Here is a 45385-nt window from a genome sequence, read left to right on the forward strand (position 1 = left end):
GCGGGCACCTGGTAGGGCCGCCGACCGGCCCGCGCGCCGCCGAGCCGCACCCGCAGCCTGCGGGGTTCGGTGCCCGGGCCGAGGTCGTCCACCAGCCACAGTTCGCCCGCGCACTGGTAGACGACGCGGCTGCCGTCGGTCGAGGCGTGGCGGGCGTAGAAGTCGTCGTGGTCGGTGTGGCGGCGCAGACCGGTGCCGTCGGGCAGACAGGAGTAGAGATTGCCGACGCCCTCGTGGTCGGAGAGGAAGGCGACGCGGCCGCCGACCACCATGACCGAGTCCAGATGGCCGTCGAGTTCGGGCAGCAGCCGGACGCCGCCGAGCCACAGCCGGCCGGTCGCGCCGCCCCGGTAGCGCTTCCAGGAGGCGGGTTCGTGCGGCGGCTTGCCCGTGAGCAGCAGGGTTCGCCGGTCGCCGCCCTGCCCGGCGGCGCTGGCGGTGACGGCGGTGCTGGCGGCGGTGGTGTCGGTGTCCGTGGTGGCGGCGGCGGTGGTGTCGGTGTGCGTGGTGGCGGCGAGGTCGGCCACGGCGATGTCGGCCACCGGCCCCCAGGGCAGTCGGCTGCCGGGGCTGCCGTCGGTGGGCAGGCTGTAGGCCCAGGAGAAGTGCGAGAACGGCTGGCCGTGCGAGGACACGGCGAGGATGTGCGAGGCGCCGTCCCGGTCGGGCGGCGTCCAGCCGCAGACCCGGGCGTCCTCGCTGCCCCAGTAGGTCAGCCGCCGGGTGGGGCCGCCGTCCACGGGAGCGAGGTGGATCTCGGGATCGAGGCTGCGCCAGTTCGTATACGCGATCTGGGAGCCGTCGGGGGAGAAGCGGGGGTGGCCCACCCGGGTGCGGTCGACGGTCAGCCGCCAGGCCCGCCCCGGTGGTTCGCCACGGGCGGCCAGCGGGGCGACCCAGAGATCGTCCTCGGCGGCGAAGCACAGCAAGTCGCCGTGCAGATGCGGAAATCGCAGATAGGCGCGGTCGGTATCGCTGGTTTCCCTCACCTCATCCATGGTTTCGGCCCCGGTCCGGCAAAGCAACTCCAATCTGTGACGCATCCCACGAGCGAAACGGCTCGGTTTCGCTAAAGGGGCGGTTCATGCGGTCGTATGCTGAACGAGTACGAAACCGTTTCGTTCGGAAGGGGGATGCCATGACGGCGACGCAGCCCGCTGACCAGTCCGTCGGTCAGTCGGCCGGCCAGTCGGTCGAGGACCGGCCCACGGCCCGGGTGCGCCGCAGCAGGCTGTCCCCCGAGCGGGAAGGTGAGCTGTACGAGGCCGTGGTCGAGCTTCTCGGGGAGGTCGGTTACGACGCGCTGACCATGGATGCCGTCGCCGCGCGCACGCACTCCAGCAAGGCCACGCTCTACCGCCAGTGGAAGGGCAAGCCGCAGCTGGTGGCCTCCGCGCTGAGGCACACCAAGCCCGTTTCGCTCCAGGACATCGACACCGGATCGCTGCGCGGCGACCTGCGCGAGATCGTGCGGTGCACCGACGCCGCCCGGGAGCGTGACGCGGCCCTGATGAGGGGGCTGGCCCAGGCCGTCCATACCCATCCGGACCTCCACCAGGCCCTCCGGGAGCTGCTGTTCTATCCCGAGATGGCCGCACTCGACGTGCTGCTGCGGCGTGCCGTCGACCGGGGTGAGGTGGCTCCGGACAGACCCGCCTTGGGCTACGTCGTGCACATGATGTGCGGTGCCCTCATCGCCCGGTCGCTGATCGACGGCGAAGAGCCGGACGTCGCCTACCTCAGCGAATACATCGACGCCGTGGTCCTCCCCGCCCTCGGTCTCTGACTCTCCCCACCCCACATCAACCTCATACGGACCCAGTCCGGCGCGCCGCTCTCGTCGCCGGTCCGGTCGCGCACACCTGCCAGCAGTGACCAGCAGTGACACCGATTCGACGGGAGCACCTCTCCTCGTGGCCACGTTCCTCTACAAACTCGGTCGATTCGCCTTCCGGCGACGCCGGTTCGTCGCCCTGATATGGGTGGCGCTCCTGGCCGTCGCCGGAGTCGGCGCCGCGACCGCCTCGCCGCCCGCCAACGACAGCTTCTCCATCCCGGGGACCGAGGCCCAGAAGGCCTTCGACCTCCTGGAGAAGCGTTTCCCCGGTGGTAACGCCGACGGCGCCACCGCCCGGGTGGTCTTCCGCGCGCCCCAGGGCGAGAAGATGACCGACCCGGACAACAAGGCCGTGGTCACGAAGACCGTCGCCGACCTCAAGGCCAGCTCTCCGCAGGTCGCCTCGGTCGCCGACCCGTACCAGGCCCGCGCCGTGTCCAAGGACGGCTCCACCGCGTACATCCTGACCAGCTACAAGGTCAACGCCATGGAGCTGGAGGAGACCGCCAAGGACGGCCTGACGGAGGCCGGGGAGAAGGCGCAGAAGTCGGATCTCACGGTGGAGATCGGCGGTGACGCGCTCCAGGAGATGCCCGAGACCGGATCCACCGAGGTCATCGGCATCGTGATCTCGGCGATCGTGCTCGCCATCACCTTCGGCTCGCTGGTGGCCGCCGGAATGCCGCTGCTGACCGCGCTCATCGGCGTCGGCATCGGCATCTCCGGGATCACCGCGCTCGCCACCCCCCTCGGGCTGTCGACGACCACGTCGACGCTGGCGATGATGATCGGCCTCGCGGTCGGCATCGACTACGCGCTCTTCATCGTCTCCCGCTACCGCGCCGAACTGGCCGAGGGCCGGGAGCGCGAGGAGGCCGCCGGGCGGGCGGTGGGCACCGCGGGTTCCGCGGTCGTGTTCGCCGGTCTCACCGTCGTCATCGCGCTGGTCGGCCTCGCGGTCGTCAACATCCCGATGCTGTCCAAGATGGGCTTCGCCGCGGCGGGCACGGTGGTCATCGCCGTGCTCATCGCGACCAGCCTCATCCCCGCGCTGCTGGGCTTCGCGGGCAAGCGGGTGTACGGGCGCAAGGCGCGCGAGCGGATGGCCGCGGCGGCCACCGCTGCCGCGGAGGGCTCGCAGGCGGAGGAGAAGCCCAACATGGGCACCCGCTGGGCCCGGTTCGTGCTGCGCCGCCCGGTGGCGGTGCTGCTGCTCGGCGTGCTCGGTCTCGGCGCCGCCGCGGTGCCCGCGCTCAGCCTGGAGCTGGGGCTGCCGGATGACGGTTCGCAGCCGGTCAGCAGCCAGAAGCGCCAGGCGTACGACATGATCTCCGACGGCTTCGGCCCGGGCTTCAACGGTCCGCTGATGGTGGTCGCCGACACCAAGGGCAGCGACGACCCCAAGGCCGCTGTGAACAAGGTGACCAAGGCCATCGCCGGTATCGACGGCGTCGCGGCCGTCACCCCGGCGACGTTCAACAAGGCCGGCGACACCGCGATGCTCACCGTCGTGCCGAAGTACAAGCCGAGCAGTGTCGACACCGAGAAGGTCGTCGCCGACATCCGGGACGAGGCGGGCTCCTTCAAGTCCGACACCGGTGCCGAGGTGCTGGTGACCGGTCAGACGGCGATGAACATCGACATCTCGCAGAAGCTGAACGACGCGCTGGTGCCGTATCTGGCACTCGTCGTCGGGCTGGCCTTCCTGCTGCTGATGATCGTCTTCCGGTCCCTTCTGGTCCCGCTCAAGGCGGCGCTCGGCTTCCTGCTGTCCGTCGTCGCGGCGCTCGGCGCGGTGGTCGCGGTCTTCCAGTGGGGCTGGGCGGCGGACCTGTTCGGCGTGGAGGAGACCGGCCCGATCATGAGCATGATGCCGATCTTCATGATCGGTGTGGTGTTCGGGCTGGCCATGGACTACGAGGTCTTCCTGGTGACCCGGATGCGGGAGGCGTACATCCACGGCGAGCGCCCCGGCCAGGCCGTCGTCACCGGCTTCCGGCACGGCGCCCGGGTGGTCTCCGCGGCCGCCGTCATCATGATCAGCGTCTTCGCCGGGTTCATCGGCTCGTCCGAGGCGATGGTGAAGATGATCGGCTTCGGTCTGGCCACCGCGGTCCTCTTCGACGCCTTCGTGGTTCGCATGGCCATCGTCCCGGCGGTGCTGGGGCTGCTCGGCAAGTCCGCCTGGTGGCTGCCGCGCTGGCTCGACAAGGCGCTGCCGAACGTGGACGTCGAGGGTGAGGGGCTGCGTGAGCAGCTCGAAGGAGACACCCCGGCGGGGCACGGAAAGGACGCCAAGGGCGCGAAGGAGTCCGACAAGGACCCGGAGCTGAGCCGGGTGTAAGCCGGGCGCACTTCGGCCAACGCACGCCCCGGCGGCGGTTCTTCCCTCGGGGAAGGGCCGCCGTCGGGGCTTTCGCGGAGTAGGCGCTCTTGCGAACGATGTGCAGGTAGGTCACCATCGAGCGGATACCCGCAGCTCAGGAGCGGAGCCCCGCATGCATGTCCCCGATGGATTCATCGACGCCCCGGTGTCGGTGGCGACCGGTGCCGTCGCCGCCGCCGCGGTCGCGGTCAGCCTGCGCGGTGCGCGGCGTGAACTCGACGAGCAGGCCGCGCCGCTGGCCGGGCTGGTCGCGGCGTTCATCTTCGCCGTCCAGATGCTGAACTTCCCCGTCGCCGCGGGCACCAGCGGCCATCTGCTCGGCGGGGCGCTGGCCGCGATTCTCGTCGGCCCCTATACGGGCGTGCTGTGTGTGTCCGTGGTGCTGCTCATGCAGGCCGTCCTGTTCGCGGACGGCGGCCTCACCGCGCTCGGCGTCAACATCACGGACATGGCGGTGGTCACCACGGTCGTGGCCTACGGGATCTTCCGCGCCATCGTGAAGATCGCCCCGAACCGGCGCCGCACGGTCACCGTCGCGTCCTTCGCGGCCGCCCTGATATCCGTCCCGGCCGCCGCCATCGCCTTCACCGGGCTCTACGCGCTGGGCGGCACGGCGGACGTCGCGATCGGCAAGGTCTTCACCGCGATGGTCGGCGTGCATGTGCTGATCGGCATCGGCGAGGCGGTCATCACGGCGCTGACGGTCGGCGCCGTGATGGCCGTACGGCCGGATCTCGTCCACGGCGCGCGGGACGTGGCCGCGCGCCGCCTGGAACTGCGTACCGGGACGCCGGCGATTCCGGGGCGCACCCCGGCGCCCGCTGGGTCCGCGACGCCTGCCGGGTCCGCGGTGCCCGCCGGGTCCGCGCCCGCCACCGCCCGTACGGTCACGGCGGCGCCCGCCGCCAAGGACACGGACGCCGCCGCCCCCGCGGCCGCCGCACCGCGGCGCTCCGCGCGCCGGGTGTGGGCGGTGGGGCTCGGGGCCGCGCTGCTGTGCGCGGGCGTCGTCAGCTTCTACGCCTCCGCCAGCCCCGACGGACTGGAGAAGGTCGCCGCCGACAAGGGCATCGACAAGAAGACCGAGGACCACGCCGCCAAGGACTCCCCGCTCGCCGACTACGGCGTCAAGGACATCTCCAACGCGCGGCTCTCCGGCGGTCTCGCCGGGGTGATCGGGGTCGGCGCGACGCTCGCCGTGGGCACCGGGGTCTTCGTCGTCGTACGGCGCCGCCGGGCCGAGGCCGGGGCCGACGCCGAGGCGGGCTGAGATGGGCTCGGGACACGCGCATACGCTCTACCGGGCGGGCCGCTCCCCGGTCCACGCCCTCCCCCCGCACTGCAAGATCGCCGCCGTCTTCTGCTTCGTCCTCGTGGTCGTCGCGACGCCCCGCGAGGCGCTCTGGGCGTTCGGCCTGTACGCCGTGCTGCTGGCCGGGGTGGCGGCGACGGCCCGCATCCCGGCCGGGTTCCTGCTGAAGCGGCTGCTGATCGAGATCCCGTTCGTGGCGTTCGCCGTGCTGATGCCGTTCGTCGCGGAGGGCGCGCGGGTGGACGTACTCGGGCTGTCGCTCAGCCAGTCCGGGCTGTGGGGCGCCTGGAACATCCTGGCCAAGGGCACGCTCGGGGTCGCGGCGTCCGTCATCCTGGCGTCCACGACCGAGCTGCGCGCCCTGCTGCTGGGGCTCCAGCGGCTGCGGATGCCGCCGCTGCTGGTGCAGATCGCGTCGTTCATGATCCGCTACGGTGACGTCATCACCGACGAGATGCGCCGGATGCGGATCGCCCGCCGCTCGCGCGGCTTCGAGGCGCGCGGCGTGCGGCAGTGGGGCGTGCTCGCGAAGTCCGCCGGGGCGCTGTTCATCCGGTCCTACGAGCGCGGCGAACGGGTCCATCTGGCGATGCTCAGCCGCGGCTACACGGGCACGATGCCCGTGATCGACGAGGTGACCGCGTCCCGTGCACAGTGGGGGTACGCCGCCGCACTTCCGCTGACCGCGCTGGCGGTCTGCCTGACCGGATGGATGCTCGTATGACCGGCCCCGACGCCACCCCTCCCTCCCTCCAGGTGTCCGGCCTCGCCTACGCCTATCCCGACGGCCACCAGGCGCTCTTCGGCGTCGAGCTGACCGTGGCCCGCGGTGAGCGGGTGGCGCTGCTCGGCCCCAACGGGGCGGGCAAGACCACCCTCGTGCTGCATCTGAACGGCATCCTGGAGGCGGGCGCCGGATCGGTCACGGTCGCCGGGCTGCCCGTGGCGAAGCGGAACCTGGCCGAGATCCGCCGCCGGGTGGGCATCGTCTTCCAGGACCCGGATGACCAGCTGTTCATGCCGACCGTGCGCGAGGACGTGGCGTTCGGCCCGGCCGCCGCCGGGATGCGCGGCGCGGAGCTGGCCGAGCGGGTCCATCGGGCCCTGGACCGGGTGGGGATGGCGGAGTTCGCGGACCGGCCGCCGCACCATCTGTCGTTCGGGCAGCGCCGCCGGGTGGCGGTCGCGACCGTGCTGGCGATGGAGCCGGAGATCCTCGTCCTGGACGAGCCGTCCTCCAACCTCGACCCGGCCTCGCGCCGTGAACTCGCCGACATCCTGCGCTCCCTGGACGTCACCGTGCTGATGGTCACCCATGACCTGCCGTACGCGCTGGAGCTGTGCCCGCGATCCGTGGTGCTCAGCGGGGGAGTGATCGCGGCCGATGGGGGTACGCAGGAATTGCTGTGCGACCAGGAGTTGATGCGGGAGCACCGGCTGGAACTGCCCTTCGGCTTCGATCCGCGCTCGGTGAAGGCCCCTGTCTGAGGCCCCGGTCTGAGGTCCGGGCCGGGCACGTTGCACCATAAGGACGGCAGCACGGTCGGATCGGCAGGGTGGGAGTCGGATCAGTGGTGGACGTCCAGGGCACGGTGGCCGACGGATTCGAACCGGTCCGGGACGCGTTCGTGGAGAACTTCGCGAAGCGGGGTGAGCGCGGCGCGGCCATGGTCCTCTACCGGGACGGCGAGAAGGCCGTCGACCTGTGGGGCGGTACGCGGGACCCCGGCCAGGAGGGCGACGGTGAGCCGTGGGCCCAGGACACCGCGCAGGTCGTCCGCTCCGTCACCAAGGGCGTGGCCTCCGCCGTACCGCTGCTGCTCCACCAGCGCGGCCAGCTCGACCTGGACGGCCGGGTCGGCACGTACTGGCCCGAGTTCAAGGAGAACGGCAAGGAACGGGTGCTGGTGCGGCATCTGCTCGCCCACCGCGCCGGGCTGCCCGCCCTCGATACCCCGCTGACCCCGGCCGAGGCCATCGACGGCATATCCGGGCCGCGGGCCGTCGCCGCCCAGCACCCCGACTGGGAGCCCGGCACGGCCCACGGCTATCACGCCCAGACCTACAGCTGGCTGCTGAGCGAGCTGGTGAAGCGCGTCACAGGGCGCACCATCGGCCGCTGGGTCGCGGAGGAGATCGCCTGGCCGCTCGCCCTGGACCTGTGGCTCGGGCTGCCCGAGGACCAGCTGCACCGGACCGGCCGGATCGAGCCGGTGGAGGCCCCGGCGGCGCCCGCCGCGCAGGGGCTGCGGCTGCGGCCCAAGCGGTCGGTGGCCGAGGCGTACGCCGATCCGGAGTCGCTGACCCGGCGCGCGTTCGGCGCGATCAGCCCGGTGCCCGACGAGAACGATCCCGCGTATCTCGCCGCCGGGCTGCCCGCCTCCGGCGGGGTCGCCACCGCCGACGCGCTGGCCCGCTTCTACGCGGCGCTGATCGGCCCGCTGCCGTCGGCGCGCACGGCCCGCGCGGGCGGCCGCCTCTTCGCCCCGGCGACGCTGACCCTGGCGCGTACGGAGGAGTCCACCGGGCCGGACCGGGTGCTGGTGGTCGGGACCCGCTTCGGGCTCGGCTACATGCTGCACGGCCCGGCCTGCCCGCTGCTGGGCCCGGGGTCCTTCGGCCACCCGGGGCGGGGCGGTTCGCTCGCCTTCGCCGATCCCGGGGCGCGGATCGGCTTCGCGTACGTCACCAACGGCATGCAGCGCGGCGTGACCGCGGACCCGCGGGCGCAGGCCCTGGTGCGCTCCGTGCGGACGGCGCTGGCGGCCCAGGAGGCGTAGCGGGGGCCGCCACGCAGGACGTAGCGAGGATCGCCCGCAGGAGGCCTGTAGCAGGTCCGTAGGAGCGCGTGGTGCGCGCTGTTCGCGCGCCCCTTCGTGCCTTTGTGCGCCTTCTCGCACACGCACACGCCGGGTTCGGGGGGCCAAGGGGCCCTGCCGCGTGGTTCCGGCCCTGCCCCCACTGGGGATCCTTCCGGGGGTGAGAGCCGTAGGGGGCGGCTCTCCCGGGGGAAGCACGGGGGAAAGGCGTGGAGCGGACACGGGGGTTACGGGGCGCACGCGCGCGTACGGGGGAGCCACCGGCTCAGCGGCACCGGCTCGCGCGGCGGGACATGGTATGGCAGATGCTGCGCATCCTGCTGATCTTCCGGCTGATGCACGCCATCCAGTTCGCGGTGACCGTGCCCGGGATCGCGGGCCATCTCGCCCACCGCACGGGCGGGCTGGTGCTGCTGGTGGCGGTGGTGGCCGAATCGCTGTGGTTCACGCTGCACATCTTCCGCAACCACCGGCGGGTGGCGGAGCGCGACGAGGAGGACCGCGCCGCCGACGACCGGGAGGACGCCCGGCCGGTCGTGTACGACAACCTGGCGGCCGGTGTCGAGCTGTGCTCCGCCGTCGCCTCCCTGTGGGCCTGCGTCGTGGTCACCCCGACCGGGCGCAGGACATGGCCCCGCTGCTGGTGCTCACCACCGAGCAGATCTCCGGCGCGAGCATCGGCTCGGCGCTCGGCCAGCCGCTGCGCGTCCTCGTCGCGGGCACCGGCGCGGTCGTCGCCTCGTACGCCGCGGTGATCGCCCTGGGCGTCCCGGAGGCGCTGACCCACTCCGATGTGCTGATCGGGCTCACCGGCTACGCGGCGCTGGCCTATCTGATCCGGCGCGGCGCCCTGTATCTGCTGCAACTCGCCGCCGACCTGGGCGATATGAGCCTTCAGCTGCACGAGGTGCAGCAGCGGCGGCTGCTCGCCATCGAACTGCACAACCACATCGGCCACACCCTGGGCACCCAGCCGCACCCCAGCTCGGCGGTCAACCTGGAGGGCGCCCCCGGCACCGGCAAGACCCTGGCCGCCCACGCGATCGCGGACCGGCTGGGCCGCCCGGTGATCGCGGCACGGGCCTCGCAGCTGGAGAGCAAGTTCCACGGGGAGGGGCCGAAGAACCTCGGCGCGCTCTTCCACGCCGCCCGCGAGCAGGGCGCGGTGCTCTTCCTGGACGAGGCGGACGCGCTGATGTCCGCCCGTTTCGAGACCACCAGCCACGGTTCGGAGCACGCGGTGAACGCGATGCGCAGCGAGATGCTGACCGCGCTCGACGGCCACGAGGGGCTGGTCGTGCTCGCCACCAATCTGGTGACCAGCTACGACACCGCGTTCGACAGCCGCGTCTGGCATGTGCGCTTCCCGAGCCCGGACCGGGCGGCCCGCGTCGAGATCTGGCGCCGCCATCTGCCCGACGCCCTGCCGCTGGACGGCGACGTCTCCCCGGAGCAGCTGGCGGCCGTCGACGACGTCACCGGGCGCGACATCTGCCGCGCGGTGATCGACGCGGCCGCGGAGGTGCTGCGCACCGGTCGGCCCCGGGTGACCCAGGCCGGCCTGCTGGCGTCCGTGCACCGCATCAAATCCACCCGCCCGCACCGCCCGGCCCCGGCCCCGACCCCGGCCTCGTCCCCGCTCCCGGCCCAGCTCCCCTCTCAAGCCCCCGCCCCGGCTGTCCGGCCGGACTGAGCCCCCGGGCTCAACCCGGGTGCCACATCAGGCCGATGCCCGCCACCATCAGGCTCGCCGCCGCGATGCGCGGGGCGCCGAAGCGCTCCTTGAAGAAGAGGGTGCCGATGGCCGCGCCCACGATGATGGAGGACTCGCGCAGGGCGGCGACGGGGGCGAGCGCGGCGCGGGTCTGGGCCCACAGGACGAGGCCGTAGGCGCAGACCGAGAGGACGCCGCCGAGCAGGCCGCGCAGGGCGACCGGGCGGAGCTGGGCGGTGAGCGCGCGGCGGCGGGTGGCGAGGGCGTAGGCGGGGATGGCGAACCCCTGAATGATCATCAGCCAGGCGATGTAGCCGAGCGGGGTGCCGGAGGCGCGCACGCCGAGGCCGTCGACCACGGTGTAGGCGGCGATGGACAGCCCGGTGGCCACGGCGGCGGCCAGCGCGAGCCCGGGCCTGCCGCCGCTCCCCGCCGTACGGGCGCCGTCCCCTGCCGTACGGGCCCCCGCCGTACGGGCGCCGTCCTCCTTCGTACGGGCGCCCCGCGCGCCCCACAGCGCCACGCCCAGCAGCCCCGCCGAGGACACCGCGATGCCCGCCGCCTGCCAGGCGTCCGGGGTCTCGGCGGCGAAGACCGCGGCGAGCACGGTCACCACCAGCGGCGCGGTGCCCCGGGCGATCGGGTACATCTGGCCGAAGTCGCCCAGGTGGAAGGAGCGCATGAGCAGCGCGTAGTACACGAGGTGAATCGCGGCGGAGCCGATCAGATACGGCCAGGCGGCCGCCGCGGGCAGCGGGCTGAAGACGGCCAGCACCACCCCGCACAGCGCCCCGCCGCCGCTCACCAGGGTGAAGGAGAGCAGCTGATCGCGGATGTGGTGCGCGATGGCGTTCCAGCTCGCGTGGGTGATGGCCGCGAGGAGGACCGCGGCCACGACGAGCGGGGTCATACGGCGGTGTCGCGTACGTCGGCCAGGGTCCCCTCGGCGTGCGCGATCAGCGACGTGGGGTCGAGGGCGAACACGGTGTGCGGGGTGCCCGCCGCCGCCCAGACGACTCCGTGGTCCAGCAACCGGCGGTCGGCCAGGACCCGGGTGCGGGTGCGGTGCCCGAAGGGCGGTACGCCGCCGATGGCGTAGCCCGTCGTCTCCCGGACGAGCGCGGCGCTCGCCCGCCGCACCGTGCCCGTGTCCAGCGCGCGGCGCACCAGCTCGACATCGACCCGTGACGCGCCGTCCACCAGGACCACCACCGGCGCCCCATCCGCCTCGAAGACGAGGGACTTGACGATCTGGCTCAGCTCGCAGCCGACCGCCTCGGCCGCCTCGACGGCGGTGCGGGTGGCATCGGGGAAGCGGCGGGTCTCCACGTCCAGGCCGAGGTCGCGCAGGGTCTCGGCGAAGCGGGGGTGGGCTGCGGTGTCAGAGGTGTGGGAGGCCATGGCGCCGACGCTATCGGCGGGCGCCGGGGCCACGCGAGGACATTTCGCGGGCGCCGGAGGGCCGTATCCCGCACCGCGCCACCGGCCACGCCCGGGGGCCCAGCGGAACGGCCACGCCGGTATGCCGCACTGCGGAAACCGCTGAACCCGAAAAGGAGCCGGGCGGGCGCGGAATCACCGCGTCCGCCCGGCTCCTGATCACTGTTCGCCGTGGCGGGGCGTCAGCCCCCCGCGCGCAGCAGCGCCGATACGATCGGGCCCGCCGTGTCGCCGCCGTGGCCACCCTCGGGGACCACACCAGCGGCCGCGAGGTCGCCGTTGTAGGCGGTGAACCAGCCGTTCGGCTTCTCCTGATTGTCGACCTCGGCCGAGCCGGTCTTGGCGCCGAAGTCACCGCTCATCCCGGACATCGCCTGGGCGGCGGTGCCGGAGGTGGCGGTCAGGTGCATCAGCTTGCGCAGCTGGTCCTTGGTGCTCGACTTCATCGTCTTGCTCGCCTTGGCCAGCGTCCGGTTGTCCACGGACGGCGCGACCAGGTACGGCTGCCGGAAGGTGCCGGTGGACGCCGTGGCCGAGACGGACGCCATGTTGAGCGGGTTCATCCGCACCCCGCCCTGGCCGATCAGCGACGCGGCCTTGGAGGCCGCGGACTGGACCGGTACGGCGCCGTCGAAGGTGGGCACGCCGGTCTGCCAGTTGAGGCCGATGCCGAAGACATCACGGGCCTCCTTGGTCAGATCGTCGTCCTTCAGCTTCCCCGCCTGGCTGATGAAGGCGGTGTTGCAGGAACGGGCGAAGCTCTGCTCGAACGTGCCGTTCTTGATCTCGAACTTCTTGTCGTTCTGGAACTTCCAGCCGCCGTAAGAGAAGTACTTCGGGCACGGATGCGCCTTGCCGTACGCGGCCAGTCCCTTGTCGATCAGCGTCGCCGAGGTGATGACCTTCATGGTCGAGCCCGGTGCGTACGAGCCCTGGAGCGCCGGGTTGAAGCCGCTCGCGGGGGAGTTGGCCACCGCGAGGATCTCACCGGTGCTCGGCTTGACCGCCACGACCGACGCCTTGCTCTTCTTGCTCACCTGCTGCTCGGCGGTGCTCTGGAGCTTGCCGTCGATCGTCGTCTTCAGCGTGCCCGGGGTGCCCTTGGAGAGCACCTTCAGCGTCTCGTCGGGGGACTTGGAGCCCTTGCCGCGGGCGATGAAGGTCTCCACGCCCGCCTTGCCGCCGGCCTTCTTGCCGTACCGCTCGCGCAGCCCGGCCAGCACCCCCTTGAGGGACGGGTGGTCGGTGGCGGACAGCTCCGTGCCGTCCCGGTCGACCGCCTTGATCGGCGGGGCCTCGGACTCGCCGGTCTTCAGGGTGTCGCCCTTGCCCAGCTTGGGGTGGACGACCGAGGGCTGCCAGTCGACGACCGGCTTGCCCGTCTTGGTGTCGCGGGTCACGGCCAGCGAGGATTCATACGTCCAGGGGACGCTCTCCCCGCTGTACGCGATCTGGGCGTTGACCGCGAACGGCACCTTGGCGCCGCTGGCCTGGCCCGGATTCAGCTCCACCTTGTCGATATGGGCCTTCTTGCGGTAATCGCTCAGCGCCGCGGTGGCCGCGTCGCTGTCGTCCGTCAGGGCGGCGGCCTTCGCCGTCTCGCCCGCCGACCATGCCGCCAGGAACGTGCGGGCGGTCGTCTTGACTTCGGCCGCGCTCGGCGGCCCGGTCTTCACCTTCTTCACGGCGTTCTTGTCGTCGCCCGACGCCCCGGCGTTCGCGCCGTCATTGGAACCCGACGAGTCATCCTGGCCGCTGCCGCAGCCGGCAACACTGACGACCATGGCGGCGAACACCGCACTGACGATCGCGGCTCTCGCGCCACTCCGCATGCAGAACCCCCACTGTGTTCTTCGAGTCCCCCCACCGGTGCGATGGGGGCCGCGGTCCGACGCACTCTACCGGCATCGTGTGAACCTCCCGCGACCCCTCCGGAACGCCTTCTTCCGGGGCCCTGGACCGGATTCAGATCCAGGTGTCCAGCCACATGCGGGCCCGCCAGGCATCCATCGGCATCGTCTGGCCCGTGTAGAGCGGGAAGAAGTAGATGAAGTTCCAGACAATGAGCAGGACGAGGGCGCCCGCGCCGACCGCGCCCACCACCCGCCGGGTGTCGGTGGCCCCCGGCGGACCCAGCAGGGCGCCGATCATCATGGCCACCGCCAGACACAGGAACGGCACGAACACGACGGCGTAGAAGGAGAAGATCGTGCGGTCCTGGTAGAGGAACCACGGCAGGTACCCGGCCGCGATCCCGGCCAGCACCGCGCCCGCCCGCCAGTCGCGCCGCAGCGCCCACCGGAAGAGCAGGTAGAGCACCGCGAAGCAGGCCGCCCACCACAGCAGCGGGGTGCCCAGCGCCAGCACCTCGCGCGCGCACTTCTCGGCCGCGTCCTTGGGGCAGCCCTCCTGACCGGCGCGCGGCGACTCGTAGAAGTACGAGACCGGCCGGGACTGGACCAGCCAGCTCCACGGGTTGGACTGGTAGACGTGCGGCGAGTCCAGGCCCACGTGGAACTTGTAGACCTCGGTCTCGTAATGCCACAGGCTGCGCAGCGGGTTGAGCAGCCAGTCGAAGACGCCGCCGGTGCCGTAGCCGCCGCCGTCCGGCTTCGGGGACTCGGCCCAGTGGCGGAAATAACCGCTGTCCCGCCAGCCGCGCGCCCGGCTGAAGGTGCCGCTCGCGGCGAACCAGCCGGACCAGGAGGCGACGTACGTGAGGACCGCCACAGGCACCGTCGACAGGAACGCCCACGGCAGATCGCGGCGCAGCACCGTCCGGTAGGGGCGCGGGGCGCCCGCGGTGCGGCGCGCGCCGATGTCCCACAGGACGGTCATGAGGCCGAAGACCGCCAGGACGTACAGCCCGTTCCACTTGGTGCCGATGGCCAGGCCCAGCAGCAGCCCGGCCGCGATCCGCCACGGCCGCGCGCCCAGCTTCAGGCTCCAGCCGACCGTCGCGTCGGGCCGGGCCGTGCCGTCCTCGCCGGACGGCAGCGCCGCCGCGAGCCGGGCCCGGGCCTTGTCGCGGTCGATGAGCAGACAGCCGAAGGCGGCCAGCACGAAGAACATCAGCACCAGGTCGAGCAGCGCTGTGCGGCTCATCACATAATGCAGACCGTCCACGGCCATCAGCGCGCCCGCCAGGCACCCGAGGAACGTGGAGCGGAACAGCCGCCGTCCGATCCGGCACAGCATCAGCACCGACAGAGTGCCGAGCAGGGCGAGCATGAACCGCCAGCCGAAGGGGGTCAGTCCGAAGACCTGCTCGCCCAGCCCGATGACCCACTTGCCGACCGGCGGATGGACCACATAGGACGCGGCGTCGCTCAGCGGGATGTGCTGCGGCGAGTCGAGGATCTTGTCGTTGGCGGTCTTGGGCCAGGTGCCCTCGTAGCCGAACTTCCAGACCGACCAGGCGTCCTTGGCGTAGTACGTCTCGTCGAATATGACGTTGTCCGGGCTGCCGAGGCGCCAGAAGCGGGTCAGCCCGGCGACGAGCGCGACCAGCAGCGGCCCGCCCCAGCCGCTCCAGCGGGCGATTCTGGCCGCCACCGCGGGGGTCGCCCCGAGCGTCTCCCAGAGCCGGGTGCCCGGCTCCTGGTACGGCGGGACCAGCCGTTCCCGTACGCCGGGCCGGGGGTGGCCCGCGTATCCGAAACGGCGCAGCCGGCGCTGCCAGGCCGGCGGGTGCTGGCCGGCGGCTCGGCCCGGCTGGGCGTGGGTCGCGGTGTCACTGCTCACCGGGCCATCGTAGGGAAGCGGCCTGTGAGTGTGGCGTGGATCAGGTGGTGTCTCGCGGAAGCGGCGGCCGACGCGGCGGAAACAGGGGCTGCGAGGATGGCCGGGTGACTGGAACGCTCGTACTCGCAGGGACCCCCATCGGCGACACCGCGGACGCGCCCCCGCGGCTGGCCGCCGAGCTGGCGGCGGCCGATCTGATCGCCGCCGAGGACACCCGGCGGCTGCGCCGCCTCACGCAGGCGCTGGACGTCCAGCCGGGCGGCCGGGTGGTGTCCTACTTCGAGGGCAACGAGTCGGCGCGCACCCCCGAGCTGGTCGAGGCACTGGCGGGCGGCGCCCGCGTGCTGCTGGTCACCGACGCGGGCATGCCCTCGGTCTCCGACCCCGGCTACCGGCTGGTCGCGGCCGCCGTCGAGCGCGGCATCGCGGTCACCGCGGTGCCCGGCCCGTCCGCCGTGCTCACCGCGCTGGCCGTCTCCGGGCTGCCGGTGGACCGCTTCTGCTTCGAGGGCTTCCCGCCGCGCAAGGCGGGGGAGCGGCTGGGACGGCTGCGCGAGGCCGCCGAGGAGCGCCGCACCCTGGTCTACTTCGAGGCCCCGCACCGGCTGGCCGACACCCTGGCGGCCATGGCGGAGGTGTTCGGCGCGGACCGGCGGGCCGCGGTGTGCCGGGAGCTGACCAAGACGTACGAAGAGGTCCGGCGCGGGCCGCTGGAGGAGCTGGCGGCGTGGGCCGCCGAGGGCGTACGGGGTGAGATCACCGTCGTCGTCGAGGGCGCCGCCGAACCGGGACCCGACGAGGCCGGTCCCGACGAGCTGGCCCGCCGGGTCGCGGTGCGCGAGGAGGCCGGGGAGCGCCGCAAGGAGGCCATCGCGGCGGTCGCGCAGGCCGCCGGGGTACCCAAAAGGGTGGTCTTCGATGCGGTCGTGGCGGCAAAGAACGCGGCCGGAGGCGCGCCACGCGGAGGTAAAGCTCACCACTGAAAGGCAAAGGGCAGGCCTGGCGTTCGGGCGGTTTCGATAGGGCGCAGCTAAATCTCCCCCAAAGAGAGGGAAGAGCTGCTGCGTTCCCGCCGGGAAAGGCGTCCACTGGAGGAGAAGCGAGGGGACGTAACCCATCCCGGAAGACTTGTCCTGCGGGCAAGAGGAGCTGCCATGAGCGATATAGCGGGAGCCTCGAACGGCGTGCACCCGATAACCCGTCCCACCGACGGTCCGGAGGGCGGTGAGGTGGCCCACGAGGCCTACGCCTTCGCCTGCATGAAGTGCGGGCACGGTTGGGAACGGTCGTATGACATCGAGCACCACGTGGACGGCGAGGGCCACCCCTTCGTCGTGTACTTCACCGGCGGCACGCGCGTTCCGTCTCCGCTGACGAGCCCCGACTGCGTCAACTGCGGTGCGCATCTGGTGCGCATCATGCGCGCGGGGCAGGTCTCGTCGGTCCTGGAGAGCGCCCGCCGTACCGCCCCGCGCGGGGCGCCGGAGCCGGGGCCGGACGGCGCGGGGCCGGGCGGCGCGGCGGACACGGGGAGCCCCACGCGGCGCCGTGGGCACCACTGGCACCTGTCGAATCTGCTGCACCCCTTTTCGCACCATCGCAAATGAGCCCGGGTGGGGTCAGCTGAGCGACATTTGCCTGCATTCATAGAATCACGCTCATGGCGCAATCAGCATCGACCCACGGCGGCAGCGGCGGAACCGGAACCGGAAGCGGGGCCGGAAGCGGGAAGAACAACGGCGGACAAAACGGCAGGCAAAAGGAAAAGGACGCTCCGCCCCCGCTCCCGGACCCCCTGCGGGTACCGGTCGCCGACTCGCACACCCACCTGGACATGCAGACGGGGACCGTCGAGGACGCCCTCGCCAAGGCGGCCTCGGTCGGCGTGACGACCGTCGTCCAGGTGGGGTGCGACCTCGCCGGGTCGCGGTGGGCGGCCGAGACCGCCGCCGCCCACGACGCCGTCTGGGCCACCGTCGCGCTCCACCCCAACGAGGCGCCCCGCATCGTCCTCGGCGACCCGGACGGCTGGTCCCGGCAGGGCGCCAGGGAACCCGGCGGCGACCAGGCCCTCGACGCGGCCCTCGCCGAGATCGACACCCTCGCCGCCCTGCCCCAGGTGCGCGGCGTCGGCGAGACCGGCCTCGACTACTTCCGCACCGGACCCGACGGCATGGCCGCCCAGGAGCGCTCCTTCCGCCGCCATGTCGACATCGCCAAGCGGCACGGCAAGGCCCTGGTCATCCACGACCGGGAAGCCCACGACGACGTCCTGCGGGTGCTCGCCGAGGAGGGCGCCCCCGACACCGTCGTCTTCCACTGCTACTCCGGCGACGCCGCCATGGCCAAGGTGTGCGCGGAGCGCGGCTACTACATGTCGTTCGCCGGGAACGTCACCTTCAAGAACGCCCAGCCGCTGCGCGACGCCCTCGCCGTCGCCCCTCTCGACCTCCTCCTCGTGGAGACCGACGCCCCGTTCCTCACCCCCGCGCCCTACCGCGGACGGCCTAACGCCCCGTACCTGATTCCGTTCACCCTGCGGGCCATGGCCGACGTCAAGGGCGTCCCCGAAGACGCCCTGGCGACCGCCGTGGCGGCCAACACCGCGCGGGTCTTCGGCTATCCGGACCCGGGTGGCTCCCAAGACCGCTGACAGCGCAGGGTAATTAATCGGCTTTGGAGAGTGACGGAACACTCCGCTACAGTCCGCGGCACCCCGACCCGTGGACCCCGTGGACCCGTGGAGTGTTACCGGAGTGTTGTCGTGAGCCGTACGCAGGGCAGCCACCGCGTCCCGGGCGGCCGTGCCGCCGCCCGCCGAGCCGCCCGGCGCGGACGCTTCCCGGCCCGTACCGGCCCGGTGCGGCGGCTGCTGCCGCAGGCGCTCGTCGTCGCCGCCCTGGCCGGGGGCACCTCCGCCTTCGTCGCCCAGGACAAGGCGGTACGGCTCAGTGTCGACGGCCACGCCCGCATCCTCCACACCTACGCCGACGACGTGGCCGAACTGCTCGCCGACGAGGACGTCGACGTCAGCCCGCACGACATCGTCGCCCCCGCCCCCGGCCAGTCCCTCACCAGCGGCGCCGAGATCGCCGTCCGCTACGGCCGCCCCGTCACCCTCACCATCGACGGCGAACGCCGCCGGGTGTGGACCACCGCCCACACCGTGGACGGCGCGCTGCGCCAGCTGGGGGTGCGCGCCGAGGGCGCCTATCTGTCGGCGTCCCGCTCCGCCGCCATCACCCGTCAGGGGCTGGACCTCGACGTCCGCACCGAGCGCACCGTCACCTTCCTCGCCGACGGGCGCGAGCGCCCCGTCCGCACCAACGCCGCCACCATCGGCGAGGCGCTCGCCGAGGCCGGGCTCACCCTGCGCGGCCACGACACCACCGACGTGCCGCAGGACAGCTTCCCGCGCGACGGACAGACCGTCACCGTCATGCGCATCACCGGCAGCAGGGAGATCCGCGAGACGCCGGTCCCCTTCCCGACGATCCAGCGCGCCGACCCCACCCTCTTCAAGGGCACCCAGCTGGTCGCCCGGGAGGGCCACCCCGGCACCCTGCGCACCGTCTACCGGGTGCGCACCGTCAACGGTGTACGGCAGCGGCCCCGCAAGCTGCGCACCGAGACCGTACGGGCGCCCGTCGCGCGGATCGTCCGGGTCGGCACCATGACCCCGCCCACCGCAGTCGCCGGGGCCGACCGGCTCAACTGGCAGGCCATGGCCCGCTGCGAATCCGGCGGCCGCCCGGGCGCCGTCGACAGCTCCGGCCGCTACGGAGGGCTCTACCAGCTCGACCGCCAGACCTGGCAGGCCCTCGGCGGCCACGGCAGCCCCCAGGAGGCGCCCCCGGCCGAGCAGACGTACCGGGCCAAGAAGCTGTACGTGCAGCGCGGGTCGGCGCCGTGGCCGCACTGCGGCCAGAAGCTGCGCCAGTGAAGGCTGCGCCAGTGAAGAGCCCGCCGCCCGCCCCGTAAACTTCCCCGGTGAGCTCCACCGACCCCGGCACCACCGACGCCCTGCTGGGCCCCGCCGACATCCGCGACCTCGCGGCCCGGCTCGGCGTACGCCCCACCAAGCAGCGCGGCCAGAACTTCGTCATCGACGCCAACACGGTGCGCCGCATCGTGCGCACCGCCGAGGTGCGGCCCGACGACGTCGTCGTCGAGGTCGGCCCCGGGCTGGGATCCCTGACCCTGGCCCTGCTGGAGGCGGCCGACCGGGTCATCGCGGTCGAGATCGACGAGGTGCTGGCCGCCGCCCTCCCGGCCACCGTGGCCGCCCGGCTGCCCGGGCGCGCCGACCGCTTCACGCTCGTCCACTCCGACGCGATGCAGGTCACCGACCTGCCGGGGCCCGCGCCGACCGCGCTGGTCGCGAACCTCCCGTACAACGTGGCCGTCCCCGTCCTGCTCCACATGCTCGCCCGCTTCCCCACCATCGAGCGCACGCTGGTGATGGTGCAGTCGGAGGTCGCCGACCGGCTGGCCGCCCCGCCCGGCTCCAAGGTGTACGGCGTGCCCTCGGTGAAGGCCGCCTGGTACGCCCACGTCAAGCGCGCGGGCGCCATCGGCCGCAGCGTCTTCTGGCCCGCCCCGAACGTCGACTCCGGCCTCGTCTCCCTGGTCCGCCGCGACGAACCCCTCGCGACGACCGCCTCCCGCGACGAGGTCTTCGCCGTCGTCGACGCGGCCTTCGCCCAGCGCCGCAAGACGCTGCGGGCCGCCCTGTCCGGCTGGGCGGGCTCCGCGCCCGCCGCCGAAGCCGCCCTGACGGCGGCGGGCATCTCCCCCCAGGCCCGCGGCGAGTCCCTGACGGTGGAGGACTTCGCCGCAATCGCCGAACACGCCCCCACCCCCTGACGCACGGGGCGCCTGGGGCAGCCTCGTTCCCCACCCCGCCCCCGGGGCTCAGCCCCGGATCCCGTTCCATGGGCTCCGCCCCCGGCGCCCCCGGCAGGAGACAGCCCGCCGCCGGGGCGGTGGGGCGGCCCCGGTGAGGGGCGGGACAATGGGCGGGTCGGACAACCGAATCTCACCGAGGAGCCCCGTGACCCGATCCGTGACCGTCCGCGTCCCCGCGAAGGTCAACGTTCAGCTCGCGGTCGGCGGCCTGCGCCCCGACGGCTTTCACGACCTGGCCAACGTCTTCCTCGCCGTAGGGCTCCACGACGAGGTCACGGCCACCCCGGCCGACACCCTCCGCATCACCGTCGAGGGCGCGGACGCCCACCACGTCCCCGCCGACCACACCAACCTCGCCGCCCGTGCCGCGATCGCGCTGGCCGCACGGCACGGCATCGCCCCGGATGTCCATCTGCACATCGCCAAGGACATCCCCGTCGCGGGCGGCATGGCGGGCGGCAGTGCGGACGCCGCCGGGGCGCTGCTGGCGTGCGACGCGCTCTGGGGGACGGAGACGAGCCGCGCCGAACTGCTCGCGCTCTGCGCCGACCTGGGCAGCGACGTCCCGTTCAGCCTGGTCGGCGGGGCTGCCCTCGGGCGGGGGCGGGGGGAGCTGCTGACGCCGCTGGAGACGGGCGGTACGTTCCACTGGGTGTTCGCGGTCGCGGACGGCGGGCTGTCCACCCCGGCCGTCTACCGGGAGTGCGACCGGCTCCGGGAGGAGACCGGGGCGGGCGCGACCGTCGCGGACATCCCCGACCCCGAGCCGTCGGAGGCGCTGCTCACGGCGCTGCGCACCGGGGACCCCACCGCGCTGGCCGCCGCCGTGACCAACGATCTGCAGCCTGCCGCGCTCTCCCTGCGCCCGGCGCTCGCCGAGACGCTGCGCGCGGGCGCGGACGCCGGCGCGCTCGCGTCGCTGGTCTCCGGATCCGGCCCGACCTGCGCGTTCCTGGCGAAGGACACGGAGGCCGCCCAGTCCGTGGCCACCGCGCTCGTGGCCTCCGGCACCTGCCGCACCGTACGGACGGCGTCCGGTCCGGCCGCCGGGGCGGCGGTCAGCACGCCGTAGACATCCAGCAGGAGAGCCCGCCCGCCGTACCGGTCCGCGGACGCGACTACCCTGGGACGTCGATCGATCCGCGTATCTGGAGTGTGATGGCCACCAACTTGGTCAACGTCGAAGCCGTCGGCAAGGTATACGGCACCCGTGCGCTGCTGGACGGCGTGTCCCTCGGGGTCAACGAGGGTGACCGGATCGGCGTCGTCGGCCGTAACGGGGACGGGAAGACCACGCTCATCCGGATCCTCGCCAAGCTCGAACCCGCCGACAACGGCCGCGTCACCCACTCCGGGGACCTGCGGGCGGGCGTGCTCACCCAGCACGACTCGCTCGACCCCGCCGCCACCGTCCGGCACGAGGTGATCGGCGACCTCGCCGACCACGAGTGGGCGGGCGACGCCAAGATCCGGGACATCCTCACCGGGCTGTTCGGCGGGCTCGACCTGCCCGCCTTCCCGCAGGGCCTGGACACCGTCATCGGCCCGCTGTCCGGCGGCGAGCGCCGCCGTATCGCGCTCGCCAAGCTGCTGATCGCCGAACAGGACCTGATCGTCCTCGACGAGCCGACCAACCACCTCGACGTCGAGGGCATCTCCTGGCTGGCCGGTCATCTGCGGGCCCGCCGCTCCGCGCTGGTGGTCGTCACCCACGACCGCTGGTTCCTCGACCAGGTCTGCACCCGCATGTGGGACGTGCAGCGCGGCGCGGTGCACGAGTACGAGGGCGGCTACAGCGACTACGTCTTCGCCCGGGCCGAGCGCGAGCGCATCGCCGCGACCGAGGAGGCCAAGCGGCAGAACCTGATGCGCAAGGAGCTGGCCTGGCTGCGCCGCGGCGCCCCGGCCCGCACCAGCAAGCCGCGCTTCCGCATCGAGGCAGCGAACGCGCTGATCGCGGACGTCCCGCCGCCCCGCGACACCGCCGAGCTGATGAAGTTCGCCAACTCCCGCCTCGGCAAGACCGTCTTCGAGCTGGAGGACGTGACCGTCACCGCCGGGCCGAAGATGCTGCTCAAGCATCTGACCTGGCAGCTGGGGCCCGGCGACCGGATCGGCCTGGTGGGCGTGAACGGCGCGGGCAAGACGTCGCTGCTGCGCGCCCTCGCCGAGGCCGCGCGCAGCGAGGGCGAACAGCAGCCCGCGGGCGGCCGGATCACGGTCGGCAAGACGGTGAAGCTCGCGTACCTCTCGCAGGAGGTCGCCGAACTCGACAAGGGCCTGCGCGTCCTGGAGGCCGTCGAGCAGGTGAAGCAGCGCGTCGAGCTGGGCAAGGGCCGCGAGATGACCGCCTCCCAGCTGTGCGAGAAGTTCGGCTTCACCAAGGAGAAGCAGTGGACGCCGGTCGGCGACCTGTCCGGCGGTGAGCGGCGCAGGCTGCAGATCCTGCGGCTGCTGATGGACGAGCCCAATGTGCTGTTCCTGGACGAGCCGACCAACGACCTGGACATCGAGACCCTGACCCAGCTGGAGGACGTACTCGACAGCTGGCCGGGCTCGCTCGTGGTCATCAGCCACGACCGGTACTTCCTGGAGCGCACCACCGACCGGGTGCTCGCCCTGCTGGGCGACGCCACGCTGCGCATGCTGCCGCGCGGGGTGGACGAGTACCTGGAGCGGCGGAAGCGGGCGCTGGCCGCGTCGTCGGCCCCGTCCGCGTCCGGCTCCGGCTCCGGCAAGCAGAAGGCCGCGGAGGCGCCGTCCGACGGGCAGCGACCGCAGCGTTCGGCGGCCGAGCAGCGTGCCGCGAAGAAGGAACTCCAGAAGATCGAGCGGCGGCTGGACCGCATCAGCGAGCAGGAGTCCACGCTGCACGCCCAGATCGCCGAGGACGCCACGGACTTCACCCGGGTCGCCGAGCTGGACGCCAAGCTGCGGGAGCTGACGGGGGAGCGCGACGATCTGGAGACGCGCTGGCTGGAACTCGCCGACGACGCGTGAGCAACAGGCGCGTCACGGGCCGGTCTCAGCTGCTCGATGAGTTGGCGACCGGCCCGTGGCTTGTCATGGCCGGGTGATAAAAAGAACTCCCGCCTTGCCCTGCTGCTCACCGGCGGGTCGCATGTCCGATTCACTCCATCCTGGCGGGCTTTGGCAACAACGCCTCCGGGATCGCGGGGGAGGCCGAGTCGGTCCATGGGCTCGCGCACAGAGGAATACCCATGTCACAGCCGCCTCCGCCGCCGAATCAGCCGCCGCAGGGTGGCTTCGGCGCACCGCAGGAGCCGAGTTACGGCTATCCGCAGCAGCCGCCCGTACCGCCCCCGCCGCCCCCCGGCCAGCCGCCGCAGCCGCCCCAGACGCCCCCGCAGGGCGCGGGGGGTTACGGCTACCCGGGGCAGCCGGTGCACGCGGAGCCCACCCAGGCGGCGGGCATTCCGTCCCCGTACTCGCAGCAGTACGGCCAGCAGCAATTCGGCCAGCAGCCCTACGGTCAGCCGCAGTACGGTCAGCAGAATTACGGCTACCCGCCCCAGCCCCAGTACCCCGGCGGCCCGGGCCAGGGCGGCGGCCCCGGCGGCAGCGGCGGCCGGTCCAAGCAGCGGATGGCGGTCATCGTCAGCGCGGTGGTCGCGGTCGCCCTGGTCATCGGCGGCGGCATATGGTTCGCCACCAGCGGCGACGACAAGACCGAGGACCAGGCCAAGGACAAGGGCAAGCAGACCACCCAGGGCAGCACCGGCGGCAGCGGCGGCACCGAGAACAAGCCCGCCCCGAAGACGGTCAACGCCCAGCTGATCAACAAGCTCCCGATGCCGAAGGTCAAGGACCAGGTCGTGGTCCAGGGCATGTGGACCACCGACGACACCTTCGTGAAGGCCGGTGCCTACAAGATCGACGGCTATCCGCTGAACGGCGGCAGCCCGAAGTGGTCGATCCCGCTGGCCGGCGCGGTCTGCTGGTCCTCGGAGCATGTCTCCGAGGACGGTCTGACCGCGGTCCTCTACCAGGAGGCCAAGCCCTCCAAGGAGGATGAGTACCCGAGCTGCAACCAGGTCGCGCTGCTGGACCTGAAGAACGGCAAGATGCGGTGGCACCGGGACGTCGGCGAGGGCGACCAGAAGGTCTCCTTCGACCAGGTGACCATCGGCGGTGGCACGATCGCCGCGGGCGGTTCCAGTGGCGGCGCGGCCTGGTCGACCTCGGGCAAGCAGCTGTGGAAGCCGCGGTCCACCGGTGACTGCAAGGACCGCGGCTACGCCGGCAGTGACACCAAGCTGGTCGCGGCGCGCCAGTGCGGTCAGTTCGACAATCCGCAGATCCTGGTCCAGACGCTGAACCCGAAGACGGGTGCGGTGAAGTCCGAGTACAAGGTGACGCGGGGCCTCAAGTTTGTGTACCTCGTGTCCGTCGATCCGCTGGTGATCGGGCTCGACGCGGGCGACTCGTCCAGCTCCGGGGTCTCCGACTTCTTGTCCGTCGACGACAGTGCCAAGGCCGGCACGGTGCGTGGCAAGATCAGCACCGAGAACGGCAAGTATCAGGCCAGGTGCGGCTCGACCAATGTCGAGGACTGCAAGCAGGTCGCCGTCAGCAAGTCGGCCGACGCCCTCTTCCTGGGGTCGGAGGACCGCAACAACTACGACAGCGGCACCAGCGCCAACGAGATCGTGGCATTCAGCCTGGCGACCGGCAAGCCGGTCGGCAAGGCGGACGGGGTCAAGAATGCCGCGATGACCCCGCTCGGGGTCGACGAGGACGGCTTCGTACTCGCCTACCAGGAGAGCACCTTCGACGAGGGCGGCGCGGTCTGGCGCATCGACCCCAAGTCGTACGAGAAGGCGAAGCTGCTGCAGAACCCGGCCTCCAGCGGGGCGATGGAGATGAAGTTCAGCCCCAGCTATTCGGAGATCGTCTACTCCCACCAGCGGCTGTACATGGGCGCCGCCTACGCCGACAAGCCCTCGGGCTCGTACGAGGAGGACGACCCTCTGGCCCTCATCTTCGGCGGCAGCTGACAGCGCCCGGCGCACGCTCCCGGCGGCCCCGCTCCGTACGCACCGTACGGGCGGGGCCGCCGCCGTTTTTCTCCATGATCGGATCTGCCCCCGCGGCACGCCGAGACGATCTGTTTCAGACGGGAATGAGGTGTCAAGTAGGCGCAGATGGGCGGGATTTCGGCATTCCGGGGGGCTTCTTCCGGGTAAGGGGCGCGCAACGTCGAACAAGCGTGTAGCTTCCCGGGGCAAAGGGGGGAAACTCATGGGCGTGCGACTCATGGTGGTCGATGACCACCGCCTGCTCGCGGAGGCCCTCGCCTCGGCGTTGAAGCTGCGTGGGCACCGGGTGCTCGCCGCGGCCGCGCCGAGCGCGGGAGCGGCGGAGCTGGTGGTGAGCCGGGCACCGGAGGTGTGTCTGCTGGGGACGGCGACACCCGCCGATCCGGGCGTGTTCGAACCGGTCGTGCGGATCAAGAAGGAGCGGCCACAGGTCGCGGTGGTGGTGCTCGGCCCGGTGCCGAACCCGCGCGGCATCGCCGCCGCCTTCGCCGCGGGCGCCTCCGGCTATGTCCGGCACGACGAGCGCATCGAGGGCGTCGAGCGCGCCATGCTGAAGGCGCGCGCGGGCGAGGCGGCGGTGGCCCCGCAGCTGCTGCAGGGCGCGTTCGCGGAGTTACTCAACCCGGCGGCCCAGCCGGACGACGAGGGGGCCCGGCTGCTGCGCATGCTGACCCCGCGCGAGGTGGAGGTGCTGATGCGGGTCGCCGAGGGCGAGGACACGCGGCTGATCGCCGCGGGGATGGGGATCGCGCCCAGCACGGCGCGCACCCATGTGCAGCGGGTGCTGATGAAGCTCGGTGTGGGGTCCCGGCTGGAGGCGGCCGCGCTCGCGGCGCGCACCGGCCTGCTGGACCGGGCGGCGACGCACCGCGGCGCGACGCCGCTGTCTCCCTCCTAGGGGGTGCCGTCCCCGGGCCGGGCGGGGCCCTCCTCGGGGGCGGGGTGCGGCGCGGGCAGCGGTCTGAGCTTCATCCAGAGCAGGAAGAGCAGGCCGAGGACGAGCATGCTGGCGCCCGTCCACAGATTGATGTTGATGTTCTCGGCCTTCTTCAGGTCCGCGTCGGAGGCGGTGATTCCGGCGATCGTGACGACGATCCCGTAGATCACGAACAGGCCGCCGATGATGCGCCGTACGTCGAAGAGCCGGGCCGCGGTCGCCGACCTCCCCTCCAGCTCCTCGACCTCGTGCTGGTACTCGTACTCGTCACTCATGGCGCGGGTTCCTTACCGCAGGAGGGGCACAGGACGGGGCACACGGACGGTCACAGGGAGAACGGGATGTAGCACAGCGCCGCGAGGACGATGGCGCCCCAGCCGAGCAGCGCCGGGCGGCGGTACCAGGCCTCGTCGCCGGGCGCCGCGGGTTCGGCGAGGCCCGGGGCGGTGGTGCCGTAGACCAGTCCGTTCAGCGACTGTTCCGGCTTGGGCTTGGTGAAGGGCGTGACCGCGACCATCACCACCCCGCCGACCACGAACGCCACGATGGCGGAGACGAAGTTGGCGCCCTGGTCGCTGGGGATGGAGATGACGCCGTCCTTGTAGAGCCAGAAGTAATTGATCATCGCCGCGACGGTGCCGGAGAGCAGCCCCCAGAACCCGGCCGGGGCGGTGGCGCGCCGCCAGAACATCCCGATGATGAAGACGCAGAACAGCGGCACGTTGAAGAACGAGAACAGGGTCTGCAGGTAGTTCATGATGTTGCTGAACGAGGACGCGATGAACGCCGTCCCCATCCCGGCCAGCACGCCGATCGCGGTCACCACCCGCCCCGTCAGCAGGTAGTACTCGTCCGCGCGGCCCCTCCTGATGTACGCCCGCCAGATGTCGTTGGTGAAGACCGTGTTGAAGGACGAGACGTTGGCCGCCATGCCCGCCATGAAGGCGGCGAGCAGCCCGGTCACCGCCAGGCCGAGCACCCCGTTGGGGAGCAGGTCGCTCATCAGCAGCGGGATCGCGTCGTTGTACTGCAGCCCGCTCTTCGTGGAGCCGATCCCCGGCTCGACGACCAGCGCGATCAGCCCCGGGACCACCACGATCAGAGGGATGAACATCTTCGGGAAGGCGGCGATCAGTGGGGTGCGCTGGGCGGCCGAGAGGTTCTTGGCGGACAGCGCGCGCTGCACCTCGGCGAAGTTGGTCGTCCAGTAGCCGAAGCTCAGGCAGAAGCCGAGGCCGAGCACGATGGTCAGCCAGTTGGCGCCCAGCGGGTTGTCCGAGCCGATGCCGGTGCCGCCCCACGCGGAGGTGAAGTTGGCGCCGTGGGAGGCGTTGAGGGAATCCTTGAGGCCCCCGAAGCCGCCGACCCGCTTGAGGCCGACGACGGTGAGCGGGATGAGCGCGGCGAGGATGACGAAGAACTGCAGCACCTCGTTGTAGATCGCCGAGGAGAGCCCGCCGAGGGTGATGTACGCGAGCACGAAGAGCCCGGCGACGACGATCGCGACCCACTGCGGCCAGCCGAGCAGCGCCTCGACGACGATGGCCATCGCGTAGAGGTTGACGCCCGCGATCAGCACGGACGCCACGGAGAAGATGATCGAGCTGAGCAGGTGCGAGGACGGCCCGTAGCGGTGCAGCAGGAATTCGGGCACCGATCTGACCTTGGAGCCGTAGTAGAACGGCATCATCACCAGGCCCAGGAAGACCATCGCGGGAATGGCGCCCACCCAGTACCAGTGCACGGTGTAGACACCGTACTGGGCGCCGTTGGCCGCCATTCCCAGAATCTCCAGGGCGCCCAGATTGGCGGCGACGAAGGCGAGACCGGTGACCCACGCGGGCAGTGACCGGCCGGAGAGAAAGAAGTCCAGGCTTGTCTTCACGCTTCGTCTGGCGGCGAATCCGACGCCGAGTACGACGGCGAAGTACAGGATCAGGATCGAGTAGTCGAGGGCATTGGTGGGGAGCCGGAGACCCGCTGCCAGAGAACGCATGCGAATAATCCTGCTTTATCCGGGTGCTTCCACCGCGCATTGACGCCGCTGTTGGCTTGTGGTTCATTATGTTTAGTTGTGTTGGGTGGAGCGGACAGGAGCTGGCGGACGTGAAGAAGACGGCGACGCGGCTCGCGGACGGACGCGAGCTGATCTACTACGACGCACGCGACGACGCGGTGCGCGACGCCGTCGACCAGCGGCCGCTCGACCCCATATCGACCCGCTCCGAGATCCGCCACGACCGCCTCCTCGGCGACGACGTGGCCGTCGCCTCCCACCGCCAGGGGCGTACGTACCACCCCCCGGCCGACGAATGCCCGCTGTGCCCCTCGCGCGACGGACGGCACAGTGAGATCCCCGCCGCCGACTACGACGTCGCCGTCTTCGAGAACCGCTTCCCCTCGCTGGCCGGTGACGCGGGCCGGTGCGAGGTCGTGTGCTTCACCTCCGACCACGACGCCTCCTTCGCCGACCTCACCCCCGAGCAGGCCGCCCTGGTGCTCGACGCGTGGACCGACCGGACCGCCGAGCTGGCCGGGCTCCCCTCCGTCGAGCAGGTCTTCTGCTTCGAGAACCGCGGCCGGGAGATCGGCGTCACCCTCGGCCATCCGCACGGCCAGATCTACGGCTATCCCTTCCCGACCCCGAGGACCCGGCTCATGCTCCGCTCGCTCGCCGAGCACCGTGAGCGGACCGGTCGGAATCTGTTCGATGATGTGGTCGCCGATGAGCGGTCCGACGGACGCCGCGTCGTCCTCGACGGCGAGCACTGGATCGCCTTCGTCCCGTACGCCGCCCACTGGCCGTACGAGGTGCACCTCTACCCGAAGCGCCGGGTCCCGGACCTGACCGCGCTGGACGATGCCGCGCGCACAGAGTTTCCACAGATGTATCTGGAACTCTTGAAGCGCTTCGACCGGATTTTCGGGGAGGACGAGCAGCCGACGCCGTACATCGCCGCCTGGCACCAGGCGCCGTTCACGGCGGACGACCGTGACGATTTCGCGCTCCACCTCGAGCTTTTCACCATCCGCCGCACTTCCGGCAAGCTGAAGTTTCTCGCGGGTTCCGAATCCGGCATGAATGTGTTCATCAATGATGTGCCGCCGGAGGCCGCGGCCGAGCGACTGCGAGAGGTAGCGAGCAAGTGAGCAATGCGCAGCAGAAGAAGTACCTGGTCACAGGCGGTGCCGGTTATGTCGGCAGCGTGGTCGCCGCGCATCTGCTGGAGGCCGGGCACCGGGTGACCGTCCTGGACGACCTGTCCACCGGGCACCGCGAGGGCGTACCCGCGGGCGCGGAGTTCATCGAGGGACGCATCCAGGACGCGGCCAAGTGGCTCGACGCCTCGTACGACGGCGTGCTGCACTTCGCCGCGTCCTCGCAGGTCGGCGAGTCCGTCGTCGACCCGGAGAAGTACTGGGTCAACAACGTCGGCGGGACCACCGCGCTGCTCGCCGCGATGCGGGACGCCGGGGTGCGCACCCTCGTCTTCTCCTCCACCGCCGCCACCTACGGCGAACCGGACGAGGTCCCGATCACCGAGGACGCCGCGACCGCGCCGACCAACCCGTACGGCGCCACCAAGCTCGCCGTCGACCACATGATCAGCGGCGAGTGCGCCGCGCACGGCCTGGCCGCGGTCTCCCTGCGGTACTTCAACGTCGCGGGCGCCTACGGGGCGTACGGCGAGCGCCACGACCCCGAGTCGCACCTGATCCCGCTGGTGCTCCAGGTCGCGCAGGGCCGCCGCGAGGCGATCTCCGTCTTCGGCGACGACTACCCGACCCCCGACGGCACCTGTGTCCGCGACTACATCCACGTCGCCGACCTGGCCGACGCCCATCTGCTGGCGCTGGGTGGAGCCTCCGTGGGCGAGCACCTGATCTGCAACCTCGGCAACGGCAACGGCTTCTCCGTCCGCGAGGTCATCGAGACCGTCCGCCAGGTCACCGGCCACCCGATCCCCGAGGTCGTCGCCGGCCGCCGGGGCGGCGACCCGGCCGTGCTGGTGGCCTCGGCCGAGCGCGCCAAGGAGCGGCTCGGCTGGCGGCCCAGCCGCGCCGACCTGAAGGGCATCGTCGCGGACGCGTGGGAGTTCGCGCAGCGCGCTTAACTGACGGCGGCAGGCGCGGCCACCCGGCCGCGCACGACGGTTATACAAGGACAGGGGTCAGCGAGTGAGCGACGTATCGGCGGGGTTCCGGGAGGTCTACGGGGCCGACCCGGTGGGCGTGTGGGCGGCGCCGGGCAGGGTCAACCTGATCGGTGAGCACACCGACTACAACGACGGCTTCGTGATGCCGCTCGCCCTGCCGCATACGTGCCTCGCGGCCGCCTCGCCGCGCACCGACGGCGTGCTGCGCGTCCACTCCGGGGACGCCCCGGGCGGGGTCGTCGAGCTGCGCGTCGCGGAGCTGGCCCCGGTCGCCGCGGGCGGCACCGGCGGCGACCGCGGCGGCTGGGCTGCCTACCCGGCAGGCGTGGTGTGGGCGCTGCGCGAGGAGGGGCTGCTGACCGGCGCCGCTGCGGGCGGCGCGGACCTGCACTACGCGTCCACGGTGCCCACCGGCGCCGGGCTGTCCTCGTCCGCCGCGCTGGAGGTGGTGACCGCCACCGCGCTGAGCGAGCTGTACGGGCTGGGGCTCGCCCCGGAGCGCGTCGCCCGGCTGTGCCAGCGCGCGGAGAACGACTTCGTCGGCGTGCCCTGCGGGATCATGGACCAGATGGCCTCCGCCTGCTGCACCGAGGGCCACGCGCTCTTCCTCGACGCCCGCGATCTCACCCAGCGGCAGGTGCCGCTGGACCTCGCGGCGGAGGGGCTGCGGCTGCTGGTCGTGGACACCCGGGTGAAGCACGAGCTGGGTGACGGCGCTTACGCCAACCGGCGCGCCGCGTGCGAGTCGGCCGCGCGGGCGCTCGGCGTGCCCGCGCTGCGCGAGGTGGAGTTCGCGACCCTGGACGCGACGCTCACCACCCTCACCGGCCTCGGCGTGGATGACACCGTGCGCCGCCGGGTGCGCCATGTGGTGACCGAGAACCAGCGGGTGCGGGAGGTGATCGAGCTGCTGGACGCGGGCGACACCCGGGCCATCGGGCCGGTCCTGACCGCCGGACACGCCTCGTGCCGCGATGACTTCGAGATCTCCTGCGCCGAGCTGGACCTCGTGGTGGAGTCGGCCAACGCGGCGGGCGCGCTCGGTGCGCGGATGACCGGCGGGGGCTTCGGCGGCTCGGCGATCGTGCTGGTCGAGGTGGCGGACGCGGACTCGGTGGCCAAGGCCGTCACCGAGGCCTTCGTCACGGCCGGACACGGGGCCCCGCGGATCTTCCCGGCGGTGCCGAGCGCGGGCGCGCGGCGGGTGTAGCCGCTGGAGGCCCGGGGTGGTCTCGGGTTGCCTCACTCCCTTCGGCCGTTGAGCGATCAATTTTCGCCGTTCTCGGTCTCCTTACTCCCCAAGACCGAACACAAAGACCACCGTAAACAGGCGAGGCCGGGCAGTTTCGCTCATCCGCTCCGGATGGTGGACCCCGGCCTTACGCTGAGTGCAGCGTCGGTGGGGGCCGACGTGTATCAGGGGGCGAGACAGTCAGGTACGACGCCCGGGGTGGGGTAGCGATCTCGGCACGGCGGCGGCCGTGCGGTTGCGGTGACCCTTTTCCCGGGCGCCGTACCCGTACTGGTTCTCGGGGTATCCGGGTGTATCCGGCGACGTGGGGGGTTCCGTGGCACGTATTCGGGTTCTGGTGGTCGACGACCATCGCATTTTCGCCGAGTCACTGGCCGCCGCCCTCGCGGCGGAACAGGACGTGGACGTGGCGGCCGCCGGAAGCGGCCCGGCGGCGCTGCGCTGTCTGGAGCGCGGAGTGGCCGAGGGGCGCCGTTTCGACGTCCTGCTGATCGACGCCGATCTGGGCTCCCTGAACGGGGAGCCGCTGCACGCGCCGCAGCCCGCACCGGTCGAGGCGGGCCACGCCGTCCATGGGGGCGGGGCCTTGGGCTCGGGCCCGCCGGGGCGCGTCAATGGGCGGTCGCCCGACGGCATAGCGCTGGTCGGCGGCGTGCGCACCGCCCAGCCGGGGGTGCGTACCGTGGTGCTGGCCGAGCGCGACGATCCGCGCCGCGCGGCGGCGGCCCTGCAGGCCGGGGCGTCCGGCTGGGTGGCCAAGGACTGTTCGCTGGTCAGGCTGCTCGCCGTGATCCGCGGGGTGCTGCGCGACGAGACGCATCTGCCGCCCGCGCTGCTCACCGGCGTGCTGCGGGAGCTGACGGCGGCCCGTAAGCACCGCACCGAGAGCGAGCGGCTGGTCGAATCGCTGACGCCGCGTGAGCGGGAAGTGCTGCGCTGCATGGTGGCCGGGCTCGGCCGCAAGGCGGTGGCGGAGCGGCTGTTCCTGTCCCCGCACACGGTCCGCACCCATATGCAGAACGTGCTGGGCAAGCTGGGCGTGCACTCCACGCTGGCCGCCGTGGCGCTGGCCCGGCGGGCCGGCGTCGGCCCGGTCGACCTAGCCGGGGAAATTGTCGAACGGGGCGGTCAGCTGGCGTAGCAGCGCCGCCAGTTCCGCGCGCTGGGCCTGGGACAGCTCGGCGAGGATGGCGCGCTCGTGATCCAGCAGCCCGGCCAGTGCCTGGTCGGCGCGGTCGCGCCCCTCCGCGGTGAGCCGGACCAGCACCCCGCGCCGGTCACTGGGGTCGGGCAGCCGCTCGACCAGGCCCTTCTTCGCCAGCCGGTCGATGCGGTTGGTCATGGTGCCGGAGGTGACCAGCGTCTGGGTCAGCAGCTGCCCGGGGGAGAGCTGGTACGGGGTCCCGGCCCGCCGCAGCGAGGTCAGCACGTCGAACTCCCAGGACTCCAGCTGATGCTCGCTGAAGGCGATCCGCCGCGCCCGGTCGAGATGGCGCGCGAGCCGGCTGACCCGGCTGAGCACTTCGAGCGGTTCGACATCGAGGTCGGGGCGTTCCCGACGCCATGCCGCCACCAGTCGATCGACCTCGTCGTCCATGACGATCAGTGTAGTAGGTCTGTCGACATGAAGTCTCTTGACATCAAGAGACAGCTTGGAGGACGGTAAGGCCTGCTCGTACCGACCGTACCCGCTCAAGGGACTTCACCATGCGTACGTCACCCCACTGGGACCCGGCCCAGTACCTCCGCCACTCCGGCCACCGCGCCCGCCCGTTCCGCGACCTCCTCGCCCAGATCCCCGCGCTCCCCGCGGAACCCGGCCGTCCGCCCCGGATCGCCGACCTCGGCTGCGGCCCCGGCAATGTCACCGTCCTGCTCTTCGACCACTGGCCCGACGCCCATGTCACCGGCCTGGACAGCTCCGCCGACATGCTCGCCGAGGCCCAGCCCCTCGCGGGCCCCACCCCCGGCGGCGGCCGCCTCGACTTCCGTACCGCCGACGCACTGCGCTGGGAGCCGGACGAGGCGTACGACCTGATCGTCTCCAACGCCGCGCTCCAGTGGATGCCCGGTCACGCCGACGCCTTCCCCGCCTGGCTCGCCGCCCTGCGCCCCGGCGGCACCCTCGCCTTCCAGCTGCCCGGCAACTTCGGCGCCCCCAGCCACACCCTGCTGCGCGACCTGTGCGCCGCACCGCGCTGGCGGGAGCGCCTCGCCGACGCCCTGCGCAGCCCCGCCGCGGCCCTGGACCCTCTCGACTACCTGGACCGGCTCACCGCGCTGGGCTGCGACGTCGACGCCTGGGAGACCACCTACCTGCAGATCCTCACCGGAGACGACCCGGTCCTCGACTGGACCAAGGGCACCGCCCTGCGCCCGGTCCTCACCGCCCTCGCCGACGACCCGGCCGCCCGCGACCGCTTCCTCGGCGAATACGCGGCCCTCCTCCGCGAGGCCTACCCCCCGGCCCCGTACGGCACGGCCTTCCCGTTCCGCCGGATCTTCGCCGTGGCCCGCAAGCCCGGCTAGGCCAGCTAGGCCTTGCGGTGGCCTATCAGCCGCGGCTTCTGCTCCAGGCCGTCCAGGCCGTGCCAGGCCAGGTTCACCAGATGCGCCGCCACCTCGGACTTCTTCGGCTTGCGGACGTCCAGCCACCACTGGCCGGTCAGCGCCACCATCCCCACCAGGGCCTGGGCGTACAGCGGGGCGAGCTTGGCGTCGAAGCCACGGGCCTTGAACTCCAGGCCCAGGATGTCCTCCACCTGGGTGGCGATATCGCTGATCAGTGAGGCGAAGGTGCCCGTCGACTGGGCGACGGGGGAGTCACGGACGAGGATCCGGAAGCCGTCCGTGTACTCCTCGATGTAGTCCAGGAGGGCGAACGTGGCCTGCTCGCACAGCTCCCGCGGGTGGCCCGCGGTCAGCGACGTGGTCACCATGTCCAGCATCCGCCGCATCTCGCGGTCGACCACGACCGCGTACAGCCCTTCCTTGCCGCCGAAGTGCTCGTACACCACCGGCTTGGACACCCCGGCCTTCGCCGCGATCTCCTCCACCGAGGTGCCCTCGAAGCCGCGTTCGGCGAAGAGCGCCCGACCGATGTCCAGCAGCTGCTCCCGGCGCTCCTTGCCGGTCATTCGCACCCGGCGGGCCCGCCGGGTGCCGGGTCCGGAGGACCGGACGGTCCGGGCCGCCCGGTCCTTGCTGCCGCTGGTATTACTGTCGGTCTCCACGCCCTCTATCATGCCGCTTCGGCAGGGGCCTCTTTACGCCGGGAGTCGATACGGTTCGCGTTCGGCCAGCGGACGTCGTACGCCCAGCCCAGCTTCTCGAACCAGCGGATGATCCGGGCGCTGGAGTCGAGCTGGCCCTTCATCACCCCGTGCCGGGCGCACGTCGGATCGGCGTGGTGCAGGTTGTGCCAGGACTCGCCGCACGAGAGCACCGCCAGCCACCACACGTTCCCGGAGCGGTCACGCGACTTGAACGGGCGCTTGCCCACCGCGTGGCAGATCGAGTTGATCGACCAGGTCACATGGTGGAGCAGCGCTACCCGGACGAGCGATCCCCAGAAGAACGCGGTCGCCGCGCCCTGCCAGGACCAGGTCACCAGGCCGCCGACGGCGGCGGGCAGCAGCAGCGAGACGACCGTCCACACCACGAACTGGCGAGAGATGTTACGGATCACGTCGTCCCTGACCAGATCCGGCGCGTACTTCTGCTGCGGGGTCTGCTCCTCGTCGAACATCCATGCGATATGTGCCCACCACAACCCCTTCATCAGGGCCGGGACGGTCTCCCCGTACCGCCACGGTGAATGCGGGTCCCCCTCCGCGTCGGAGTACTTGTGGTGCTTGCGGTGATCGGCCACCCAGCGCACCAGCGGCCCCTCGACCGCCAGCGACCCCGCGATCGCGAGCGCGATCCGCAGTGGCCGCTTCGCCTTGAACGAGCCATGGGTGAAATAGCGGTGGAAGCCGATCGTGATGCCGTGGCAGCCGATGTAGTACATGACCACCATCAGTGCCAGGTCCAGCCAGCTCACCCCCCAGCCCCAGGCCAGGGGGATCGCCGCGAGCAGCGCGACGAACGGGACGGCGATGAACAGCAGCAGGGTGATCTGTTCGATGGAACGCTTGCTGTCCCCGCCCAGCGTGGCGGAGGAAAGCGGGGTCTCCTGGGCCTTCGGCGCGTCGTGGGCCGCGTCGGGGCTTGCAGTCATGGGATCCCTCGTGGGGCTCGGGGGCTGGGCTACGGATCCGTAACCTACGGCGACGTAAGTATGGCAGGGCCGCGAACCGGGGCAAGAGGGCTCTGGTTTCCCCCGAGGGAACGCCACCTATCCTGGGGGCGTCGGACAGCGCGGTCCGCACATGGCCGAAAGCATCGGGTGCGGGCCCTGCGGCGCCAGCCGCGCGGGGGCTCCGCCCCCGCTAGGAACCCCCCGTTCACTGCAAGGAGCCGCACCTGTGAGCAGTGCCGACCACACCAATGCCGCCCTGCGTGCCGATATCCGCCGTCTGGGTGACCTCCTCGGCGAGACCCTGGTCCGACAGGAGGGCCCCGACCTCCTCGACCTCGTCGAGCGCGTCCGCGCCCTCACCCGCAGTGACGGCGAGGCCGCCGCCGAACTCCTCGGCACCACCGACCTGCCCACCGCCGCCAAGCTGGTGCGCGCCTTCTCCACCTACTTCCACCTGGCCAACGTCACCGAGCAGGTCCACCGGAGCCGTGAGCTGAGCGCCCGGCGGGCCGCCGAGGGCGGGATCCTGGCCCGCACCGTCGACCAGCTCAAGGACGCCGACGCCGACCATCTGCGGCAGACCGTGGAGCACCTGGGTGTCCGCCCCGTCTTCACCGCCCACCCCACCGAGGCCGCCCGCCGCACCGTCCTCAACAAGCTGCGCCGCATCGCCGAGCTGCTGGACACCCTCGCCGCGGGCGGCGAGAGCCGCCGCGCGGATCTCCGCCTCGCCGAGAACATCGACCTGCTGTGGCAGACCGACGAGCTGCGGGTGGTCCGCCCCGAGCCCGCCGACGAGGCCCGTAACGCCGTCTACTACCTCGACGAGCTGCACGCCCACGCCGTCGGCGACGTCCTGGAGGACCTCACCGCCGAGCTGGATCGCGTCGGCATCGAGCTGCCCGTCACCACCCGCCCGCTCACCTTCGGCACCTGGATCGGCGGCGACCGCGACGGCAACCCCAATGTCACCCCCCAGGTGACCTGGGAAGTACTGATCCTCCAGCATGAGCACGGCATCACCGACGCCCTGGAGATCATCGACGACCTGCGGGCCGCCCTCTCCAGCTCCATCCGCAACTCCGACGCCTCCGAGGAGCTGCTCAGCTCCCTCCAGCGCGACCTGGAGCTGCTGCCGGAGATCAGCCCGCGCTACAAGCGGCTCAACGCCGAAGAGCCCTACCGGCTCAAGGCCACCTGCATGCGGCAGAAGCTCGTCAACACCCGCGAGCGGCTCGCCAAGGACGCCCCGCACACCCCCGGCCGCGACTACCTCGGCACCGCCGAGATGCTGGACGACCTGAAGCTCATCCAGGACTCGCTGCGCGCCCACCGCGGCGCCCTGATCGCCGACGGCCGCCTCGAACGCGCCATCCGCACCCTCGCCGCGTTCGGCCTGCAGCTCGCCACCATGGACGTACGTGAGCACGCGGACGCCCACCACCACGCCCTCGGCCAGCTCTTCGACCGGCTCGGCGAGGAATCCTGGCGGTACGCGGACATGCCCCGGGACTACCGGCGCAAGCTGCTCGCCAAGGAACTGCGCTCGCGCCGCCCGCTCGCGCCCTCCCCGGCGCCGCTGGACGCGGCCGGGGCCAAGACCCTCGGCGTCTTCCAGACCATCCGCGAGTCCTTCGAGCGGTTCGGGCCCGAGATCGTCGAGTCGTACATCATCTCCATGTGCGCGGGCTCCGACGACGTCTTCGCCGCCGCCGTCCTCGCCCGCGAGGCGGGCCTCATCGACCTGCACGCGGGCTGGGCCAAGATCGGCATCGTGCCGCTGCTGGAGACCACCGACGAGCTGAAGATCGCCGACCAGCTCCTCGACGAGATGCTCTCCGACCCCTCCTACCGGCGCCTCGTCTCCCTGCGCGGCGACGTCCAGGAGGTCATGCTCGGCTACTCCGACTCCTCCAAGTTCGGCGGCATCACCACCTCCCAGTGGGAGATCCACCGCGCCCAGCGGCTGCTGCGCGACGTCGCCCACCGGCACGGCGTACGGCTGCGCCTCTTCCACGGCCGCGGCGGCACCGTCGGCCGCGGCGGCGGCCCCACCCACGACGCGATCCTCGCCCAGCCGTGGGGCACCCTGGAAGGCGAGATCAAGGTCACCGAGCAGGGCGAGGTCATCTCCGACAAGTACCTCGTCCCCTCCCTCGCCCGCGAGAACCTGGAGCTGACGGTCGCCGCGACCCTCCAGGCGTCGGCCCTGCACACCGCCCCGCGCCAGTCGGACGAGGCGCTCGCCCGCTGGGACGCGGCGATGGACACGGTCTCCGACGCCGCCCACGGCGCGTACCGCACCCTCGTGGACGACCCCGACCTGCCCGCCTACTTCTTCGCCTCCACCCCCGTCGACCAGCTCGCCGAACTCCACCTCGGCTCCCGCCCGTCCCGCCGTCCCGACTCCGGCGCGGGCCTCGACGGGCTGCGCGCCATCCCGTGGGTCTTCGGCTGGACCCAGTCCCGGCAGATCGTGCCCGGCTGGTTCGGCGTCGGCTCCGGCCTCAAGGCCGCCCGCGAGGCCGGGCTCGACGGCGTGCTGGACGAGATGCACCAGCACTGGCACTTCTTCCGCAACTTCCTGTCCAACGTCGAGATGACCCTCGCCAAGACGGACCTGCGGATCGCCCGGCACTACGTGGACACCCTGGTCCCGGACGAGCTGAAGCACGTCTTCGACGTCATCCGGGCGGAACACGAGCTGACGGTGCGGGAGGTGCTGCGGATCACCGGCGAGACCGAACTCCTGGACTCCAACCCCGTCCTGAAGCAGACCTTCCACGTCCGCGACGCCTACCTGGACCCGATCTCCTACCTCCAGGTGAGCCTGCTCCACCGGCAGCGCACCGCGCGCGAGCGCGGCGAAGAGGCCGACCCGGTGCTGGCCCGGGCCCTGCTCCTGACCGTCAACGGCGTGGCGGCGGGCCTGCGCAACACCGGCTGAACCTCCCCGCAGCGCGAAGCGGCGGCCCGCTCCCCGGAGGAGCGGGCCGCCGCTTCGCTGTCTTCAGAACGTCAGCGTGTCTTCAGAACGTCAGCGTGGCGAAGGACGCCCCCAGCACCGCCGCGCCCGCGAGTCCCAGCCCCCAGGCCGTACGGCGCATACGGAGCCCGCCCGCCACGACCAGCGAGGCCAGCAGCAGCGATCCGCCGAACGGGACCCAGGCGTGCAGGATGCCCGCCGTACCGGTGCGCACCACCTCGTCCTTGCCCGGCTTGACGGCCACCAGCAGCCGCTCACCCTTGCCGTCCGTGACCGCCGCGTCGACCCGTACCGTGGCCCGCGCCTCCGCGCCGCTGGAGCCGGGGGTGAAGCGGCCGGTGCACCAGTCGTCGTCGCAGCGGGACACCGTGAGGGTGCCGCGCTCCAGTCCCTTGGTCAGCATCGTGGGCTTGGCGTCGCTCCAGGAGGACCACACCCCGGCCACCAGGATCAGCAGGGCGACGAGCGTCATCGCCACGTTCTTCGCGAGCAACAGCAATCCGTACATGCTTTCGCCCGCCCGGCGCGTACGGCTTCGCTTGGTGATGCCGGTGGTGGATGCCATGGCGGTAGATCTTTGCCACCGCCGGGCCCCGGGTCAACCTCCAACCGAACAGTCGCGCGAGTGACGTTCAGGTGTTGTACGTTCCCTGCGCGCGCTCCAGACCGTCCACGATGAGGGTCTCCACCGCGTCCGCCGCGCGGTCCACGAAGTAGTCCAACTCCCTGCGCTCAGCGGCGGAAAAGTCCTTCAGCACGAACGCCGCGACATCCATCCGGCCCGGCGGACGGCCGATGCCGAAACGGACCCGGAAGTAATCCGGGCCGCCGGATTTGGTGATCGACTTCAGCCCGTTGTGGCCATTGTCACCGCCGCCGAATTTGAGCCTCAGCGCGCCGTAGTCGATGTCCAATTCGTCGTGGATCGCCACCACATGACCCACCGGCACCTTGTAGAAGTCGCGCAGCGCGGTCGTCGGTCCGCCCGACAGGTTCATGAACGTCATCGGCTTGGCGACGATCACCCGGCGGCTGGCAGGACCGGGCGGTCCGATCCGCCCCTCCACCACCTGCGCCCGGGACTTGTGCGCCTTGAAGCGCCCGCCCATCCGCTCGGCCAGCAGCTCGGCCACCATGAAGCCGACATTGTGGCGGTTGGCCGCGTACTCCGGGCCGGGGTTGCCCAGGCCCGCCACGAGCCACGGGCTGCTCGGGTCCGCTTCGCTCATCGTCTCGTTCTCCTGGGTGAGGCTTGTCGGTGCGCAGTGGGTTTCTTATACGCGACCGCCGCCACAAGCGAACCGCCGCCCCGCTGGCAGCAGCGGGGCGGCGGTCGCCAGGCGATGCGGTACGAGGGATCAGCCCTCGGCGCCCTCGGTCTCGCCCTCGGCCTCCGGGGCCGGGGCCTCGGCCTGCGGGGTGACGATGTGCAGCACCGGCGCGTCGTCCTCGACGGCCAGGGTGGTGCCCTTCGGCAGCGCGATGTCCTTGGCGTAGACGGTGTCGCCGGCGTCCAGGCCCTCGATCGAGATGGTGACACCCTCGGGGATGTGGGTGGCCTCGGTCTCGACCGGCAGCGTGTTCAGCACGTACTCGAGCAGGTTGGCGCCGGGGGCCAGGTCGCCCTCAACGTTGATCGGCAGGTCGACGGTGACCTTCTCGCCCTTGCTCACCAGGAGCAGGTCGACGTGCTCCAGGATGCCGATCTTGATGGGGTGACGCTGCACGGCCTTGGGGATGACCAGCTCGCTCTTGCCGCCCTCGATCTCCAGGCGCAGCAGGACGTTCGGGGTCTTGAGCGCCATCAGCAGGTCGTACGCGGGAAGCGTGACGTGCATCGGCTCGGCACCGTGGCCGTAGACGACACCGGGAACCCGGTCGGCCAGACGGGTGCGACGGGCGGCACCCTTGCCGAACTCGGTGCGGGGCTTGGCGGGGATCTTGACCTCGGCCATGGGGCACTCCTCGTAGATCGTGTACATGTGGCCGTCACCCGGCCCACGACAGACCTGCTACGAAGAGCGCGTCGATAACGGATGAGCTGTGGGAACCACAGCCTCCCTCGCCGAGCAACCCCACGAGTCTACCAACGGTTCGCCCATGGCTGAGGCCACCCCTTCCGGGAGTGGCCTCAGCTGGGTCGGTCCGCGGTTAAGCCCATCAGGCGTGCTCCTCGAAGAGGCTGGTCACCGAGCCGTCCTCGAAGACTTCCTGCACGGCACGGGCGACGGTCGGCGCCATCGACAGCACGGTGATCTTGTCCAGCTCGACCTCGCCCGGCGTGGGGAGGGTGTTGGTGAACACGAACTCGCTGACCTTGGAGTTCTTCAGCCGGTCGGCGGCCGGACCCGACAGCACGCCGTGGGTCGCCGTCACGATCACGTCCTCCGCGCCGTTGGCGAACAGCGCGTCCGCGGCGGCGCAGATCGTGCCACCGGTGTCGATCATGTCGTCGACCAGGACGCACACCCGGCCCCGGACGTCACCGACGACCTCGTGGACGGTGACCTGGTTGGCCACATCCGGGTCACGGCGCTTGTGGACGATCGCCAGCGGGGCGCCCAGCCGGTCACACCAGCGGTCGGCGACCCGTACCCGGCCCGCGTCCGGCGAGACGACCGTGAGCTTCGAGCGGTCGACCTTGGCGCCCACGTAGTCCGCGAGCACCGGCAGCGCGAAGAGGTGGTCCACCGGGCCGTCGAAGAAGCCCTGGATCTGGTCGGTGTGCAGGTCGACCGTGAGGATGCGGTCGGCGCCCGCGGTCTTGAGCAGGTCGGCGATCATCCGCGCCGAAATCGGCTCCCGGCCGCGGTGCTTCTTGTCCTGGCGGGCATAGCCGTAGAACGGCACGATCACCGTGATCGAGCGCGCGGAAGCCCGCTTCAGCGCGTCGATCATGATGAGCTGCTCCATGATCCACTTGTTGATCGGAGCCGTGTGGCTCTGCATCAGGAAGCAGTCGGCGCCCCGCGCGGACTCCTGGAAGCGGACGTAGATCTCGCCGTTGGCGAAGTCGAATGCCTTGGTCGGGACCAGGCTGACGCCCAGCTCGTGGGCGACCTCCTCGGCCAGCACGGGGTGGGCGCGGCCGGAGAAGAGCATCAACTTCTTCTCGCCGGTCGTCTTGATCCCGGTCACGTCACGTCTCCTTGGATGTCACTTTGGTGCGCGCTTTTACGGTACGCCCCCGGATGGGCGCACCGGTTCGCAGGTCACTCCCCGCTCTCGTCCTCCTGGCGCGCGGCAGCGGCGGCCTCCGCCGCCTGCGCCGCTGCGCTTCCGGGGCGCTTGCGGGCGACCCAGCCCTCGATATTCCGCTGCTGTCCGCGTGCGACGGCGAGCGAACCCGGGGGCACATCCTTGGTGATGACCGAGCCGGCGGCGGTGTAGGCCCCGTCTCCGACTGTGACAGGAGCCACAAACATGTTGTCGGAACCGGTCTTGCAGTGGCTGCCGATGGTCGAGCGGTGCTTCTTCTCGCCGTCGTAGTTCACGAAGACGCTGGCGGCGCCGATGTTGCTGAAGTCGCCGATCGTGGCATCGCCCACATAGGAGAGATGCGGCACCTTGGTGCCCTCGCCGATCTCGGCGTTCTTCATCTCCACGTACGTGCCGGCCTTGGACCTGGTGCCCAGCCGGGTACCCGGGCGCAGATACGCGTACGGCCCGGCGGACGCCCCGTCGCCGATCACCGCGTCCTCGGCGACGGTGAAGCTCGCCACCGCGCCTTCGCCGACCGTGGTGTCGGTGAGCCGCGAGTTCGGGCCGACCTCGGCGCCGGTGGCCAGATGCGTGGTGCCCAGCAGCTGGGTGCCGGGGTGGATCACGCTGTCCTGTTCGACGGTGACCGTGACGTCGACCCAGGTGGTGGCGGGGTCGATCACGGTGACGCCGCTGAGCATGGCGCGCTCCAGCAGCCGGTCGTTGAGCAGCCTGCGGGCCTCGGAGAGCTGCACCCGGTTGTTGATGCCGACGATCTCGCGGTGGTCGGCGGCGACCGAGGCGCCGACCCGGTGCCCGGCCTCGCGCAGGATGCCGAGCACATCGGTGAGGTATTCCTCACCCTGGCTGTTGTCGGTCCGCACCTTGCCGAGCGCGTCGGTGAGCAGCTGGGCGTCGAAGGCGAAGACCCCGGAGTTGATCTCGCGGATCGCACGCTGGGCGGCGGTGGCGTCCTTGTGCTCCACGATGCCGGTGACGGCGCCGGACGCCTCGTCCCGCACGATCCGGCCGTAACCGGTGGCGTCGGGCACCTCGGCGGTGAGAACGGTCACCGCGTTGCCGTCGGCGGAGTGCGCCCCGGCGAGCTGCTGGAGGGTCTCACCGGTCAGCAGCGGGGTGTCGCCACAGACGACGATCACGGTGCCGTCGAGGGCCACGCCGCTGTCGGACAGCTCCTCCAGGCCCATCCGGACCGCGTGCCCGGTGCCGTTCTGCTCGTGCTGGACGGCGGTGCGGGCGTCGGTGTCGATCTCGGCCAGATGGGCGGAGACCTGCTCCCGGGCGTGGCCGACCACGACCACGAGGTGCTCGGGTGAGAGCTGTCGGGAGGCGGCGACGACATGCCCGACGAGGGACCGGCCGCAGATGGCGTGCAGAACCTTGGGGGTCGCCGACTTCATGCGGGTGCCCTCACCCGCTGCGAGGACGACGACGGCTGCCGGGCGGTTGGCGCTCACGGGTGTGCCCTTCGGCTTCGGGTCGGGGGTGGACACCCGCAGGATACCGAGAGGTTTCCCGCCAGAAACGACCGCGGGTCCCGACCGTAAGGATCAGGACCCGTGTGTGGAGGCTCCCCCGCCAGGACTCGAACCCGGACTAATGGCACCAAAAGCCACTGTGCTGCCAATTACACCACAGGGGATAGCAAACAGGCCTCAATCGGACGGCCGGTCAGGCCGCCGACTTGGCCCCCACCACTATGCCGTACCACCGGCCTCCGATGCGACGGTGTAGGTCGGTGCCGCCCGTGCGTCATGCGGACGCGTCATCGAAAACGTGGTCGATTCAACCGTTCGAGTTAAAACCGTTGATATCCCGACTGTTCGAGTGAGACATGTGCGGCCGTGTCCCCCGGAAAAGGGCTGGCGCGCGGCCGTAGGCTGGTCGCTATGAGTGCGACGGGGGCATCTGAGGAGACGAGTGCGCGCGGCGCGCCAGGCGGGCCTTTGTGGTGGCCGCGGCGGCGGAGCATGGTGCTGGACATCATGCTCGGCGTCGCGTCGGCGGCCGAATGCGCCGCGGAGGGCGTCGGGTTCGCGCACGACGCCCGGATGCCGGTCGCCCTCGGGGTCGTGTTCGGACTGATCGTCGGGTCCACGCTGGTGCTGCGGCGGCGCTGGGCGATCGCCGTGGTGCTGATATCGATCGCCGTCACCCCTGCCGAGATGGGGCTGCTGCTCGGCGTCGTCGGGCTGTACACCCTCGCCGCGTCCGAGGTGCCGCGCCGGATCTCGGCGGTGCTGGCCGGGATGGCGGGGGCCGGGACCTTCCTCGTCACGATGGTCCGCTTCCGGCAGGACAGCGTGCAGGCCGAGTGGGGCACGGCCACCTGGGAGGCGCTGCTCTTCTCCCTGACGATCACCCTGGCGCTGACCTCGCCCCCCGTGCTGCTCGGGCTGTACGTCCGGGCCCGGCGGCGGCTGGTGGAGAGCCTCCGGGAGCGGGCGGACGGCCTGGAGCGCGAGCTGTCGCTGCTCGCGGAGCGGGCCGAGGAGCGCGCCGAGTGGGCCCGCAACGAGGAGCGCACCCGGATCGCGCGCGAGATGCACGACGTGGTGGCGCACCGGGTGAGCCTGATGGTGGTGCACGCGGCGGCACTCCAGGCGGTGGCGCTCAAGGACCCGGAGAAGGCGTCGAAGAACGCGGCGCTGGTGGGCGACATGGGGCGGCAGGCGCTGACCGAGCTACGGCAGATGCTGGGCGTCCTGCGGTCGGGCGGCCCGGCCGAGGAGAAGCCGGTGCCGCTGGCCTCGGTGGCGGTCGCCGCCTCGGCGGCCGCGGAGGCGGCGTCGGCGTCGGCCGCGGAATCCGCCCAGGGCGCGGAGGCCCACGCGGACCCGGGCGCCGAGGGCGCGGCGGGTGCGGGCGTGGATGTGGGCGGGCCGCGGCTGGCGGAGCTGGAAGCGCTGGTCGGGCAGTCGCGGGCGGCCGGGATGGCCGTGGAGCTGTCGGTGGAGGGCGAGGAGCGGCGGTACGCGGCGCGGGTGGAGCAGACCGCGTACCGGGTGGTACAGGAGGCGCTGACCAATGTGCACAAGCACGCCCCGGGCGCCAGCACCCGCATTCGCCTGGCCCACCGCGGCGCGGAGATCGCGGTGCTGGTCGAGAACGGGCCCTCGGAGCGGGGCGCGGCGGACGCCGGGTTGCCGAGCGGGGGCAATGGGCTGGTGGGGATGAAGGAGCGGGTGTCGACGCTGGGCGGCGGTTTCGTCTCGGGCCCGACGGACGCCGGTGGCTTCCGCGTCTCGGCGGTCATCCCCGACCGCACCCGCACGCCCGACCACGCCGCCGACCGAGCGAGGACCGCGTAGCACCCCGACGGCGCCGCGCCCGCCCGACGCCAGGGGCGCGGGGAACCGCGCGAGCGG

The 45385-nt window shown here is 71.7% G+C and carries 39 protein-coding genes and 1 tRNA gene (1 of these 40 running past the window's edge); 24 read left to right on the forward strand and 16 right to left on the reverse strand.

Going from position 1 to position 45385, the window contains the following annotated elements; translation table 11 throughout:
- Nucleotides 1-998: the start of a S41 family peptidase gene (locus ACZ6CL_RS00565; RefSeq protein ID WP_468929336.1), read on the reverse strand. 2401 nt of this gene lie to the left of the window's left edge; 998 of the gene's 3399 nt are visible here — the first part of the coding sequence; it begins with the start codon at nt 996-998; its stop codon lies off the left edge, out of view.
- 218 nt (nt 999-1216) lie between these two features.
- Between ACZ6CL_RS00565 and ACZ6CL_RS00570 the strand changes: the two genes are divergently transcribed.
- From ACZ6CL_RS00570 to ACZ6CL_RS00605, 8 genes are all read left to right on the forward strand, one after another.
- Complete coding sequence (locus ACZ6CL_RS00570) at nt 1217-1786, forward strand: TetR/AcrR family transcriptional regulator (RefSeq protein ID WP_468931194.1); 570 nt, start codon at nt 1217-1219, stop codon at nt 1784-1786.
- Between the two features lie 127 nt (nt 1787-1913).
- Nucleotides 1914-4181 carry an MMPL family transporter gene (locus tag ACZ6CL_RS00575; RefSeq protein WP_468931196.1) on the forward strand — a complete coding sequence of 756 codons (2268 nt, stop codon included), beginning with the start codon at nt 1914-1916 and terminating at the stop codon, nt 4179-4181.
- 154 nt (nt 4182-4335) lie between these two features.
- Nucleotides 4336-5493, forward strand: a complete 1158-nt coding sequence (locus ACZ6CL_RS00580; RefSeq protein ID WP_468929338.1) for an energy-coupling factor ABC transporter permease — start codon at nt 4336-4338, stop codon at nt 5491-5493.
- Between the two features lies 1 nt (nt 5494).
- The gene (gene cbiQ / locus ACZ6CL_RS00585; protein WP_468929340.1) at nt 5495-6259 is read left to right on the forward strand and encodes a cobalt ECF transporter T component CbiQ; all 765 of its coding nucleotides are present in this window, start codon (nt 5495-5497) and stop codon (nt 6257-6259) included.
- The gene (locus ACZ6CL_RS00590; protein ID WP_450875260.1) at nt 6256-7023 is read left to right on the forward strand and encodes an energy-coupling factor ABC transporter ATP-binding protein; all 768 of its coding nucleotides are present in this window, start codon (nt 6256-6258) and stop codon (nt 7021-7023) included. The genes cbiQ and ACZ6CL_RS00590 overlap by 4 nt, the downstream gene beginning before the upstream one ends.
- Nucleotides 7024-7106: 83 nt before the next feature.
- Entirely contained in the window at nt 7107-8315 is a 1209-nt protein-coding gene (locus ACZ6CL_RS00595) for a serine hydrolase domain-containing protein (RefSeq protein WP_468931198.1), read from the forward strand.
- A 344-nt stretch (nt 8316-8659) separates the two neighbouring features.
- Nucleotides 8660-9109 carry a hypothetical protein gene (locus ACZ6CL_RS00600; RefSeq protein WP_468929342.1) on the forward strand — a complete coding sequence of 150 codons (450 nt, stop codon included), beginning with the start codon at nt 8660-8662 and terminating at the stop codon, nt 9107-9109.
- Nucleotides 8992-10047, forward strand: a complete 1056-nt coding sequence (locus ACZ6CL_RS00605; RefSeq protein ID WP_468931201.1) for an ATP-binding protein — start codon at nt 8992-8994, stop codon at nt 10045-10047. Before ACZ6CL_RS00600 ends, ACZ6CL_RS00605 begins: the two co-directional genes overlap by 118 nt.
- Nucleotides 10048-10057: 10 nt before the next feature.
- Here the strand turns inward: ACZ6CL_RS00605 and ACZ6CL_RS00610 are convergent, their stop codons facing one another.
- From ACZ6CL_RS00610 to ACZ6CL_RS00625, 4 genes are all read right to left on the reverse strand, one after another.
- Nucleotides 10058-10978, reverse strand: coding sequence for an EamA family transporter (locus ACZ6CL_RS00610; protein WP_468929344.1), 921 nt, complete (start codon nt 10976-10978; stop codon nt 10058-10060).
- Entirely contained in the window at nt 10975-11469 is a 495-nt protein-coding gene (locus ACZ6CL_RS00615) for a YbaK/EbsC family protein (protein WP_468929346.1), read from the reverse strand. Before ACZ6CL_RS00615 ends, ACZ6CL_RS00610 begins: the two co-directional genes overlap by 4 nt.
- Before the next feature lie 221 nt (nt 11470-11690).
- Nucleotides 11691-13340 carry a penicillin-binding transpeptidase domain-containing protein gene (locus tag ACZ6CL_RS00620; protein WP_468929348.1) on the reverse strand — a complete coding sequence of 550 codons (1650 nt, stop codon included), beginning with the start codon at nt 13338-13340 and terminating at the stop codon, nt 11691-11693.
- Between the two features lie 133 nt (nt 13341-13473).
- Entirely contained in the window at nt 13474-15252 is a 1779-nt protein-coding gene (locus tag ACZ6CL_RS00625) for a dolichyl-phosphate-mannose--protein mannosyltransferase (protein ID WP_468929350.1), read from the reverse strand.
- Between the two features lie 104 nt (nt 15253-15356).
- On the opposite strand from ACZ6CL_RS00625, the gene rsmI reads away from it, so the two are divergent.
- The 9 genes from rsmI (at nt 15357) to ACZ6CL_RS00670 (ending at nt 26118) form a co-directional block, all read left to right on the forward strand.
- Nucleotides 15357-16235 carry a 16S rRNA (cytidine(1402)-2'-O)-methyltransferase gene (gene rsmI / locus ACZ6CL_RS00630; protein ID WP_468929352.1) on the forward strand — a complete coding sequence of 293 codons (879 nt, stop codon included), beginning with the start codon at nt 15357-15359 and terminating at the stop codon, nt 16233-16235.
- Between the two features lie 171 nt (nt 16236-16406).
- Nucleotides 16407-16859, forward strand: coding sequence for a hypothetical protein (locus ACZ6CL_RS00635; protein ID WP_468929353.1), 453 nt, complete (start codon nt 16407-16409; stop codon nt 16857-16859).
- A gap of 53 nt (nt 16860-16912) precedes the next feature.
- On the forward strand, nt 16913-17905 hold the full coding sequence (locus tag ACZ6CL_RS00640; protein ID WP_468929355.1) for a TatD family hydrolase: 993 nt from the start codon (nt 16913-16915) through the stop codon (nt 17903-17905).
- Nucleotides 17906-17992: 87 nt separating this feature from the next.
- The gene (locus ACZ6CL_RS00645; protein WP_468929356.1) at nt 17993-19195 is read left to right on the forward strand and encodes a ubiquitin-like domain-containing protein; all 1203 of its coding nucleotides are present in this window, start codon (nt 17993-17995) and stop codon (nt 19193-19195) included.
- Nucleotides 19196-19242: 47 nt separating this feature from the next.
- Nucleotides 19243-20118, forward strand: a complete 876-nt coding sequence (rsmA, locus tag ACZ6CL_RS00650) for a 16S rRNA (adenine(1518)-N(6)/adenine(1519)-N(6))-dimethyltransferase RsmA (RefSeq protein WP_468929358.1) — start codon at nt 19243-19245, stop codon at nt 20116-20118.
- Nucleotides 20119-20266: 148 nt separating this feature from the next.
- On the forward strand, nt 20267-21232 hold the full coding sequence (locus ACZ6CL_RS00655) for a 4-(cytidine 5'-diphospho)-2-C-methyl-D-erythritol kinase (RefSeq protein ID WP_468929360.1): 966 nt from the start codon (nt 20267-20269) through the stop codon (nt 21230-21232).
- An 86-nt stretch (nt 21233-21318) separates the two neighbouring features.
- Entirely contained in the window at nt 21319-23160 is a 1842-nt protein-coding gene (locus tag ACZ6CL_RS00660; RefSeq protein ID WP_468929363.1) for an ABC-F family ATP-binding cassette domain-containing protein, read from the forward strand.
- Nucleotides 23161-23381: 221 nt separating this feature from the next.
- Complete coding sequence (locus ACZ6CL_RS00665; RefSeq protein ID WP_468929365.1) at nt 23382-25178, forward strand: hypothetical protein; 1797 nt, start codon at nt 23382-23384, stop codon at nt 25176-25178.
- Nucleotides 25179-25422: 244 nt separating this feature from the next.
- Nucleotides 25423-26118, forward strand: coding sequence for a response regulator transcription factor (locus ACZ6CL_RS00670; protein WP_468929368.1), 696 nt, complete (start codon nt 25423-25425; stop codon nt 26116-26118).
- Here the strand turns inward: ACZ6CL_RS00670 and ACZ6CL_RS00675 are convergent.
- Nucleotides 26115-26432 carry a hypothetical protein gene (locus ACZ6CL_RS00675; RefSeq protein ID WP_468929371.1) on the reverse strand — a complete coding sequence of 106 codons (318 nt, stop codon included), beginning with the start codon at nt 26430-26432 and terminating at the stop codon, nt 26115-26117. The two genes, ACZ6CL_RS00670 and ACZ6CL_RS00675, sit on opposite strands and share 4 nt — an antisense overlap.
- 50 nt (nt 26433-26482) lie before the next feature.
- A complete protein-coding gene (locus ACZ6CL_RS00680; protein WP_468929374.1) occupies nt 26483-28153 on the reverse strand; it encodes a sodium:solute symporter family protein in 1671 nt (556 codons plus the stop codon).
- Between the two features lie 110 nt (nt 28154-28263).
- On the opposite strand from ACZ6CL_RS00680, the gene galT reads away from it, so the two are divergent.
- The 4 genes from galT (at nt 28264) to ACZ6CL_RS00700 (ending at nt 32707) form a co-directional block, all read left to right on the forward strand.
- Entirely contained in the window at nt 28264-29307 is a 1044-nt protein-coding gene (galT, locus tag ACZ6CL_RS00685) for a galactose-1-phosphate uridylyltransferase (protein WP_468929377.1), read from the forward strand.
- Nucleotides 29304-30272, forward strand: a complete 969-nt coding sequence (galE, locus tag ACZ6CL_RS00690) for a UDP-glucose 4-epimerase GalE (RefSeq protein WP_468929380.1) — start codon at nt 29304-29306, stop codon at nt 30270-30272. The genes galT and galE overlap by 4 nt, the downstream gene beginning before the upstream one ends.
- 64 nt (nt 30273-30336) lie before the next feature.
- The gene (gene galK / locus ACZ6CL_RS00695) at nt 30337-31524 is read left to right on the forward strand and encodes a galactokinase (RefSeq protein ID WP_468929382.1); all 1188 of its coding nucleotides are present in this window, start codon (nt 30337-30339) and stop codon (nt 31522-31524) included.
- Between the two features lie 358 nt (nt 31525-31882).
- Nucleotides 31883-32707, forward strand: coding sequence for a LuxR C-terminal-related transcriptional regulator (locus ACZ6CL_RS00700; RefSeq protein WP_468929385.1), 825 nt, complete (start codon nt 31883-31885; stop codon nt 32705-32707).
- Here the strand turns inward: ACZ6CL_RS00700 and ACZ6CL_RS00705 are convergent.
- Nucleotides 32666-33163 (reverse strand): MarR family winged helix-turn-helix transcriptional regulator, encoded by a 498-nt coding sequence (locus ACZ6CL_RS00705; protein ID WP_009715516.1) that lies wholly within the window; start codon nt 33161-33163, stop codon nt 32666-32668. The genes ACZ6CL_RS00700 and ACZ6CL_RS00705 overlap by 42 nt on opposite strands.
- Nucleotides 33164-33273: 110 nt before the next feature.
- Between ACZ6CL_RS00705 and ACZ6CL_RS00710 the strand changes: the two genes are divergently transcribed.
- Nucleotides 33274-34095 carry a trans-aconitate 2-methyltransferase gene (locus ACZ6CL_RS00710; RefSeq protein WP_468929387.1) on the forward strand — a complete coding sequence of 274 codons (822 nt, stop codon included), beginning with the start codon at nt 33274-33276 and terminating at the stop codon, nt 34093-34095.
- A 5-nt stretch (nt 34096-34100) separates the two neighbouring features.
- Here the strand turns inward: ACZ6CL_RS00710 and ACZ6CL_RS00715 are convergent, their stop codons facing one another.
- Nucleotides 34101-34811 carry a TetR family transcriptional regulator gene (locus ACZ6CL_RS00715; protein ID WP_468929389.1) on the reverse strand — a complete coding sequence of 237 codons (711 nt, stop codon included), beginning with the start codon at nt 34809-34811 and terminating at the stop codon, nt 34101-34103.
- Nucleotides 34808-35788, reverse strand: a complete 981-nt coding sequence (locus ACZ6CL_RS00720; RefSeq protein ID WP_468929391.1) for an acyl-CoA desaturase — start codon at nt 35786-35788, stop codon at nt 34808-34810. Before ACZ6CL_RS00720 ends, ACZ6CL_RS00715 begins: the two co-directional genes overlap by 4 nt.
- 247 nt (nt 35789-36035) lie before the next feature.
- On the opposite strand from ACZ6CL_RS00720, the gene ppc reads away from it, so the two are divergent.
- A complete protein-coding gene (gene ppc / locus ACZ6CL_RS00725; protein ID WP_468929393.1) occupies nt 36036-38756 on the forward strand; it encodes a phosphoenolpyruvate carboxylase in 2721 nt (906 codons plus the stop codon).
- Nucleotides 38757-38838: 82 nt separating this feature from the next.
- On the opposite strand, the gene ACZ6CL_RS00730 is transcribed toward ppc, so the two are convergent.
- The 6 genes from ACZ6CL_RS00730 to ACZ6CL_RS00755 form a co-directional block, all read right to left on the reverse strand.
- Nucleotides 38839-39360, reverse strand: a complete 522-nt coding sequence (locus ACZ6CL_RS00730) for a hypothetical protein (RefSeq protein ID WP_468929395.1) — start codon at nt 39358-39360, stop codon at nt 38839-38841.
- A 67-nt stretch (nt 39361-39427) separates the two neighbouring features.
- Entirely contained in the window at nt 39428-40024 is a 597-nt protein-coding gene (gene pth / locus ACZ6CL_RS00735; RefSeq protein ID WP_468929398.1) for an aminoacyl-tRNA hydrolase, read from the reverse strand.
- A 129-nt stretch (nt 40025-40153) separates the two neighbouring features.
- Nucleotides 40154-40750, reverse strand: coding sequence for a 50S ribosomal protein L25/general stress protein Ctc (locus ACZ6CL_RS00740; protein ID WP_468929400.1), 597 nt, complete (start codon nt 40748-40750; stop codon nt 40154-40156).
- A gap of 205 nt (nt 40751-40955) precedes the next feature.
- Complete coding sequence (locus ACZ6CL_RS00745) at nt 40956-41933, reverse strand: ribose-phosphate diphosphokinase (RefSeq protein ID WP_468929401.1); 978 nt, start codon at nt 41931-41933, stop codon at nt 40956-40958.
- Nucleotides 41934-42007: 74 nt separating this feature from the next.
- Complete coding sequence (gene glmU / locus ACZ6CL_RS00750) at nt 42008-43474, reverse strand: bifunctional UDP-N-acetylglucosamine diphosphorylase/glucosamine-1-phosphate N-acetyltransferase GlmU (RefSeq protein ID WP_468929403.1); 1467 nt, start codon at nt 43472-43474, stop codon at nt 42008-42010.
- A 113-nt stretch (nt 43475-43587) separates the two neighbouring features.
- Nucleotides 43588-43659 (reverse strand) — tRNA-Gln (locus ACZ6CL_RS00755).
- 247 nt (nt 43660-43906) lie between these two features.
- On the opposite strand from ACZ6CL_RS00755, the gene ACZ6CL_RS00760 reads away from it, so the two are divergent.
- Nucleotides 43907-45328, forward strand: coding sequence for a sensor histidine kinase (locus ACZ6CL_RS00760; protein ID WP_468929405.1), 1422 nt, complete (start codon nt 43907-43909; stop codon nt 45326-45328).
- The last annotated feature ends 57 nt before the right edge of the window (nt 45329-45385 follow it).

This window comes from Streptomyces sp. NPDC041200 (genome assembly GCF_055591805.1).

What these genes read in the sequence shown, in the direction of transcription:
- ACZ6CL_RS00620 (WP_468929348.1), bottom strand. Translation starts at nt 13,340, where the DNA reads ATGCGGAGTGGCGCGAGAGCCGCGATCGTCAGTGCGGTGTTCGCCGCC.
- ACZ6CL_RS00580 (WP_468929338.1), top strand. Translation starts at nt 4,336, where the DNA reads ATGCATGTCCCCGATGGATTCATCGACGCCCCGGTGTCGGTGGCGACC.
- ACZ6CL_RS00655 (WP_468929360.1), top strand. Translation starts at nt 20,267, where the DNA reads ATGGGCGGGTCGGACAACCGAATCTCACCGAGGAGCCCCGTGACCCGA.
- ACZ6CL_RS00740 (WP_468929400.1), bottom strand. Translation starts at nt 40,750, where the DNA reads ATGGCCGAGGTCAAGATCCCCGCCAAGCCCCGCACCGAGTTCGGCAAG.
- cbiQ (WP_468929340.1), top strand. Translation starts at nt 5,495, where the DNA reads ATGGGCTCGGGACACGCGCATACGCTCTACCGGGCGGGCCGCTCCCCG.
- ACZ6CL_RS00715 (WP_468929389.1), bottom strand. Translation starts at nt 34,811, where the DNA reads ATGATAGAGGGCGTGGAGACCGACAGTAATACCAGCGGCAGCAAGGAC.
- ACZ6CL_RS00760 (WP_468929405.1), top strand. Translation starts at nt 43,907, where the DNA reads ATGAGTGCGACGGGGGCATCTGAGGAGACGAGTGCGCGCGGCGCGCCA.
- ACZ6CL_RS00610 (WP_468929344.1), bottom strand. Translation starts at nt 10,978, where the DNA reads ATGACCCCGCTCGTCGTGGCCGCGGTCCTCCTCGCGGCCATCACCCAC.
- ACZ6CL_RS00640 (WP_468929355.1), top strand. Translation starts at nt 16,913, where the DNA reads ATGGCGCAATCAGCATCGACCCACGGCGGCAGCGGCGGAACCGGAACC.
- pth (WP_468929398.1), bottom strand. Translation starts at nt 40,024, where the DNA reads ATGAGCGAAGCGGACCCGAGCAGCCCGTGGCTCGTGGCGGGCCTGGGC.
- ACZ6CL_RS00675 (WP_468929371.1), bottom strand. Translation starts at nt 26,432, where the DNA reads ATGAGTGACGAGTACGAGTACCAGCACGAGGTCGAGGAGCTGGAGGGG.
- ACZ6CL_RS00680 (WP_468929374.1), bottom strand. Translation starts at nt 28,153, where the DNA reads ATGCGTTCTCTGGCAGCGGGTCTCCGGCTCCCCACCAATGCCCTCGAC.
- ACZ6CL_RS00705 (WP_009715516.1), bottom strand. Translation starts at nt 33,163, where the DNA reads ATGGACGACGAGGTCGATCGACTGGTGGCGGCATGGCGTCGGGAACGC.
- ACZ6CL_RS00600 (WP_468929342.1), top strand. Translation starts at nt 8,660, where the DNA reads ATGCTGCGCATCCTGCTGATCTTCCGGCTGATGCACGCCATCCAGTTC.
- ACZ6CL_RS00590 (WP_450875260.1), top strand. Translation starts at nt 6,256, where the DNA reads ATGACCGGCCCCGACGCCACCCCTCCCTCCCTCCAGGTGTCCGGCCTC.
- ACZ6CL_RS00660 (WP_468929363.1), top strand. Translation starts at nt 21,319, where the DNA reads ATGGCCACCAACTTGGTCAACGTCGAAGCCGTCGGCAAGGTATACGGC.
- ACZ6CL_RS00635 (WP_468929353.1), top strand. Translation starts at nt 16,407, where the DNA reads ATGAGCGATATAGCGGGAGCCTCGAACGGCGTGCACCCGATAACCCGT.
- ACZ6CL_RS00670 (WP_468929368.1), top strand. Translation starts at nt 25,423, where the DNA reads ATGGGCGTGCGACTCATGGTGGTCGATGACCACCGCCTGCTCGCGGAG.
- ACZ6CL_RS00730 (WP_468929395.1), bottom strand. Translation starts at nt 39,360, where the DNA reads ATGGCATCCACCACCGGCATCACCAAGCGAAGCCGTACGCGCCGGGCG.
- ACZ6CL_RS00720 (WP_468929391.1), bottom strand. Translation starts at nt 35,788, where the DNA reads ATGACTGCAAGCCCCGACGCGGCCCACGACGCGCCGAAGGCCCAGGAG.
- ACZ6CL_RS00710 (WP_468929387.1), top strand. Translation starts at nt 33,274, where the DNA reads ATGCGTACGTCACCCCACTGGGACCCGGCCCAGTACCTCCGCCACTCC.
- ACZ6CL_RS00615 (WP_468929346.1), bottom strand. Translation starts at nt 11,469, where the DNA reads ATGGCCTCCCACACCTCTGACACCGCAGCCCACCCCCGCTTCGCCGAG.
- ACZ6CL_RS00665 (WP_468929365.1), top strand. Translation starts at nt 23,382, where the DNA reads ATGTCACAGCCGCCTCCGCCGCCGAATCAGCCGCCGCAGGGTGGCTTC.